Origin of the sequence: Pseudoruminococcus sp. (genome assembly GCF_047012705.1) — a bacterium.
Lineage (GTDB): Bacteria > Bacillota > Clostridia > Oscillospirales > Acutalibacteraceae > Pseudoruminococcus.
In genome coordinates this window covers 1-57,671 of sequence record NZ_JBKXNW010000009.1, presented here as the reverse complement: position 1 = coordinate 57,671, position 57,671 = coordinate 1, and the positions used below count along the sequence as shown (strand labels likewise).

Below are 57,671 nucleotides of genomic sequence, written 5' to 3'. Positions count from 1 at the left end.
GTTTAATAGGGGATATTGATAATGAAAATAAAGGCAGGAATTATCGGTGCGACAGGCTATGCTGGTGCAGAACTTGTACGCCTTTTGACAACACACCCGAATGTGGAAATTTCCGCAATAAGCTCTGTTAGCTTTGAGGGAAAGAAGCTTTCTGAGGTTTATCCATCATACAGATGCTTATGCGATATGGAATGCAAAAATGCAGATGAAGTTGTAGAAAAATCTGATGTTATTTTTGCAGCACTTCCACACGGACTTTCACAAGAGCTTGCAGCAACTTGCGATAAAGCTGGAAAGGCTTTTATTGACCTCGGAGCGGATTTCCGTCTTGAGAGCGAGGACGAATACAAGGAATGGTACAACGGTGAATTCCTTGATAAGGAACTTCATAAAAAAGCCGTTTACTGTATACCTGAACTTTTCAGAGATAATGTTAAGGACAGCAAAATTATTGCTAACCCTGGTTGCTATACAACAGGTGCTCCGCTTGCACTTGCTCCTGCGATTGTAAATAAGCTGGTTTCAACAGCAGGAATTATAATAGATTCAAAATCCGGTGTAACCGGTGCTGGCAGAGGTCTTTCACAGGCTAATCACTATCCTGAACTCAACGAGGGTTTCCACGCATATAAGGCTGGTGCTCACAGACATACTCCTGAGATTGAGCAAACTTTATCTAAGCTTTCAGGTGAAAAGGTTACAATTACTTTTGTACCTCATCTTCTTCCTGTAAACAGAGGAATACTTTCCACTTGCTATTCTCGTATTAATGAGGGTGTAACAAAGGAGCAAATCCGCAAGGCATATGAAGACTTCTATAAGGACGAATACTTTGTAAGAGTTCTTCCTGACGGCGCTTATGCTGATATTCATAACATAAAGTATTCTAATTTCTGCGATATTTCAATTCATATTGATTCACGCACAAATACTCTCATAGTTACCTCAGCCATAGATAATATGGTTAAGGGTGCGGCTGGTCAGGCAATTCAGAATATGAACATAATTTTTGGCTTGGACGAAAAGACAGGACTTGTAATAGTTCCTCCTGCATTCTAAGCTATAAATACATTGATTTTTTAAGGGATGATGAAAAATGTCAATTAAGTTTGTCGACGGTTCTGTAACAGCTCCTAAGGGCTTTGTGGCTTCTGGTGTACATTGTGGTATAAGAAAGAATAAGAATAAGCGTGACCTTGCTCTTATCTATTGTGAAAAGCCTTGTGCAGCTGCCGCAATTTATACAACTAACCTTGTAAAGAGTGCCCCTATCCTTGTAACAAGAGCTAACCTTGAAAACGGTACTGCTCAGGCAGTTATCTGTAATAGCGGAAACGCAAATACTTGTAATTCTGACGGTGTAGAGGTTGCTGAGAAAACTTGTGCTTTGGTTGCAAAGGCTCTTAATATTAATGCAAAAGATGTCATCGTAGGTTCAACAGGTGTTATCGGACAAAAGCTTCCGATTGAGCCTATTGCTAATTCTATTTCTGAGCTTGTTTCTGCACTTTCTAAAGAAGGTGCGACAAATGCTGCTGAAGCTATTATGACAACTGACCTCGTTAAGAAGGAATACGCTGTCGAGACTGAAATTGGCGGAAAGACAGTTTATATCGGCGGTATAGCAAAGGGCAGCGGTATGATTCACCCTAATATGGCAACAATGCTTTGCTTTATAACTACAGATGCTGCAATTTCTTCTGATATGCTTAAAATTGCCGTAAAGACTGTTGCTGATAAGTCCTTTAATATGGTAAGTGTTGATGGCGATACATCAACAAACGACACACTTGCTGTTATGGCTTCGGGTCTTGCAGGAAATGCTGAAATTACAGAGCAGAATGAGGATTACAACATTTTTGTTGAGGCTCTTACAATGCTTTGCAGAAAGCTTTCTAAAGAAATGGCTAAGGACGGCGAGGGTGCTTCTAAGCTTCTTGTTTGCAAGGTAAGCGGTGCAAAGACTGAAAAAGATGCAAAAGGCGTTGCAAAGAGCGTTGTTTGTTCAAGTCTTTTAAAAGCGGCTATGTTTGGTTCAGATGCAAACTGGGGCAGAGTTCTTTGTGCTATCGGCTATTCAGGCTGTGATGTTGATATTAACAAGGTTGATGTCAGCTTTGCATCAAAGGCTGGTAAGGTTGATGTTTGCAAGAATGGTGCAGGCATAGACTTCTCTGAGGAACTTGCAAAGACAGTTCTCACAGAGGACGAGATTGACATTGTTGTTGAACTTAATGACGGCAACGGTGTTGCTGAAGCATACGGCTGTGATTTGACATATGAATATGTTAAAATTAACGGCGATTACAGAAGCTAAAGAGGTTGCGGAAATATGTATAAAATTTCAAATGCAGACAGAGCCCAAGTTTTAATACAGGCTTTGCCATATATTCAGAAATATTCGGGACAGACCATTGTTGTAAAATACGGCGGAAACGCTATGGTAACACCTGAACTCAAAGACGCTGTTATGAGTGATATAGTTCTTATGCAGCTTGTTGGAGTTAATGTTGTTTTGGTTCACGGCGGTGGTCCTGAAATCAGCGAAATGCTCAAGAAAACCGGCAAGGAAAGCAGATTTGCAAATGGTTTGCGTGTAACAGATAAAGAAACCATAGATATTGTGCAAATGGTTCTTGCAGGTAAGGTTAATAAGAGCCTTGTACAGCTTCTTGAACAGCATGGCGGTAAGGCTATGGGACTTTGTGGTCTTGACGGCAGAATGTTGATGGCTGAAAAGCTTATAGCTTCTGAAGATTTAGGCTATGTCGGCGAAATCACAGAGGTTAATACAGAGGTTATCGAGGATACCATACATAATGGCTATATACCTATCCTTGCAACAGTTGCGGGCGGTTATAACGGAGATGTATTTAATATCAATGCTGACCTCGCAGCTGCTCAGATTGCGGCAAAGCTTGGTGCAGCAAAACTCATTCTTATGACAGATATTCGTGGACTTTTGCGTGATAAGGACGACGAAGAAACTCTTATTCCTGTTGTAAATGTCAGCGATGTTCCGTCATTAAAGCGTGAGGGCATTATTTCGGGTGGCATGATTCCGAAGATAGATTGCTGTGTAGAGGCTGTGAGAAGAGGAGTTAAACGAGCTCATATTATTGACGGAAGAATTGCTCATTCAATTCTTATAGAGCTTTTCTCTGATGAGGGTATAGGAACAATGTTTTATTGATTTCATCTTTTGGGTGAAAGAGGAGGTAATGTAAATGACCTTTGAAGAAATTAAAAAAGAAGAAGCAGAATATCTTATGCCAACCTACGGAAGATTTCCGGTAGCTTTGGCAGAAGGTAAGGGTGCTGTCGCAAAAGATGTTGAGGGCAAGGAATATATAGATTTCACAAGCGGAATAGGTGTAAACTGCCTCGGATATAGTGATGAAGGACTTGTTAAGGCTATTTCTGAACAGGCAGGAAAGATCCAGCATATGTCTAATCTTTACTACAATCCGCTTCAGGTTGAAGTAGCTAAAAAGCTTGTTGAGCTTACAGGCTTATCTAAAGTATTTTTCTGTAATTCGGGTGCAGAGGCTAACGAATGTGCAATTAAGGTTGCGAGAAAATATGCCTTTGAAAAATACAGCGGTAAACGCAACAAGATTATTACTCTTGTAAATTCTTTCCACGGAAGAACTGTTACAACTCTTGCCGCAACCGGACAAGATGTTTTCCATAATTATTTTTTCCCATTTACTGAGGGCTTTGAATACGCCGAGGCAAATAATATAGAAAGCTTGCGTAATCTTATTGACGATACTGTCTGTGCAGTTTTTATAGAGCTTATTCAAGGCGAGGGCGGAGTTAATCCATTGCAAAAGCCTTTCGTTTGGGAGACAGCAAAAATCTGTCGTGATAATGATATTTTGCTTATGATTGATGAAGTTCAGACAGGCGTTGCAAGAACAGGAACATTCTATTGCTATGAGCAATATGGTGTAACTCCTGACATAATAACAACTGCTAAGGGACTTGGAGGAGGACTTCCATTTGGTGCTTGCATATGCAGTGAAAAGCTTTCCGGCGTTCTCAGTGCCGGTACTCATGGCACAACCTTTGGCGGAAATCCTGTTGCTTGTGCGGCTTCTCTGGAGGTTCTCAGCAGAGTTACTACAAAAGAATTTTTGAAGGAAGTATCCCAAAAGGGCGCTTATATCAAAGAGAAGCTTAGTTCAATGCCGAATGTCAAAGAGGTTCGTGGACTTGGTATGATGATAGGCATAGTTCTCGAAAAGGGTGAAGCTAAGGTCCTTGCAAACCGCTGTGTTGAAAAGGGCTTGCTCATTCTTACCGCAAAGACACTTCTCAGACTTCTTCCACCGCTTAATATCAGCTACGAGGAAATCGACAAAGGTTTGGCAATTCTGAATGAGGTTCTTTCAGAAGTATAATTGAAATAATTTTAAACGCTATATAAGGAGGCAAATCCAATGAAACATCTTTTAAAAATGCTCGACCTCTCTCATGAGGAAATCTGTGAAATTCTTAATCTTGCAGACCAGCTTAAATATGAGCAAAAGCATGGTATCGAACATAAGTATCTTGAGGGTAAGACTCTCGGTCTTATTTTTGAAAAGGCTTCTACAAGAACAAGAGTATCTTTTGAAGTTGGTATGTATCAGCTCGGCGGACTTCCAATCTTCCTTTCTGCACATGATATGCAGATTGGCAGAGGTGAACCTGTTCAGGATACAGCAAGGGTACTTTCACGCTATCTTGACGGTATTATGATTCGTACATTCAAGCAGTCTGAGGTTGAGGACCTTGCAAAGTACGGCTCTATTCCTATAATCAACGGCTTGACAGACTTCTGCCACCCTTGTCAAATTCTTGCTGACCTTATGACTATTCGTGAGTATAAGGGCAAACTTGCAGGACAGAAAATGGCATTTATCGGTGACGGCAATAATATGATGAATTCACTTATTGTCGGTGCTTTGAAGATGGAAATGTCTATTTCAGTAGCTTGCCCTGAGGGCTATGAGCCTGACCCACTTGTACTTGAGTTTGCAAAGGGCTTTGGTGATAAATTCGAGATGGTAAGAGAGCCTAATAAGGCTGTTGTCGGTGCAGATGTTGTTATCACAGATGTATGGGCATCTATGGGACAAGAGGGCGAAGCTGAGAAACGCAAGAAGGCATTCGCAGGCTACTGCATTGATGAGGAACTTATGAGCTATGCAAAGCCTGACGCTATTGTACAACACTGCTTGCCAGCACACAGAGGCGAGGAAATTTCTGCTGATGTATTTGAAGCTCATGCCGCTGAAATCTTTGACGAGGCAGAGAACAGACTTCACGCACAGAAGGCAGTTATCGTAAAGTGCCTTACAGATAAATAAAAATTTATTTGAAAATATTTTGATAGACAGTACTGTTTTTATGGTACTGTCTATTTTTTTGTTTAATATTGTGAAAATATGCCTAAAAATCATATGATTCAATTTTATAATTGGTTAATCTTTAGCAAATTTCTGAATTTCAAAAAAATAGCAAAAATTGCATTGACAAATTTAGCTTAGAGTGTTATTATTAACGCATACAAAACCTATTGAAATTATATGCTTTATATTTTAAGAACTTTCTTACAATAAAATTCACTATCGAAAGGGGAATATAAAATGAAAATTATAAATTGTATGTGCCATAAGGTTATGCTTAGTGATATGTTCCCTATGAGGCAGTGTTGATTGTTTTATAACAATCAGCCGAGGGAGCATGGTGCTTTCTCGGTTATTTTATGTGTTGACAGAGTAATTCCTCTGTTGGTATAAACTTTAAATTTCAGGAGGTTATGAGATGAAGAAGATATTTATAAGACCTATAAGAAATTTTGAATTAAGAGATAGTCGATGTTGTCAATTTATACTCAATATAAGCACTTTGAATAAATGAAATTTTAGAAAGAAGAGATTTAAAATGAAAAAAAGAGTTTTAAGTATAATATTGGCAGCAACATTGACTATAACAGCTTTTTCAGGCTGCGGTTCAAGTTCTTCATCAGAATCAGAAAATTCGGGAAAGGTAACAATTACAAATGTTTCATATGACCCGACAAGAGAGCTTTATCAAGCTTATAACGAAATTTTTGCAAAGCATTGGAAAGAAAAAAAGGGACAAAATGTTGAGGTTACTCAATCACATGGTGGTTCGGGCAAGCAAGCGTTACAGGTTGCAAACGGACTTGAGGCAGATGTTGTAACACTTGCACTTGAATATGATGTCAAGGCTATTCAAAACGCCGGCTTGATTAAAGATGGTTGGGTAGATAATTTTGATAACGATAGTTCACCATATACTTCAACAATAGTTTTCCTTGTCAGAAAGGGTAATCCAAAGAACATCAAAGACTGGAGCGACCTGGTAAAAGACGGCGTTGGAGTTATTACACCAAATCCGAAGACATCAGGTGGTGCAAGATGGAATTATCTTGCAGCCTGGGCTTATGCTGATAAGGCTTATAACGGTGATGAAACAAAGATTAAGGACTTCATCAAAAAGCTATATAAAAATGTTCTTGTGCTTGATTCAGGTGCAAGAGGTGCTACAACAACCTTTGTAGAAAATGGTCAGGGAGATGTTCTTATCGCTTGGGAGAATGAAGCGTTCCTTTCAAAAAGAGATTATCCTGATGATTATGAAATAGTTACACCAAGCGTAAGTATTCTTGCACAGCCGTCAGTTGCAGTTGTTGATGAAGTTGTTGATAAGCGAGGAACAAGAGAGGTCGCTACTGAATATCTCAGTTATCTCTATTCGGACGAAGCACAGAAGATTGCCGCAGAAAATTATTACCGTCCATCGAATGAAAAAATCTTAAAGCAATATTCAGATGTTTTCGACCTCAATCTTAATCTTGTTACTATTAAAGATTTCGGTGGTTGGGATAAGGTTCAGGAAAAACACTTTGCAGACGGCGGAGTTTTCGACCAAATTTATGAAAAATAAGGTGTAATAATGAAAAAAGCGAAAAAAAGAGTAATCCCATTGTTTGGATTGTCTATGGGCGTAACGCTTTCTATACTAAGTCTTGTGGTTTTGATACCGCTTGCGTCACTCGTAATATATACAGCTCAAATGGATTTTAGCGATTTTATTCAGACTATAACTCGTGAGCGTGTTCTTGCAAGCTTTAAAGTAAGCTTTATAACAGCTTTTATAGCCTCTCTTATAAACGCTGTTATGGGAGTTATTATAGCGTGGGTACTTGTAAGGTATCAGTTTCCGGGAAAGAAAATTATAGACGGTATGATAGAACTTCCTTTTGCACTTCCGACAGCGGTTGCCGGTATGGCTCTTACATCGCTTACAACAGATAATGGCTTGATAGGAAGCTTTTTCGATAAGTTCGGAATTAAAATTGCTTATACACAGGTTGGCATTACGATTGCTCTTATTTTCATAGGTATACCTTTTGTAGTTCGTTCAGTTCAGCCGATACTTGAAAAGCTTGATTCATCATACGAAGAAGCCGCAGGAGTGCTTGGTGCGAGCAGAACAAGAATATTTTGGAAAATAATCTTTCCTGAAATAAGACCAGCAGTTTTTACAGGTTTTGGACTTGCTTTCGGCAGATGCCTTGGCGAATATGGCAGTGTAGTTTTTATAGCAGGAAACAAGCCTTATGAAACAGAAATTACACCGCTTATAATAATGTCAGAACTTCAGGAGTTCGACTATAAAAGTGCAACAGCAATAGCACTTGTAATGCTTGCAGTATCATTCTTGCTGTTATTTGTAATAAATCTTATTCAGGCAAGAAATACAAAGATTCTGAAAGGGGGTTAATATAATGCACGAAAATAAATTGGGCTCGAAAATAGTCAAGGGTGTACTTATCGGAATAAGTATATTATTTCTTTTTGTAATGCTTATATTGCCCCTTATAACAGTTTTTTCAGAGGCTTTTAAACAAGGTTGGGAGGTTTATGTTAAAGCCATTACAGATGAATATACCGTAAAAGCAACTATCCTTACTCTTGAAGCAACTCTTATCGCAGTAGCTGTAAATACAATATTCGGAGTATTTGCGGCTTGGGCTATAACAAAATTTAGATTTAAGGGCAAAAAAGTTCTTACCACTCTTATAGATTTGCCGGTTACAGTATCTCCTGTTATCGCTGGTTTGATTTTTATACTTACATTTGGCAGACAGAGCATACTTTATCCACTTTTACAACAAGCTGATGTAAGCATAGTTTATGCTGTTCCCGGTGTAGTTCTTGCAACAGTTTTTGTTACATTTCCGTTTATATCAAGAGAACTTATACCTGTTCTTGAGGCTCAAGGAACAGACGAAGAAGAAGCTGCGGCACTTATGGGTGCAAATGGTTTTACAATTTTCCGCAGAATAACTTTTCCACATATAAAATGGGCTTTCCTTTATGGTATTATTTTGTGTGCCGCAAGAGCTATGGGAGAATTCGGAGCGGTTTCTGTATTATCTGGTCATCTAAGAGGAAAAACAAATACACTTCCACTTCATGTGGAAATTCTCTTTAATGAATTTCAGTATGTTCCTGCTTTTGCAGTATCCTCAATCCTTGTCATTATGGCGATTGCTATATTGATAATAAGAAGTGTGGTTGAATATAAAGGAAAGAAGGATATATAAATGTATGTTGAACTGAAAAATATAAATAAAACCTTCGGCGATTTTAAGGCGTCTGATAATGTTAATTTCGGAATTGAAAAAGGAAAGTTAATAGGTCTTTTAGGTCCGAGCGGCAGCGGAAAGACAACTATATTAAGAATGATTGCAGGTCTTGAAAATCCTGATAGTGGAGAAATAATCATTGACGGTAAGGTTGTCAATAATATTCCTGCAAGTAAGCGTGGGATAGGTTTTGTCTTTCAAAATTACGCGCTTTTTCGCTATATGACAGTTTATGATAATATCGCTTTCGGACTTAAAGTTCAAAAAGCTGATAAAAAATACATAAAAGAAAGAGTAAACGAACTTATAAAGCTTATCGGTCTTGAGGGCTTAGGCAAGAGGTATCCGAGCCAGCTTTCCGGTGGTCAAAGACAGAGAGTAGCTTTTGCAAGAGCTTTAGCACCGAATCCACAACTTTTACTTCTTGATGAACCTTTTGCGGCTATTGATGCAAAGGTCAGACAAGAACTAAGAAGTTGGTTGAAAGAAATGATAGAAAAGCTTGGCGTTACAAGCATATTCGTAACTCACGACCAAGACGAGGCAATAGAGGTTGCTGATGAGATTATCATAACTAATCATGGTAAAATCGAGCAAAAAGGTTCTCCGATAGAAATATATCAAAAGCCACAGACAGCTTTTACAGCATCATTTTTTGGACAAGCTTCGTTTGTTGATGATTACAGCAAATTCAGTACATTTAAGGAAATTGACGGTGCAGATAAGGCTATAATCAGACCTGAATTTTTAGATGTTACTAAAAAGAACGAAAACCAAAAATATAAGAGTTCTGCGGCTGAGGGAGTAGTTGAGAGAGTAGCTTTCAGAGGCGATAATACAGAGCTTACAATAGCTGTAAACGGTACAAAGCTTACTGCCAAAAGAACGCTTAACGAAGCAGAGGTAACAGTAGGCGAAAAAGTCGATGTGTTTGTATATAAGATATTCGTTACAAAGGGCAATTCGGTATACATACTCGATAATGAGGCTATTAATGAGGATTCATTCATTATTTAGTTTAAAGACTTCCTTAGGACAGATAACAGTTTTGCTCAAGGCGGCGAGCCGCCGCAACCAAGACGCGTGATCGCTCGGCAAGCCTCACTTGTAGTGAGTATGGGAAGTTTTTTACCGCGGGTAATAAAATTCCCAATGGACTACCGATGAGTTAGTCAACTTTTCTAAGACAATTAAAAGTTTCGTTCTATTAAATAAGTATGTTAACTAATCGGTAGAGCCGAATGGCGAAGCCAATTCGGCTACGGTAGTTACTTCATCCGCGGTAATCATCTTCTTTTATAAATGTCGAGGTTTTGCTTGCAAAACCGATTCCGCGTCTTGGCACCGGCGGCTCGCCGGCGTTGACATTGAGTCCCTGTGGTATTAAAATAATGCTTGTGCGTTGTTTTATGCCGCAGGGACGTTTTTTAAGGTGTTGATAGATAAAATTATGTATTGTATAAGTATTAACCATAAAAATTCAGATTTGGAAATAAGAAAACAATTTGCTTTTTCAGAAGATACTCAAAAATCTTTGCTGAATTGCCTTATAAATTCTGACTTTATAAATGAGTGTCTTATAGTTTGCACTTGTAATCGTATGGAATTATATTTTGTAGGAAATGAAAATGCAATAAACTTTGCTAAAAATACCTTGGCAGAATATTCAGGCTTTGAAGTTTCAAGATTGTCAAAGCAGATATTTCTTTTCTATGAAGATAGGGCCATTTCTCATCTATATAATGTTGCAAGCGGTATTGATTCTATGGTTATAGGCGAGGACGAAATTCTTGGTCAGGTTAAAAGAGCATATGCTTTTGCTCAGAAATATAAAACTACTGGCTATGAATTGAATACAGTTTTTCAGGCGGCTATTGCTTGTGCTAAACGCATTAAAACAGAAACAGTTCTTTCTAAAACATCTGTATCTATGGCAACGCTTGCCGCAAATGAGGTCGCAAGACTTGGCGAAAATGTAAGCGTTATGGTGATAGGTGCAACAGGTAAGATTGGCACAAGCCTTGTTAAAAATCTTGTTTCGCATAAAAATATAAGCATTATAACCACGCTAAGAAATCATAATAATGATTTTACATATATAAATGATGTTTCTACGGTGGAATATAACAATAGATATGAATATATCAATAAGGTAGATTGCCTTATAAGTGCGACTTCAAGTCCGCATTATACAATAACATATTATGATTTGCAGAAATGCCTTAAAGAAAATAAGAACAGACTTTTTATAGATTTGGCTGTTCCGCCTGATATAGACAGAGAAATTGAGAAAATATCGGGTATCAGGCTTGTTGATGTGGACTACTTCAAAACCCTTGCTAAGGAAAATAATTCTCTCAAGCTAAGCAGCGTTGATGAAGCTAAGAAAATTATTGAAGAAGAAATTGAGGTTCTCAAAAAGGATATATTGTTTCATAGCTTTCTGCCATATATAGATGCAGTAAAGCTGAAACTGAAAGAAAAATCCTTTGAGGAGCTTTTATATAAACTGAGAGAGGAGTTATCCGCAGAAGAATTTGAAAAGATTCTGAATGTATATAAAACTTTTGGAGGTGTGGAATAATGGCTTATTTCCCGTTCTATATAGACATAAAAGACAGGAAAATTCTTGTTGTAGGCGGTGGAAAGGTTGCCTTGCGTAAGGTCGAAAAGCTTTTGTCATTTGAACCTAAGATAACCGTTATCGCACCTTTTATATGTGAAGAAATCAGAAAGCTTGATGTTGCCGTTATAGAAAGAAAATTTATAGACAGCGACCTTGACAATATATTTTGTGCGATAAGTGCTACTGACGATGAGGGTGTAAACGGACATATTTTCAAGCTTTGCAGTGAAAAGAATATCCTTGTCAATACCGTTGATGATAAGGATAAATGCGGATTTATTTTTCCGGCGTTGGTTAATAAAAACGGAATTACGGCAGGAATAACAAGTTCGGGAAAAAGTCCTGTTTATGCAAAATATATTCGTGAAAGACTTGAGGAATTGCTTGATGGTGATAATGCCGATATTACCGAAACACTTTTTAAATATAGAAAGCATATAAAATCTGAAGTCAGAAATGAAGCTGACAGAAAAATAGTTTTTGAGAGATTGCTTGCATTGTGCCTTTCAAGAGATGAAATAAATGACAACCTTGTGTCAAAATTGATAGAGGAAGCTAATAATGAAAATTAAAATCGGAACGAGAAAAAGTAAGCTTGCACTTGCACAGACAGAAATGTTTATAGCAAAGCTGAAATCTGTCTGTAATGATATAGAAATAGCAACAGTTCATATATCCACAAAGGGTGATAAAGTGCTTGATAAATCACTTGCGTCCTTTGGAGGAAAGGGTGTATTTATTTCAGAGCTTGAATCGGCATTGCTTTCTGGTGAAATAGACCTTGCTGTCCATAGTGCAAAGGATTTGCCCTTAGAGCTTGCGGAGGGTTTGGAAATATCTGCCGTACTTGAAAGAGGAAATTATAAAGATGTTTTAGTTACAAGAAATGATTTACCAATAAAAAATAGCAGCGACTTTATTGTTGGCACGGGAAGTATACGCAGAAAAAGTTTTTTGCATAGGCTATATCCTTTAGTTACAGTTAAGGATATACGAGGTAATGTTGATACCAGATTGCGTAAACTTATAAATGGTGAATATGACGCTTTAATTCTTGCGGCGGCAGGTCTTGAAAGACTTGGAATTTATAATAGTAAAGAATATACAGTTATACCATTTGATTATAACGAGTTTTTGCCGTCGCCTTGTCAAGGCATAATTGCCGTAGAAAGCCGTAAAAATGATGAAAGACTTAAAAGCTATATTAGTCTTGTAAATCATCAGGAAACTTTTTATTCATTTCAGCTTGAAAGAGCCGTTCCACAGATTTTAAATGCAGATTGCGGTATGCCTTTGGGTGCATATTCCGAGATAAACGGTGATAAAATTACACTCTATGTTTCGGGTGAGGATTGCAACATTTTATCCAAAAGTGCAGATATATCAGAAAGATTTGAGCTTGCAAAGGAGTTGACGAAAAAGCTATGAATAAGGGCAGAGTATATCTTGTTGGTGCAGGCTGTGGAGACTATGATTTGATTACGCTTCGTGGTTTGGATCTTATCCAAAAATGCGATGTGCTTATATATGACAGTCTTGTTGATAAGGAACTTCTTGAATATGCTGAAAATGCAGAAAAAATTTGTGTTGGAAAGCGTTCTGGGGCACATAGTGAAACTCAGGAAACTATAAACAGTCTTTTGATTGAAAAGGCTCGTGAAAATAAAACAGTTGTCAGGCTTAAAGGCGGCGACCCTTTCGTTTTCGGCAGAGGTGGAGAGGAGATAATCGCACTCAAAGAAGGTGACATTCCCTTTGATATAGTTCCGGGAATTTCATCAGCTATTGCAGTGCCGGCGCTTGCCGGAATACCTGTTACGCACAGACTTACAAGCAGAAGCTTTCATGTTATTACCGGACATACAGCGGAGGATATTCTACCTGAAAATATGAAAGCCTATGCCGAATGTGGAGGGACACTTGTATTTCTTATGGGACTTAGAAATCTTCCACAAATAGTGCATAGTCTTATAGAAAATGGTATGTCGGAAAATACTCCTATTGCAATTATTTCTAACGGAGCATATGCGAAAAATCAGACTGTCAGGGCTACACTCAGAACTATTTGTAAGGTAGCGGAGGAAAACGAAATTAAACCTCCTGTTGTTATAGCTGTCGGAAAAACTGTGGAATATGATTTTTCACCGACTATTAAAAAGCCTTTAAAAGATATTTCTGTTACAGTAACAGGAACTCAAAGACTTTCTTCAAAGCTTTCAAAACAGCTTTCTGCCTATGGTGCAGATATTAACCATATGAATCATCTCAATATTATCGAATATAGAAACAATCCGAAATTTGATAAGGCTCTTAATGATATAGACAAATATAGCTATATCGTTCTTACAAGTATGAATGGAGCAGAAATCTTCCTTAATAAACTCAAAGCATTAAAGATAGATATAAGAAAGCTTATAAATATTAAATTTGCGGTTATTGGTATGGGAACAGCTTCTGTACTTGAAAAATACGGCATTTTTGCAGAGCTTATCCCAAATGATTTTACATCAGAGGCTCTTGGAGAATTTCTCGCAAAAAAGGTTCATAGTGATGAAAGACTTCTTATTTTAAGAGCGGAAAAGGGTTCTTTACTTCTTACAGAAATTCTTGATAAAAATAATATTCAGTATGATGATATAAAAACCTATGGCGTTCAGCTTGATTATAAAACAGAGGCTGATAAGACGATTGATACTGATTTTATTGCTTTTGCGAGTTCATCGGGAGTTGACGCTTTCTATGAGGGCGGTTTTACAATTTCACCAAAGACCAAAATAGTCTGTATTGGTGAAATAACCGCTGAAACCTTAATTAAACACGGCGTGAGCGGATTTAATATTTCAAAGACAAAGACTGTTGAAGGTATAACGGATACAATTCTTAAAATAGTTGAGGAGAACAGCAATGAAAAGATTTAGAAGATTAAGAGCAAGCGAAAATCTACGCAGCATGGTAAGAGAAACAAGAATAAGCAAAAGTGATTTGATATATCCGATGTTTGTTGTTGAGGGAGAAAATATAAAAAATCCCGTAGAATCTATGCCGAATATCTATCAATATTCACTAGATAGAATAGACGAAATTCTTAATGAAGTTGAAAAGAGTGGCATTTCGGGAATTTTAATTTTCGGTGTTCCAAAGCATAAGGACGAATATGCGACAGAAGCATATAACGATAATGGTATCACACAACAAGCAGTAAGATATATAAAGAAAAATTATCCATCACTTATTATAATTGCCGATGTATGCCTTTGCGAATATACTTCTCATGGACATTGCGGAGTTGTTTGCGGAGAAAAAATTCTCAATGATGAAACACTTCCCTTGCTTTCAAAGATGGCTGTAAGTCTTGCGAAAGCCGGTGCTGATATTATAGCTCCTTCAGATATGATGGACGGCAGAGTTTCAGCAATAAGAAATGTTCTTGATGAGAATGGTTTTATTGATACTCCGATACTTTCATATAGCGCTAAATTTGCGTCAGCTTATTACTCACCATTCAGAGATGCCGCAGAATCTGCTCCCGAATTTGGTGACAGAAAAACTTATCAAATGGATTATGCAAATGGCAGAGAAGCTCTTCGTGAAATTGCAGACGATATATCTGAGGGTGCTGATATGGTTATGGTCAAGCCTGCACTTGCATACTTAGATATAATTAAATCAGCAAGAGAAAAATTTGATTTGCCACTTGTTGCTTATAATGTCAGTGGTGAATATGCTATGGTTAAAGCTGCCGCTCAGAATGGCTGGATAGACGAAAAGAAAATTGTAAGCGAAAATATGATTGCTATTAAGAGAGCGGGAGCGGATATTATTATCACATATCACGCACTTGATGTTGCAAAGTGGATTGATGAATTTTACAGATAAGGAGTATAAATTATGAATACAACGAAATCTGAAAAACTTTATGAACAGGCACTTGATTTTATGCCGGGCGGAGTAAACAGTCCTGTTCGTGCATGGAAATCTGTCGGCAAAAATCCTGTTTTTATAGACCACGCAAAGGGTGACAAAATTTATGATGTTGACGGAAACGAATACATCGACTACGTATGCTCATGGGGACCAAATATTCTTGGACATACTCACCCCGAAGTTATAAACGCTGTAATAGATACTTGCAAAAAGGGCTTGACATTTGGTGCTTGCCATAGTGGAGAAATCGAGCTTGCAAGGGTTATAAAGAGAAATTTTCCGTCTATGGAAATGCTCAGACTTGTAAATTCCGGAACAGAAGCAGTTATGAGTGCTGTGAGAGCGGCAAGAGGTTATACTAAAAGAGATTTTATTGTAAAATTTGAAGGCTGTTATCATGGACATTCTGATGGTTTGTTGGTTCGTGCGGGTTCTGGTTTGTTGACAAATTCTATTCCTGATAGTTCAGGCGTTCCAAAAGGCTATACAGAAACTACACTTCTTGCTAAATATAACAGCGTTGAATCAGTAGAAAAGCTTTTTGATAAATATGGTAAGGATATAGCCTGTGTTATAGTTGAACCTTGTGCTGCGAATATGGGTGTAGTTCCGCCTAAAAATGGTTTCTTGCAATTCCTCAGAGATATTACTGAAAAATATGGTGCATTGTTGATTTTTGATGAGGTAATAACAGGTTTCCGTTTAAGTATTGGTGGTGCTCAAAAATATTATGGTGTTTGTCCTGATATGACAACCTTAGGAAAAATAGTTGGCGGAGGTATGCCTTTAGCTGCATATGGCGGAAAGCGTGAAATTATGGAATGTATTTCGCCACTTGGTTCGGTATATCAGGCCGGAACTCTTTCAGGAAATCCCGTTGCCGTAAGCGCAGGTCTTGCCACACTTAAAATTCTTGAGGAAAATCAGAATACTATTTATCCAGAGCTTGAGAAGAAATCTGCAAAGATAGAATCGGCTATGCGTAAAGCAGGCCTTAATGTGAATCGTGCAGGTTCAATAATGACCGCATTCTTTACAAATAAGCCTGTGACGGATTATGAAACTGCAAAATCGGCAGATACGAAAAAATATGCTGATTATTTCAATTACTTGCAAAGTAATGGTATATACACTGCACCATCACAGTTTGAAGCAATGTTTGTTTCAATAGCTCATACTGATAAAGATATAGAAAAAACCTGTCAAATTATAGAGGGATATGCTAAATAACTGATTGTTATATATCCACCGCTAAACTGCATATAATGGATAATGGAGGTTCATAGCTTTTTGCATAGGAGGAGCAATATGACTTGCAGAATAACCGACCTTAGATGTAAAGAAGTTATAAACGGCAAGGACGGGTGCAGACTTGGCTGTGTTGATGATGTTGAAATAGACACAAAAAATGCTAAGCTTGTAGCAATCATAATCTTTGGCAGACCAAAATGTTTCGGACTTTTCGGCAGAGAAGAGGATATTGTTATACAGTGGAATAGCATAGAACTTATAGGTGAAGATACTATAATCGTCACTAATGTTCAGCGTCCATATAAGAAAAAAAGAATGAAATTGCCATTTTTTAAATAGCAATTTTAAGTATATAATTTTTGAAATTATATAAACTTTGTGCTCATTGTAAGGCTATTATGATAAATTTTCAAAAAAGACTTGCATTATCTGAAAATATGTGTTAAAATATTTGAGCAAAACACACGCAGGCTCTTTTATATGGCTTCGGTGCATTTCATTCCGAAATGTTTGTCATATATGATTCTGCGGAGGTTTAAAACCAAAAGGAGGACAAAACAATGTCAGTAGTATCTATGAAACAGCTTCTTGAAGCAGGTGTACATTTCGGTCACCAGACAAGAAGATGGAACCCGAAGATGGCTAAGTATATCTTCACAGAGAGAAACGGTATCTATATTATCGATCTCCAGAAAACAGTTAAGAAGCTTGAGGAAGCTTATAACTTCGTTCGTGACCTTTCCGTAGAGGGCAAGTCAGTTCTCTTCGTAGGCACAAAGAAGCAGGCTCAGGATTCCGTTAAGGAAGAGGCAGAGCGTGCAGGTGCTTACTATGTTAACGCAAGATGGCTCGGCGGTATGCTCACAAACTTCACAACAATCCGTACAAGAATTGAAAGACTTAAGCAGCTCCGTGCAATGGAAGAAGACGGAACATTCGACCTTCTCCCAAAGAAGGAAGTTGTTAAGCTCAACCTTGAGATTGAAAAGCTCGAGAAGTTCCTCGGCGGTATCAAGGATATGAAGGAAATCCCTGGCGCTCTCTTCATCATCGACCCACGCAAGGAAAGAATCGCTGTTGCAGAAGCTAAGAAGCTTGGTATTCCGATAGTTGCTATCGTTGATACAAACTGCGACCCTGATGAAGTTGATTATGTTATCCCTGGTAACGACGATGCTATTCGTGCAGTTAAGCTCATTTCTTCTGCTATTGCTAACGCTATTATCGAAGGCAACGAGGGCAGAATGGGTGCAGCAGCTGCTGAAGCAGACGAAGCTGAAGAAGCAGCAGAGTAATTCAATAATATAAAATTAAAATACCCACGCTATGCTCGTGGGTATTTTTCAAGATAATGAAAATTTACAAAATGGAGGAAAATTATTATGGCATTTACAGCACAAGATGTAAAAACTCTTAGAGAAAAAACAGGCTGTGGTATGATGGACTGCAAGAAGGCTCTTACACAGGCTGATGGCAATATGGACGCTGCTATTGATATTCTTAGAGAGCAGGGCCTTGCAAAGCAGGCTAAGAAGGCTTCAAGAATCGCAGCTGAGGGCGTAGCTTATGCAGCTACAAACGCAGACGCTACTGTTGGTGTTGTTGTTGAAATCAACTCCGAGACAGACTTCGTTGCTAAGAACGATGACTTCATGAGCTTTGTTAAGACAGTTGCTGATACAATCATCGAGAAGAACCCTGCTGATGTTGACGCTCTTCTCGCAGAAAAGGCTGCTGGTTCTGATATGACAGTTGCTGAACTTCTCCAAGAGAAGGTTCTTACAATCGGCGAGAATATCAAGATTCGTCGTTTTGCTCGTTATGAGGGTGCTGTTGCAACTTATATCCACGCAGGCGGTAAGATTGGTGTTATGGTTAACTTTGAGACAGATGTTGCTGGTAAGGACGGCTTTGCTGAATATGGCAAGGACATTGCTATGCAGATTGCTGCTGTTAACCCATCATACCTCCAGAAGTCCGATGTACCTGACGAGGTTATTGAGCATGAGAAGGCTATCATGACAGAGCAGGTTATCAATGAGGGTAAGCCAGAGGCTATCGCTCAGAAGATTGTTCTTGGTAAGATTGGTAAGTACTATGAGGAAAACTGCCTCGTAAATCAGGCTTTTGTTAAGGATAACAAGATGACTGTTGAGCAGTACACAGCTAAGGTTGCTAAGGACCTCGGCGGCAGCATTAAGATTCTTGGTTTCGTTCGCTTTGAGAAGGGCGAAGGCCTTGAGAAGAGAAGCGATAACCTTGCTGATGAGGTTGCTAAGCAGCTCGCAGAATCTTCTAAATAATTGAATTTTAGCCGAAAGGCTCTATATAAAGAGGAGAATTCATACCATGGATTCTCCTCTTTTTGTATTATTTTGCCATATTTTATGCAAGGTATAAACTAAATAAGTAAAACGCTTGTTAGAATTCACGAAATATGCTATAATCAATTTATTGAAAAATTTTCTTTAAGAGAGGGAAAATAATAATGCTAACTGATATTGAAATTGCACAGCAGACCAAACTCAGACCTATCAAAGATGTTGCTGCGGATGTAGGAATTACCGAAGATGAACTTGAATTTTACGGTAAGTATAAGGCAAAACTTTCTGAGGAACTTTTTAAAAAGCTTGAGTCTAAACCAGATGGTAAGCTTGTTCTTGTTACAGCAATTAACCCAACTCCGGCAGGAGAGGGTAAAACAACTGTTACAACAGGTCTTGGACAAGCTATGAATAAGCTTGGAAAGAAGACGGTTATTGCTTTGCGTGAGCCGTCGCTCGGCCCTGTTTTCGGCATTAAGGGCGGTGCAGCAGGCGGTGGATATTCACAGGTCCTTCCAATGGAGGACATCAACCTGCACTTTACAGGCGATATGCACGCAATCACAGCTGCTAATAATCTTCTCTGTGCTATGCTCGATAACCACATTCAGCAAGGTAATGAACTTGGTATTGATGTTAAGAGAATTCTCGTTAAGCGTTGCCTCGATATGAACGACAGAGAGCTTAGAAACATTGTTGCCGGTCTTGGCGGAAAGGTAAACGGCGTACCTCGTGAGGACGGTTTTATTATTACTGTTGCAAGTGAAGTTATGGCTATTCTCTGTCTTGCAAGTTCTATAAGCGACCTCAAAGAGCGTCTTGGAAATATACTTATTGCATATTCATATGACGGAAAGCCGGTTTTCGCAAAGGATATTCACGCTAACGGTGCTATGACGGCACTTCTCAAGGATGCAATTAAACCAAATCTTGTACAGACTATTGATGGTACGCCTGCAATTATGCACGGCGGTCCATTCGCTAATATTGCTCATGGCTGTAACTCTGTTCGTGCAACAAAGCTCGCATTAAAGCTCGGTGATTACTGCATTACTGAGGCTGGATTCGGCTCTGATTTGGGTGCTGAAAAATTTTTCGATATTAAGTGCCGCCTTGCTGGTTTGAAGCCGAATGCGGTTGTTCTTGTAGCTACTGTTCGTGCTTTAAAATATAACGGTGGTGTTCCAAAGACAGAACTTAAAACAGAAAATCTTGATGCTCTTAAAAAGGGTATCGCAAACCTCGGAAAGCACATTGAAAATATGAAGAAATTCGGTGTACCTGTTGTTGTAGCAATTAACCGTTTTGAATCCGACACAGAAGCAGAGCTTAACTTTGTTGAAAATTACTGCAAGGATAACGGTGCAGATTTCTCACTCGCAGAAGTATTTGCAAAGGGTGCAGATGGCGGACTTGAGCTTGCAAAGAAAGTTTGCGAAGCAACGGAAAAGCCATCTGATTTCAAGCATATCTATGAGAACGGTCTTACAATCACAGAAAAGCTTGAAGCCATAGCAAAGAATATCTACGGTGCATCAGGCGTAGTATTCACACCCAAGGCTAAAAAAGCACTTGCAGAGGTTGAAAAGCTATATAAGGACGATATGCCAATATGCGTTGCAAAGACACAGTATTCACTTTCTGATAACCCAGCACTTCTCGGCAGACCTGAGGGTTTTGTAATTACTGTTTCTGATGTAAGAATTTCTAATGGTGCCGGTTTTGTTGTTATTTATACAGGCGATATTATGACTATGCCTGGACTTCCAAAAGTTCCTGCTGCAAACAGGATTGATGTTGACGACAACGGTAAGATTTCGGGCTTGTTCTGATTAGGAGTTGTTTGGATTTGGTTAAATTTATATCATCTTCGGCAAATGAAACCGAAAACATAGGAAAAAAGCTTGCAAAAAAACTGAAAGGCACTGAGGTTATAGCACTTTTTGGCGGACTCGGTGCAGGAAAAACAGCTTTTACAAGAGGCTTATCTGAGGGACTTGGTTTTGAGGATGGAGTTTCAAGCCCGACTTTTGCCTTGGTTCACGAGTATGAGGGGAAATTTCCAATTTTTCACTTCGATATGTATCGTGTTACAACATATGACGATTTATATTCAACGGGCTTTTTTGATTATATTGGTAACGGTATTTTGGTTATTGAATGGAGCGAAAATATCGAGGGCGTACTTCCGAATGATGCAATCAGAATTACTATTAAGCCGCTTTCAGAAAATGAAAGAGAGATTACAATAAGCGGGGTGGACATAGAATGATTATTTTAGCATTTGATTCTTCAGCGTCACCTGCATCTGTGGCACTATATGAGGACGGCTTTTTAAAAGGCGAGTTTTATATGAATACAAGCCTTACACATAGTCAGACGCTTATGCTTCTTGCAGAAAAGCTTCTTGAATTTACTAAAACTGATATTAAAGACGTTGATATTTTTGCGGTTGATGCAGGTCCTGGTTCATTTACCGGAGTAAGAATCGGAGTTTCGTGCGTAAAGGGAATGGCTATGGCTTTAGGAAAGCCTTGTGTATCAGTTTCAACGCTTGAAGCTATGGCGCAGAATTTCGAAATTTTCAACGGCTTGATTTGTGCAGTTATGGACGCAAGATGTTCACAGGTTTATAACGCACTTTTTATGGCGGATAACGGAAAGATAAGCCGTATATGTGAGGATAGGGCATTATCAATAGCAGAGCTTGAATCTGAACTTATGAATTTCAGCGATGGTGAAATAATGCTTGTCGGTGATGGTGCAAACATTTGCTTTGAAAATATGAAGCAAATTGAATATATAAAAATTGCGCCACAAAATCTCAGATATCAAAGAGCCTACGGAACGGCAGCTGTCGCTTATCAAAAGGCTCAAAACGGGGAAACAATTTCATCTGATGAGCTTGTACCTCTTTATTTGAGATTACCACAGGCAGAAAGAGAATTAAACGCAAGATTGAAAAACAGTTCAAAATAAAATCATATATTTAATAATGGAGGTTAATAAAATGATAGCACTTGGAGCAGACCACGGCGGTTACGAAATTAAAGAGGCAGTAAAAAAATATCTTGAGGAAAATGGTATTGAATATAAAGATTTCGGCACATACAGCACAGATTCTGTCGATTATCCAAGATATGCTTATCCGGTTGCTAAGGCTGTTGCCGCAAAGGAATGTGAACTTGGTATACTTTGCTGCGGAACAGGAATAGGAATTTCTATTGCGGCAAATAAAGTTAAGGGAATAAGAGCTGCTGTTTGCACAAACGAATTTTGTGCAGAGATGACAAGAAGACACAACGATGCAAATATCCTTTGTATGGGTGGTCGTGTTATCGACAGCGAAATGGCCGTTAAGCTTGCTGATATATTCCTTCATACTGAATTTGAGGGTGACAGACATATCAACAGACTTGCTCTTATTGAAAAGATAGAAAACGGTGAAGAAATTTAAAATTTTGCACATATTAAAAAATTATATATTTTTAACAATATTATTTAGTTCTTGCATTTTTTGAATAATTTTGTTATAATAATATGGATTTATGTTAACTCTTGATATTTATTAACTCGTGATATTTAAAGGAGTAGAAATATGGAAAAAGAAAAAAAATATGATGTTGGTATATTAGGCGTATGGACAGGTTGTAACTATGGTAGTATAATGACTTATTACGCTTTGAACAATGTTATTAAATCTCTTGGATATTCAGTATTGATGATAGATAAAATGCTGACAGGTTCACAACAGTCTGATGTTGAACATAAGATGACTCATTCCAGAAGATTTGCTGAGGAGCATTATGATATAAGTCCATCTTTGAAGAAGGATGAGTTTTATAAGCTGAACGATATGTGCGATACATTTGTTCTTGGTTCTGACCAGCTTTGGAATTATGGTATAAGCAAAAATTTCGATAAATTATTCTATCTTAGTTTTGCAGACGCAAGCAAGAAAAAGATTGCTTATGCAACATCTTTCGGACATTCTATAGACTTTGCACCGGATGATGAAAGAAGAATAATTTCTTCATATATGAAGCGTTTTGATGCAATTTCCTTGCGTGAAGATGATGGTGTAAAAATTTGTAAGGATATTTATGGTGTTGATTCAACTCAGGTTTTAGACCCTGTTTTCCTTGTCGACCCTGATACTGTTTATAAGCCGCTTGCAGAGAAATCTACACATCGTGAAACTGAACCTTTTATTGCTGCATATATTCTTGACCCTACTCCTGAAAAGAAACAGGCTTTGCTTCATATTTCAGAAAAGCTTGGCGGTATCAAGGTTATCAATCTTCTTGACGGTTTATTCTGGCTTTTTGATAAAAACAAAGAAAAAATGGATATGGATAACTGCATTGAAAATCTTCAGGTTGAAGATTGGCTCTATTATCTGAGCAATGCACAGTTTGTTGTAACAGATTCTTGCCACGGTGCAAGCTTTGCTATGATTTTCAAGAAGAATTTCATACCGATTACAAATAAGAGAAGAGGTTTCTCACGCTTTAATTCTCTTGCAAAGCTCTTTAATTTTAGAGAAAGACTTGTTACAGATGTAAGCAGAATTATGACAGACGATTCTCTTTTAGAGCCTATTGATTATAATGCTATTGATGAAATTATGGCAAAAGAGAAAGAAAGAAGTCTTAAATGGCTTAAAGATGCACTTGAAGCTAAAAAGGTTGTGAAAGAAGACGAGGATATTTCTAAATTATTGAAGCCTCTTCCAGAAGTTTCACAAGATTTTGCAAGATGTAAAATGCTTGTAACTTTGATTAAGCAATATCACATTAAACATATTGTTTTGTCATCAGGTTCTCGAAATCTCAATCTTGTAAGACTTTTTGAGGCTGACCCATATTTTAAGACATACAGTGTTATTGATGAGAGAAGTGCCGGATTCTTTGCTATGGGCTTGGCGTTAAAACTTAATCAGACGGTTGCAATGTGCTGCACATCCGGTACGGCTGCGTCTAACTATCTTACATCAGTTACAGAAGCATATTATCAGAATGTTCCGCTTGTTGTTATTACAGCCGACAGATATCCTTGCGTATTAGGTCAGAATGAAGACCAGACAATTCCTCAGACAGATATATATGCAGGAGTTGTTAAAAAGAGTGTTTCACTTCCTGTAACTGCTGGTCATATTGGCGATTGGGAATCCAGAAGAAAAATTTGTGAGGCTTTGCTTGAAGTTAATCACCATGGTAAAGGCCCTGTTCATATCAATGTTCCGATTGCAAGCATCGAGCGTTATAAGCCGGACCCAAGAGTTTTGAAGCTTGATAAAAGATTCAGAACTATTGAAAGAATTACTACTGCTGATGATGATAGTGTATGGCAGGCAAGAGTTGATAGACTTAAAGCTATGAGAAGAGTTCTCATTGTCTATTCTCAGAATCATCCACTTTCAGAGGAAGAAAAGCGTTCTGTTGAAGCATTTGCAGAAAAGTTTAACTGCGTTATTATTACAGACGCTATTTCTAACTATCATGGAAAGCACACTATTTTGTCTACACCTATACTTCGCCACTACGATAATGCAAAGTTTAATGATGAACTTTGGGCAGATATTGTTATTACTGTTGGCGGAAGACGCTCTCTTAACGACCCAATTCTTCCGAGATTAAGAGCACAAAGAAGAGCTCTTGGTCATTGGAGAGTTGCTGAAGATGGTTTAGTTGCTGATACTTATCGTAGACTTACAAGAATTTTTGAATGCTCACAGAAGTATTTCTTTGATAAATTTGTTGAGCTTGCAGGCGATAGCCATAATAATGGTGAGTATGAAGAAGCATGGAGAAATGCTCAGAAAGCACTTCCTTCTGAACATACAGAAAAATATTCACAGCTTTATGCTGTTGATAAACTTATCTCTAAGATTCCTGATAATTCGGTTCTTCACCTTGCTATCGGTTGTACAATAATGTTTGCTAATAGATTTGAAATAAATCCAACAGTAAATGTATTCTGCAATATGGGTACAAATGGTATCGATGGTTCGGCTTCAACATTTATGGGTCATGCGGAAGTAAGTAAAGAGCTTTGCTTCCTTATTATCAGTGACCTTAGCTTCTTCTATGATATGAATGCTATTTGGGATAAAAATCTTCGTGGCAATATAAGAATCATGCTTTGCAATAACTTTGGTACAAACTTGCTTAAGCATCACCAGAGTAATGCTATTACTCATGCACATGAAACATCTGCAAAGGGTTGGGTAAACTCTGTTGGCTTTAATTATATTTCTGCAAGAAACAAGGAAGAATTTGAAGAAGGTTTGAGTATTTTTACATCAGATGTAAATCAACCTATTTTCTTTGAAGTATTCTGCTGATAGTGTTTATTTAGAATAATATACTTATAATAAAATTTCAGACGGATAAAGGCTATTTAAGCTTTTATCCGTCTGATTTAATATAGAAAAATATCAGTTTTCTTCTTTTGACGGTTCATTACCATTTCCTTGGGTGATTGAACCGTCTATTTTTATTTCTTGCTGTATAGCAATATCTTCGATGCAGGTATATGTTCCTGTGAGAATAAGGTTTCCTTTAGAAATTTTTTGTGTATACTTTTTTGTATAGGATTTTGCATTATTCAAGTCGAAAGTTTCAAGAACAGAAAGTTGTTTTTCGGCAAGAGTGCGAGCCTGCTTTTCTGTGCGTTTAACTTCCATATTCTCATATATATTATAATTTTCTGTTGTAACTTTAATAGGCAACTGGGTGCCGAAAAGTTCAATATTTTCATTTTTTACCTGAGTAGAAATATAGCCGTCTGGTGTTCCATAAATGCTTATCGGAAAACTACACCAGAGTAGAGAAAGACTTTTTTTATATGTATTGAAATCACTCTTTTTAAGAATAGTTTCTTTAAGCGGAACACTTACTGAAAGGGTTTTCTTGGTTTGTGCATAGATTTTTGCGTCGGAATGTTTGAGCTTAAATCCTCCTACATCATATTCCAAAATTCCGCTTACCAGCATTTGCCCCTTGACAACAGCTTCTCCGATTTTAACAGAGGGCTTGCCTTCACCGGCTTCAATACCGGTTATAACTCCATCTGAGCTTGCTATAATATTTGATGGTGTTTTGTCTGTTGGAGCTTTTTTGTCAACTCTCGGACTAAGTTCTATATTTACAAGAGTTCCGGTTATATTTATAGAAATCCAAGCAATATTATCCATATCCATAGTCGTTTGTTGTTCTATATCTTGAATGTTTATATCCGAAATTTTAGCACCTTCATAAAGTCCAAGAGAACGCAATTCTTCTCTTAGTTCATATTCGTTGATACTTCCACTTGTATTGATATTTATATTCCAGATAAAGCTCGAAAGTATGATTGAAATTGCAATATAAAGTATCGCACCGATAAGCAGACCAATTCTGATTTTATATTGAGATATTATAAATGGCAAACCGCCTTTTTTTGTACATTTCAAGGTAAGCTCGCAGCGTTTTGCAAAGGGTCGCAGAAGTTTATATTCTCTTGCGAAAACATAAGCTGTAAGAGAATTACTATCGGAACGCATCCCCCAAAGCCGTATACCATTTTTCATAGTCATATTTAGTAGGCGTTCCGGAAATTTACCTTTGGCATTAAATTTTGCATAGCCGGAAAACCATCTTAAAAATCTAAGTATCAAGAAAATTTCCCCTTTTATCTGACATACTCGACAGAGCTTATATAGCCTTCAATGACCATAGAAGAATCCGACATACAGCGAATAAAAAGCCCCCGCCCCTTAAAGGCAACAATCATTTTGCCTGTGCTGACTTTTATGCAACATTCGTTATATTCAAGTATGCCGCTGCTGCCGTCAATAATAGCCTCACGATTGCTGTTTATTTCTATATGTACAGAGCTTTTGACAATTCCATATGGAAGCCCAAACCCACCGAATAAGCGAGGCTTTAATTCATCATTTTTCTTTTTTTTCATAATAAGCCACCTCGCTGTTTGTTCTTATATATGTTTATGCTTTTGATTGTCTGAAAATCACTACAAAAAGGTAAGATTATTGACACAACGGGCGAATACTATATTTAGTGAATAGATTTTCCAAAAAGACACTTAAAGTTTTAGGTCTTAGAAAAGTGCGTTAGATAAGTGGTGATTTTGCTATTTACGATGAAATTCTTTTTGGTATAAAATATTGAAAAAAATCTAGAAAAATGGTAAAATCATATATTATAAAAAATTAGGAAAGAGTTTATATTTAAAGGGTTTTGTGGCGGTGCAGTGATGAAAGATTGGATTATTACAGAAAATGATAAGCTCAAGGCTAAAGAGCTTGCAAAACAAAGCGGTATCCCGCCGTTTTTGGCAATGCTGCTTTCCTCAAGAGGAATTGATACAGTAGAAAAAACAGGAGTTTTTCTTTCTAATGATGCAGAACTTTCCGACCCTATGCTTATTAAGGATATGGATATTGCGTGTGAAAGAATAAAAAAAGCTGTTCTTTCTTATGAAAAAATATGCGTATATGGCGATTATGATTGTGATGGTGTTACAGCTACAGCTATTCTTTTTTCATATCTTGAATCTGTTTTTGCTAATGTGATGTATTATATTCCTACTCGTGAGGGTGATGGCTATGGCCTTAATAAAAATGCAATAACAAAACTCAAAAATCAAGGAGTAAGCTTAATAATCACTGTTGATAATGGTATAGCCGCCGTTGACGAAGTAGATTATGCAAGTTCTCTTGGAATAGATACAATCATAACAGACCACCACAGACCACTTGATGTTCTTCCTAAAGCTGTTGCAGTAGTAGACCCGCATAGAGCCGATTGCGGGTCACCATATAAAATGTATTGCGGAGCAGGAATAGCACTTAAACTCGTTGCCGCTCTCGAGGGCGGAGATTTCTTCACAGCACTTGAAAATTACTCGGATTTAGCCGCCTTAGGAACAATCGCAGATTTAGTTCCTGTTGATGGTGAAAATAGAATTATAATAAAATATGGTTTAAATTCTCTTGCAGTTTCTGAAAGAATTGGTTTATCAGCATTGTTTGAAAAGGCGGGGATAAATGTAGATAAGCTTTCCGCAGGAACAGTTGCATTTTCAGTTGCACCGAGAATAAATGCCGCGGGCAGAATGAGTACAGCAGAATCTGCATTAAAGCTTTTGCTTACCGAAGACCCAGACGAAGCAGAACAGCTTGCAGAAAAACTTTGCAAAGAAAATAATCAACGCAAAGATATAGAAACAAATATTTCTAATGATATAGATAATATTATCGCTGAACACCCCGAATATCTTCTTGATAGAGTCGTTGTAGTTTATGGAGAAAATTGGCATCACGGAGTTATAGGAATTGCCTCGGCGAGAATGACAGAACGAATAGGAAAGCCGGTTATAATAATTTCTACCGAAAATGGAGAATCTCGCGGTTCGGGTAGAAGTATCAAAGGATTTTCGCTGTGCGACGCTATTTTTGAATGTGGAGATTTGCTGACAAAATATGGTGGTCACCCGATGGCAGTTGGATTTAGCATAGAAAAAGAAAATATCTCTGAATTTAGACGAAGAATAAACGAATATGCCAAGACCTGTGAAGAAGCAATTCCCTCGGTTAATATTGAATGTAAGTTGAAACCTGAAGCTATTTCAGTTTCGGCGGCAAAGCAAATTGCCTTACTTGAACCTTTTGGTTTTGGAAACGCCAAGCCCGTATTTGCACTTTGTGATATGAGGCTTGATAAAATTACAGAAATGGGTGGAGGTAAGCATCTAAGACTTTCACTGAGTCGTGGAAAAGCAAGAATAAGTGTATTAAAGTTTTCTACAACTTTTGATGAGTTTTATTATAAGGAGGGCGATATAATAGATGTCGCCGTTACTCTTGACGAAAATGTTTATATGGGGCAAGAAACAGTTTCAATTATTGCTCGTGAAATAAAGCTTTCTGAAAATGATAATAAGGCTTTGCTTCTTGAGCAAAGAAATTACGAAGCGTTTTTGAGGGGTGAAACTCTTAATAAAACATTTCTTGCAGATAATATTCCAACAAGAGAAGAATTTGCTGTTGTTTATAGATATATAAGAGCGTCTAAGGATAATGCTTATTTGCCGGAAATCTTAATGCACAGACTTAATATGAAAATAAGCCTTTTTAAACTGCTGTTGATTCTTGATATAATGAAAGAATTATATCTTATAACAATGAACTCTAATGGTGGAGTTTATTATATAACAATAAATAATGTCAGCGGTAAGGTAGATATAAATGCCTCTAAGCTGCTTAGAAAAATGAAGGAGTGTGCTGGTTATGGAAGATAAGAAAAAAAATATTACGGAAACTAAAGGCGACGAGTCTGAGTGTAAATCCGAACAAAATCCTGAACCAAAACCTAATGAAAATTCTGAGCAAAAATCAGAGCCTGAATCTAAGGGGAATTCCGAAAAGAAATCTGAGCTTGCTATAATCGCAGAGGAGGTTCCTGCTGATATTACAAAGGAAAATTGCGGAATTGTAAGTAAAGATTTAGAATTTTATAAGGATTTCAACGACCTTGTGGAGCTTATAAATCAAAGTGACCATGTTTATGATATGGATTTAATCAATAAGGCATATCGCGTTGCACTGAAAGAGCATGGCCATCAAAGACGCTCTTCCGGTATACCCTATATTTTCCACCCAGTTTCTGTGGCATATATTCTCGTACAGCTTGGTATGGATAACGAATCCGTTGCCGCTGCACTTTTACACGATGTTGTAGAGGATACACCAGTTACCCTTGATGAAATCCGTAAAGAATTTGGCGATGAAATAGCTGAACTTATTGATGGTGTTACAAAGCTCGGTAAAATCCCATATTCTTCGAGAGAAGTACAGCAGGCAGAGAATATTCGTAAAATGCTTATGGCTATGGCAAAGGATATTCGTGTTATTATCATAAAGCTTGCTGACAGACTTCATAATATGCGTACAATCGAATGTATGAAGGAACAGCATAGGCGTGATAAGGCTCTTGAAAATATGGAGGTTTATGCTCCTATAGCACATAGACTTGGTATTCGTGCTATCAAGGAAGAGATGGAGGATTTATCCATACGCTACCTTGACCCTGTTGGCTATCGTGAGATTGAGGACGCTATTGCCCTCAAGAAAGAAGATAGAAAGCAGTTTATTCAGGATACAATCAAGATGCTCCACGAGCGTCTTGACCCCGATATTCCGAATGTTTATATTGAGGGCAGAGTTAAGAGTATTCATGGAATATATCGTAAAACCTTTATGAAGGGCAAAAATATGGACCAGATTTATGATATTTTTGCTGTTAGAGTTATAGTTGATACTGTTATCGATTGCTATAATGTTCTCGGTGTAGTTCATGACTTGTTTACTCCGCTTCCTAATAGATTTAAGGACTATATTTCCACTCCTAAGCCAAATATGTATCAATCATTGCATACTACTGTTATCGGTAAGGACGGCATTCCGTTTGAGATTCAGATAAGAACATGGGAGATGCATTATACTGCCGAATATGGTATCGCAGCACACTGGAAATATAAGCTCGGTATTTCCGGTAAGAATGATTCTCTTGATGATAGGCTTGCTTGGATTCGCAAAATGCTTGAAAATCAGAGTGATGATGACGCCACCGATATTGTTCGTACAATTAAGATGGATTTAGTTCCTGAGGAAGTTTTTGTATTTACTCCAAAGGGCGATATTATCAGCCTTCCAACTGGCGCAACGGTAATCGATGTTGCTTATGCCATTCATACTGAGGTTGGTAACAGAATGATTGGTGCAAAAGTTGATAAGCGAATTGTACCGATTGATTATAAGGTTAAGAATGGCGAAATCGTAGAAATTATTACTACTAAGGAAAATGGTTGTCCAAAAAGAGATTGGCTTAATATTGTACGCACAAGCGAGGCAAAGAGTAAGATTCGTTCTTGGTTTAAAAAGGAAAAGCGAGAAGAGAATATTATTGAGGGTAAAGCACAGCTTGACGCAGAGCTTAGAAGACTTAATATTGATATTCCGTCTGATGAACTTGAACATTTCCTTTTCGAGATTATAAAGCGTCAAAATTGCAAAAATCTTGATGATTTCTATGCTTCAATCGGGTATGGCGGTATCCAGCTTTGGAGAATTATGCCGAGAATCAAGGAAGAATATGTTAAGCATTATGAAAAACACGATAAACCTGATATGCCTCAAATTACAGAGGTTGCCAAGAAGAAAGTAAGTAACGGTGTTATCGTTAGCGGAATTGATGATTGTCTTGTCAAATTCTCAAAGTGCTGTAATCCACTTCCGGGCGATGATATTATCGGCTTTATCACAAGGGGCTACGGCGTTTCTATACATAAAAAGTCTTGTACAAATGTTCCGAAGGATATAAAGAACGCACCTGAGCCGCAGCGTTGGGTTAAAGTAAAATGGGCAGGAGATGTCAGAGAAAGCTTCCAGACTACTTTACAGATTATTGCTGTTGATAGAACAGGACTTCTTGCTGATGTTGCTAATCAGCTTTCGAGTCTGCATATATTCATTCACAGTCTTTCCTCAAGAGAGGCTAAGGACGGAATGGCAATTATAGAGGTGACTATAACTATTAACAGTATAGACCACCTAAAGAGCATAATTTCAAGGCTTAATACTATAAAAGGTGTTTCGTCTATTGGCAGAGTTTAAAAAAATATATTGGAGTGAAATAATTGAAAGCTGTAATTCAAAGAGTAACCAATGCTTCTGTCACTGTTGATGGCGATGTTAAGGGAAGTATCGAGAGCGGATTTCTTATACTTCTCGGAGTAGAAAATGGTGACGATGAATCCGAGGCAAAAACTCTTGCTGCAAAAATTGCAGGACTTAGAATATTCACAGATGAAAACGACAAAATGAATCTTTCACTTTTGGATATTGACGGTTCAGCACTTGTTATATCTAATTTTACGCTTTGTGCAGACGCAAGAAAGGGCAGACGCCCAAATTTTACAAATGCAGCTATGCCTGATATTGCAAATCCGCTTTATGAATATTTTTGTGAATGTTTGCATGAAAATGGCGTCAAAAAGGTAGAAAAGGGAGTTTTCGGTGCTGATATGAAAGTACAGCTTTTGAACGATGGTCCTGTAACGCTTGTGATAGACTCAAAAGAACTTGCAAAGCATTAAGGAGGTTTTCTGATGAATGTTGAAACTTTTGCAGTCGGTATTATGCCTACAAATTGTTATGTTTTAACTGATGATATTGGTTTGGGACTCATAGTTGACCCAGCTGCACCATCAAAAGAGCTTAATAAACGAATAGATGATTTTGCCGAGGGACAAGTTAAATATATTTTGCTGACTCATGGACATTTCGACCATATAGGTTATGCTGATGAGCTTCGTCAGAAAACCGGTGCAAAAATTGTTATTTATAATGGTGAAGAAAAATTTCTGCATAATTCCGGCTTGAATCTTTCTTCGTTTATGGGTGGCTTGAAGATTCAACCTTTTGATGCGGATATTATTGTAAATGATGAAGAAGAAATTCCATTTGGTGAAAATAGGATTAAAGTTATTCATACTCCCGGTCATACGGCTGGAAGCTGTTGCTATATGATTGATGATATACTTTTTACCGGTGATACTCTTATGACTGGTTCTATGGGAAGAACTGATTTTCCGACAGGCAGCTATAATGAAATTTTGCAATCATTGAAAAGACTAAGAAATCTTACTGGTGATTATAAGGTTTATTGTGGTCATGGTCCTGCAACTATGCTTGAGCATGAGAGGAAAACAAATCCTTGTATGATGAATGTTTAAAATTAAATATGGATAAAAAATAAAATGTATCGGGCTGAACTTCCGCTATTCGGCCCGATACATTTTTAGGTAAAAACTGATGAAATTTTTAATAGTATTATAGCTCCAAAAGTCTACAAACTATTTTATTACATTATATCATAAAAAATCTAAATTTCTATAAACTGGTAAGAAAAGTGCATTTTCTGGTAAACTTTGTTCAAAAAAATGATTTTAGAGATTTATAAAATAAAAATTATTAAGTTAATGTGATTTTTAAAACGCATAAAAATCCAAAAAAATTTTGAGCAATCTTGACTTATAGATAAATTATACATATAATAAAGCTATAATCCCATATGGGATTATAGCTTTTCACTTGAAAGAGAGTAGTATATGGATAGTCAAACTTTAAAACTGTTTAATGAGCTTAACCGAGCAATGATAAAATGCAGAGGGGCATATTCTGAATGGTCGAAAAAACATAATATCAGCTATAACGAAATGCTTGTGCTTTATACCTTGCGTGAATTTGGTTTTTGTACACAAAAGCAGATTTGTGATAGTTATATGATTCCAAGACAGACTATAAATCATACCATTTCATTAATGCGTTCTAACGAGCTTCTTGAACTTAGTTCAGATTATAGTAGAGGCAGAGAAAAAGCTTTTGTTTTGACAGAAAAGGGAAAGCTTTATGCAGAGCCACTTTTAAATTCGCTAAATAAATTAGAGGAAAAGACGGTTGAATCTATTAGTGAAAATAAAATATCTACTATGACAAAATTAGTTTTAGAATTTGATAATGCACTGGGTTTGTCTTTGAATGAGGAGGTATAAATATGAAAAAGGAGCTTTCTGAAAGTGCTTTTTTTGGTACCGAAAAAATCGGAAAAATACTTCTTAAATTAGCTCCGCCCGTAATGCTTGCACAGCTTATACAGGCGCTATACAATATTGTTGATAGCTTTTTTGTGGGAAAATATTCCGAAGATGCACTCACAGCCTTGACGGTTATATATCCAATGCAGCTTATTATAATAGCTTTAGCCGTTGGAACCGGTGTTGGTGTTAATACCTATATGGCAAGAAAATTTGCTCAGGATAAATCAAAGGACGCCTATAATGCCGCAGGAACAGGCACGGTTATTGAGTTTACGATATGGGCAATTTTTGCGATTATTTCGGTTTCAATTATGCGGCCATATGTTATGACCTCGGCTACATCAGATCAGGCGATAACAGATGCGGTGACTTATGGAAATATAGTTTGCATAGGGAGCATAGGTGCATTTTTAGAAGGAAACTGGACAAAGGTTCATCAATCACAGGGTAATATGCGTTTACCAATGATAGCACAGATTGCAGGTGCTTTGACAAATATAGTTTTAGACCCGATTTTGATTTTCGGACTTGGCCCTATACCCGAAATGGGTGTTGCCGGAGCGGCATATGCAACTGTATGCGGTCAGATACTCGCTGCAATTATTACAGGAGTTAAAGGCTATTATAAACCGCCAAAACTAAGAGAAATGAAACACTACATAAAGAGAATATTCTATTATGGTTATTCATCAATTATTATGCAGCTTTTATATACAGTTTATATACTCGCTTTGAATATAATTCTTGCAGGATTTTCTGATTCAGCAGTTACAGTTTTAGGCTTATATTATAAGATGCAGAGCTTTTTCTTTATACCGCTTTTTGGTTTGCAAACTTGTATAGTTCCGGTTATAAGCTTTAATTTTGCAAGAAAGGAATATTTACGCTGTAAGCGAATTATGACTGATTCCTTCGTAATATCGGCGATTTTTATGATTGTTGGAATGGTAGCATTTTTATTTTTCCCAAGAGAAATGATAAATTTGTTTTCAGATAGTCAAGAAGTTCATTCGATAGGTTCAATAGCATTTCCTATTATAGGAACAAGCTTTATTTTTGCAGTTTTTTCGCTTATGATGCCGATATTTTTTCAGGCGATAGGAGATGGCAAAACAAGTATGCTGCTATCAATAACAAGACAGATATTATGCTTGATTCCAACATTCTGGTTATTTTCGCTTATCGGCTTGAATTACACATGGATAGCCTTTCCTGTTTCGGAATTTATCTCAGGCGGAATAGGTTTAATACTCTATAAAAAACGAATGAAATCGCTGCAACTAAAAACAGCCTGAAAATTTTTATATTTCTATCTGGATATTATAAGTTCTCAGCCAAAAGTCCGTCTGAATGATATAGCTTAAAATTTGTGGTGCTTTCATAAGTTGACCATACCAAGGAGAGGTAATACTTTCAGGATTTTCGATAATATTTTCTACGGCATTTTTATCTATAATGTCGTAAAGTGGAGAGCTTTTGTCATTCAGAACCTTTCTTACAGCGGAAACGGCAAGTTTAAAGTAAAGTGGATTATGAGTCTTTGGATAAGGGCTTTTCTTTCGCCAGACTATTTCATCAGGCAATAAACCCTCAAAAGCTTTTCGCACAATGCCTTTCTCTCTGCCATTAAGGCTCTTTAACTCCCAAGGCATATTATAAGCATACTCAACAATTCGATAATCACAGAATGGTACTCTTACTTCTAATCCTGAATACATCGACATTCGGTCTTTACGGTCGAGAAGTGTTTGCATAAACCAATCAAGATTTAGCTTGAACATCTCACGCATACGGCGATCAAGATTGCTTTCACCATCAAGCTTTTCAGCGCTTTGACAAGTGGTAAGATATCTTTCACGAACATATTCGTCCCCATTTTTAAGCAAGCCGTTTTTGAGAATTGAATGTCTTATATCGAGTGAGCGTGACCAAGGGAAGGTATCTTCAAATAATATATCTTTGTTATGATACCAAGGATAGCCACCGAAAATCTCGTCTGCACATTCACCAGAAAGTGCGACCTTGAAATCCTTTTTAACTGCTTTGCAGAAAAGAAGCAGTGAGGAATCAACATCTGTCATACCCGGCAAATCTCTTGCAAGAGTTGAAGCATAAAGCGCATCAAAAAGCTCAGAATTATCAATGAGAATATTTCTGTGTTCGGAACCTATTGCAGTAGAAATTAGGTCTATAAAGTCGCTGTCAGGCGTCGGCTGAAAAAGACTTTTCTGGAAGTATTTTTCATTATCTTTGTAGTCGACAGAATAAGTTGTGAGTGTGCCAAGCCTGTTTTTTCGATAATAGTTTGATGCAACATAGGAAATTATGCTTGAATCAAGTCCACCGGAAAGAAATGTGCAGAGCGGAACATCGGATACTAACTGTCGTTCAATAGAATCTGTAATGAGTTCACGAATATGCTCAATGGTTTGCTTTTCGTTATCTCTATGTTCATAGGCTCTTAGCGTGAAATATTTCTGTTTACGAATTTCCTTTCCGTTATAGGTTGCACATTCACCGGGCAAAAGTTCCTTTATGCCTTTTATAACGCCAAAGCCTGATGTTCTTGCAGGACCAAGCAGAAAAACTTCATATAAGCCCTGTTCGTCAATTTTTGGTTCAACAATAGGATTTTTGAGCAAGGTCTTTATTTCAGAGGCAAAGAGAAAACCGTTTTCGTATTTATAATAGAAAAGTGGTTTTACACCGATTCTGTCACGAGCGAGAAAAAGCCTTTGTTCATCATCGTCCCAGACGGCAAAAGCAAAGATGCCATTAAGTTTTTCTACACATTTAGTTCCCCAACAAAGATATGCAGTGAGTACAACTTCGGTATCGCTATGACCGAAAAAGCTGAAACCCTTTGAGCGAAGTTCACTCATAATTTCGGGCGAGTTGTAAATTTCGCCATTATATACGATAGTACAAATTCTGCCTTTATAGGCTTTTGTCATAGGTTGTTTGCCGCTTTCTATATCTATAATGCTAAGTCTTCTATGAATAAGACAAAGATTTTTTCTCATAAAGATTCCGTCTTCATCAGGACCACGATTTTTAAGACTTAAACTCATATTGTCGATAATATGTTTATGCTCGTTTAATGTATTAGTTTTATCGAACCAACCTGCGATACCACACATAAAATCACTCCTTTAAATACAGTATATGCATATTTCAAAAAATATTGCTTATGGGCGGCGAGCCGCCGCACCCAAGACGCGAAATCGCTCGACAAGTCTCGCTCGTAGTGGGTATGGGAAGTTTTTTATCGCGGATAATGAAATTCCCAATGAACTACCGATTAGCTGATGAACTTATCTAAAACAATTAAAAGTTTTGCTCGAACCTTTTTAAGGGTCGGTAATTTCTTTAACCGAGTTAATAAACTTTAAATTATTAAAAATTAGGAGAAATTTAAAATGAAAAAATTAAAAACAATATCAGCCTTATTGGCTGTAATGATTTTATTGAGTGCATTTTCTGCTTGTTCTGGGAATGACACTCAAAGTGTCGAATCTTCAAAAGAAAGTTCTTTAGATAATGTTTCTATTGAAAGTTCTCAAAGCTCAAAAGCTGAAGAAAGTCTTGCTTCAAGACAGGAAAGTTCTTTAGTTGAAAGCTCAAATAAAGAAACTGATGAAATTTCTGAGAAAATTTCTAAAATGAGCCTTGATGAAAAGATAGGACAAATGTTAATGGTTGGAATAGATGGAACAGAAGTTGATGATGATTTCAAAGAATTTGCAGAGGAATATAAGTTTGGAACAGTCATTCTTTTTGGCAAGAATATTACAAGTGCAGAACAGCTTGTTAATTTTACTAATTCTATAAAATCAACCGCAGGAGATATACCGTATATCATAGGTATGGACGAGGAGGGCGGTCTTGTTACAAGATTACCAGATGATGTTTTGAGTATGCCGGCAGCATTAACTATTGCAGGCTCGGAAGATACTGAATATTGCTATAATGCAGGTTATCAGATAGGAACACAGATTACTTCCTTTGGACTTCATACAGGTTTTTCGCCTGTACTTGATATATGGAGCAATCCTGATAATACGGTTATCGGAAACAGAGCATATGGAAAAACTTCTGATGATGTATGTAAATATGGTATTGCAGATATGCTTGGCTTAAAAGCATCGGGAGCAATTCCGGTTGCAAAGCATTTTCCCGGACACGGTGATACTGAAACAGATTCGCACTATGGGCTTCCACTTGTTACAAAAACAAAAGAAGAACTTTGGCAAAGCGAGCTTTTGCCATTTAAGAGTGCTATAGAAAATGGTGTTCCTATGATAATGGCGGCACATATTTTGTGTACGGAATTAGATGAAAAATATCCTGCAAGTATGTCAAAGAATATTATTACAGATTTACTTCGTGACGAAATGGGTTTTGAAGGAGTTGTAATAACTGATGACCTTACTATGGGGGCAATAAGCGAAAGTTATTCTTTTGGTGACGCAGCGGTTTTATCGATAAATGCCGGTTGCGATATTCTTTCAATATGTTTTGGAGAAGATAATGTAAAACAAGCATTTACGGCTATAAAAGAAGCTGTTAAAAATGGCGATATTACAGAGGAAAGAATAAACGAATCTGTGAGGCGAATATTAAAGCTTAAAGAAGATTATAATGTAACTTCTGAAAGTGTTGAAATGCCTGATGTAGATGAGCTTAATTCCAAAACGGCTAAATTTCAATAAATAATTAATAAAGATTCTCAGCATGAATTTTTTTAAAAATTTGCTGGGAATTTTTTATTTTGATAAATAAAATAAAAAAATCAAATGGGGTTAGTTATAAATAATTATGTTATATAAAATTATTTAATATATAACTTAATTACTTAAAATTTTTTATATATAAAATAGTTTGTATAAATTTTACAATTTTAGAAATATATTGACAATAAAGTGTACTAATGATATAATACACATATCAAATGATATTCTTGCTATGTTGTGCTAATAGTATTGAAAATATCATTAAGAAAGGATTGATAAAATGTTAAAACGAGGTTCTAAAAGGATTCTCGCAGCTGCATTAAGCACAGCTGTTTGTGCAGCGATGCTTGTGCAAACCGTATCTCCGGCGTTTGCGGCAAGCGAAATTAACCCAAAGTATACTTATACTAACGGCAATTACACATTTGAGAAAATTTCTCATCCAGACTCTCCCGTTGAGAGCGCTGATGGTATCGTTGATTACATTGGCAATGGTAGTGTAACAGAGTATGTTGATGGACAATCCTCGGGCGAAGGTGACAGAGGTCAATCTTATAGCTACGCTTCTGCTACATACGGAGATTGGGTTTATATCAACACTATGTATGGTGGTCTTGGCGTATCAGCTATACTTTCTAAGGGTATGCTTGGTGGTTTAGACCCTGAGATAGCTAAGGCTATGATGAATGTTATGTATAATGGCAATCTCTATTTAGGAGAGCCTGACGGTAAGTATGCAGGTGGCGTTCTTCTTAAATTTAATGTTAAGACAGGCGAAACAAAGCTTCTTATGTCAAGAGATGTTAATGGTCTTATTCCAACATTTAGAAGTGCTATAGAAATGAATGGTAAGCTTTATTTCGTTGGTATGGTTGTTGATACAAAGATTATGACACCTCAAGAAATTGCAACAGCTATAGCTGTTCAGAATGGTCTTCCTTGTATCTATGAGATTGACCCAGAAAATAATGATAAGCTTACTTGCATTTATAATTGTGTAGATATGGAAGGTTATCATAAACTTGTTAATGATAATGTTTTCACATCTACTCGTGCTATTGCACAGTATAAGGATAGCCTAATTGCAGGTTGCCTTGATACAGAAGGTGTTTTCCTTTGTGCATCTAACGACCCAACCAAGGGACAGGATTCATTTAAGGTTATCGCAACAATGGATGATTTGTTCAACTATCCGGCATATCACCGTTCTGATGTAAACGGTGGTGGCGGTATCTATCAGGTTATTGAGTTCAATAATAAGCTTTATGTTGTTGTTTGCACAGGTACAGCTGAAAGCAAAAACCCTGAAACAGGTACGCTCAAAACATTTGCTATTATAAGAGGCGAATGCAACGGCGAAGTTACCGACAAGGATTCTTGGACATGGACAGTTCTTGCAGGCGACGAAAAAGACGGTGCAAAATATCCTTTTGGTCTTGACGAAGAGCGTGTAAGCTGCGGTGCTTGTACTCTTGAAGTATATGGAGATTATCTCTATATCGGCGACTATAACGATGTTTCAAGTGCTTTACAAGGATTTGCTTTGAGAAAAGACTTCAGAACACAGGCAACTAACCTTGAACAATCTATAAATCTTTATCGTATGGATAAGGACGAAAATGTAGAAATGGTAGTTGGCGACCCAACAAAACGCTTCCCAAAAGGCGGCATTTCAGGTCTTGGTTCTGGCTATAACACACATATGAGCCAGTATACATGGCAGACAACTGTTTATGAGAATAAGCTTTATGTAAGTACAATGGATACTACAACGCTTCTTGAGCCTATCGCACAGTTTACAAATGGCGATATTCTCAATATGAGCGAAGAAGAATGGAAATCCCAGATTAATTATATTCGTGTTTTAATAGAACTTCTTATGGGAGATAAACAAAAGTCTGCGTATTTACTACAAAGTTCTAACAATTCTGTTATGAATGAAAAGACTGCTGAAAAGATGGTTGATGTTGCCATTAAGAAAGCTAACCTTCGTGCAGGAAATTCTTTCGCAGCAATGTTTGCATTTGATAATGTTGGTTCTGCTGAATCTATCGAATTGACAGACGAGCAGATTAAAGAATTAGTTAAAGGGTTACTTGATGGTTCGATTATTAAGGGTATGCTTCCACAGAAAATCATAGATAAGCTTATGGAGCTTAACGAAGCTCTTGATAATATCAAAGATTTGATTGATTCTACAAATATTGAAGATTTTATCAAAGAATATAAGGAATTGCTTGAGTATTACAAAAATATGTATAATAACTTGAGTGATAACCTTAAAAAGCTTTATGAAATGATTCTCAGCTATGCAACACTTGACAATCTTGAAGCTTTTGCTGAATCTCTACAATATCTTGCAACTTCAGAGGCAGGTTTTGACCTTTATGAGATTACACAAAATGATGATGGTACGGTAGATGTAAACGCTGTTACTACAAATGGTTTTGGTGACCGTTATAATCACGGCTTGAGAATTTTTGCAAAGACAACAGATTATCTTGTAATTGGTACAGCTAATCCGTTCTATGGCACACAGCTTTGGAGAAGAGCTAATACAGTAACTCCTCCGGAACCATCTGAATCTTCACAAGAAAGCTCGCAGGAATCCTCACAAGAAAGCAGCTCAGAGCCATCTGAACCTTCACAGGAAAGCTCACAGGAGTCTTCACAAGAAAGCAGCTCAGAGCCATCTGAACCTTCACAGGAAAGCTCACAAGAGTCTTCACAAGAAAGCAGCTCAGAGCCATCTGAACCTTCACAGGAAAGCTCACAAGAGTCTTCACAAGAAAGCAGCTCAGAACCATCTGAACCTGCACAGGAAAGCTCACATGAGTCTTCACAAGAGAGTAAACCTGAATCCTCAGAGGAAAGCAGCGAAATACCTTTTGTTGAATCATCAAATACAACAAGCTCAAATAGTAGTAATGAATCAAATCCAGGCAAGAATAATACAGTAAGTACCGGAGATAATTCAAATATTGCTATTATAGCTGCACTTATGGCTGCTTCTGCAACTGCTGTAATTTTTATTACAAAGAAAGCAAAAAATTCTAAAACAAAATAATATAGGCAATTAAATAAAGCTCCAACTGTAAATATACGGTTGGAGCTTTTATTTTGGAATAATATATTAAAAATCTTGTTTTCTTTATAGAACAGGTTTTGGCGAATATTTCTTATTATCGAGTATCTGACCTTTACTATATTTTTCATCAAAAAGAATTGTTTGTCGATTAAATTTTTTCTATTTGTTTTGTGGTTATAGCGTGGTCTGGTTTTCAAATTGTAGTTTCTTTTATTTATTTGCCATTCATATCACAGCCGAGTGAAACTACAAAATTATAGAATTTTCCTCGTTTTTCAATACTTGCTATTGCTTTAACTATCCTTTGATTGTTGGAAAAATTACTCTAAGAAGTAAAATCGGTGGGAGCAATTTTTTATTCTTATAGTAACTCAGATATATTTATTTCAAGTGAAGTAGGGATTATTCTTATAAATATAATGTGAAATCCTCGATTGCATATCTGATGTCTTTTGATTTTATATTGCCTATCTCACTTTCTTTTTATTATGAATCAGAGTTTTTATAAATTTTCAAATTAACATGAGTTGTATGATAATTATTAGTTCGTAATAACTTTGAAAGAGCTTAAGTGAAACTTTTAATTTCTATTGAATTTACATAAAATTATTTATTGGAGAGATACTCTTTTATAAAGATGTCAAACTTTTGTTCTACTTGTAATTCGAGTGGATTAAGGTAATATTTGTTCCTTTTTTCTAAGACTTTCATTCGTTTGGCACGAGTGGTTGCGGCGGAGATTGATATATTGCATATCTCGGCTATTTGTTCGGCGGTTGTTGCGTGTAATTCGTGCAAAACGCAGGCTGGGGCGAGCAAGCGTGTTGCAAACATATCTGCCTCTTGTTCTTCTTTATCACGCTTTTCAAATGTTCTGTATTTAATATCATTCACTAACATATGACCAAGCAGAATGTGACCAAGCTCGTGCGCTACTGTGAAACGGCATTCCTGAATGGGTTCGGTATCATCAAAGACTATGTACCAGTTATTTCCGTCATAGGCTGTGAAGCCACGCTGATTATTCCTAAGCTTATGAATCTGACTATTTCTAATAACCTTAATGCCTAATTGTCTGGTTATTTCATTTACTGATACTGGTAATTTCATAACATTAAAATCTATAAGCGACTGCCATGAACTATCTCTGACATTTTTATATTTGCCATATAAGCTATATGATGCCATTTATACCACCTCAAGAAATAGTATATTCTTTGAAGCAGTTTTTATTTATATTACATATCCATATCATTTTCTGGCGCATTTATGTAGTCGTTTATGTTATCTTCAGATATTTCAGGTTTGTATTTATCGTTGAAGCTTCTCGAGGCTATGCTTATAGGAACGATATTTGAATTTTGAGATGTAGAGCGTGTGTATTCGTGTTCGATTACTCCAGTGATAAATTCTTTTCCTGAAGTATCAAGCTTGCGATATATTTCTAATAGGCGTTTTTCTTCGCCGGAGAGCATTTCTTTATCGCCCGTCAGGTCATCTACAGTATATCCAAAATAATGTACAAGCGTAAACATGGTTGACATTGGTGGTTCTTTTATGATGCCTGTAAAAGTTTTATCGAGTGTGCTTTTTGGTATGCCGGTAGCGGCAGAAATTTCTGCGGTAGATTTACCGCTGTTTTCTTTCATTTTTTTCAAGTTTTCTAACCACATAGAAGTCACCCCTTTATTATTTGCTTATATTATATAACATATTTTAGATAAATGCAATAACGATATTTCCAAATATGGAAATATATTTTTTGAATTTGCTTGACAATCTCCAAAAAAGGAGATATAATCAAAAATAGATTGCAAGATATGGAAACTTGCAATAATTATTTTGTCGAAAGGGGATAAAAATGCTAAATAATCTTAGTGCAGAAATGGCAAGATATGGATATAATCCGATAGACCTTGCGAATGTTGGCGGTTTTACGGAGTGTACGGCACGAAGTAAAATTGCTGGTGAAACAGAATTTTCAATAGTAGAAGCGGTAAAAATCAGAGATAGCCTTTTTCCTGCAATGAGGCTTGAGTATCTTTTTAAAAATTTGCAGACAAATTGAGCGAAAATGTAGGTTACATAGTTTTATGGAGATTGAAAAGTAAGCAATAGCAGTACAGGAACCTGCATAAAGATTTCATCGCAAAATGCTCTTGCCGGTAAATCAATCATAATCAAAGGCACATATTTAGTTTAATTTGGAGATTTTATTATGGAAATTAAGAATGTTATTACAATAGATAATTTTATAGCAAAAAGCGTATCCGTTAAAACTCAGCGTGTACTTATCGAGGATAACGGTACAGAAACTGTTTTCGGTTTGCCAAATCGCAAGGCTTATGTTAATTCAAGTGACGGTCGTACAGAGCTTAAAGCCGAATTGCAAGAACCGTATTTTTTGCAATTCTTGCCGTCTGGAAAAAAATATTATAACAATCGAGGTGAATACTGATGACGGACGCAACGAAAAGGCAGTTGATTAAGGCGCTTGCCTATAATCCTGAAACAGACAGAAAGAAACTCAAGAAAAAGCTCTGTATTACTGATGACGAAGTAGACAGCGTAAAAGTAGAAGAAGTAATCGCAGAGCAGGAATATTATAAGAAAATGGGGTATTTGCAATGAGAGAGAAGCTTATTGATGTCAGTACTTGGAACGGCAACATAAACTGGAAAAAAGTCTATAATTCGGAAATAAGATATGCTATGCTCCGTTCAGGTTTTGGAGTTGAAAATCCAAATCAAGCGGATAATAAATTTCAGAAAAATATAAAAAATGCTCTCGGTGCAGGAATTAAGTGTGGCGTTTATCATTATAGCTACGCTCAATCTGTCGCTGAGGCAAAATTCGAGGCGGATTTCTGCCTTAAAATCATCAAAGGACACAAGCTCGATTTGCCTGTCGCTTTCGACATTGAGGATAGCTCCCAAACTCATCTCAGCAAGGATGCTCTTACAAATATCGTCATAGCTTTTTGCGAAAAGATAAAATCCGCTGGCTACACGCCTATGCTCTATTGCAATACAATTTGGCTTAGTGATTACCTACACAAAGACATACTGACAGGAAAGTATGATTTATGGCTATCTCACTTTGGAACATCATTGCCAACTATTAATTGCACAATCTGGCAATATTCCGACAATGGCAGAATTTCCGGCATTTTAGGAGATGTTGACCTTAATTACATATACAAAGATTATGATTCATACTTAAATTAGGGAAAGCTGATTTATACAAAAACGAAGTTAAGCGAAGAAATTGACTCGATTAAGACAGGCTATAAGGTTATCGTTAAAAATTCGATAATCTACGGAACGAATGAAATCTTTTATTAACAGGGAATAGGCTATTAATTTGAGTGAATTTAAGCAAACATAAAATTAAAACGGAATAAAACCACCAAGGGTTGTATTCGTACTTTTTGATATACTTTTTATATGCACAAGGGAGTTATATCATTTTAGTGCGGATATAGCTCTTTTATTTGTTTGATAATTATCAGTATTTCATAGAATTGAAAATGAATTTTTGACTAAATAAAGGACAAAATGTTCTATTTCATTAATTCTAAATAAAATAAAAATCCCCTCGAACGCAGTGTTCAAGGGGAAAATCTGGAGCTTGTGGCAGGACTTGAACCTGTGACCTGCTCATTACGAATGTATAAAAATAGTAAAACATAGCTTTTTGTTGCTCTCTGTAAAATGCTGAAAAACCGCATAAATAAGCTATTTTTAGATTATAGGCTGTGATAGATTTTTATGTCATTTCATAAAAATAAACACCAAATAAACACCAAATAAGCACCAAATAAACACCAAAAATTAAGCCTACAATTTGATATTGTAGGCTTTTTTTACTATGCTTTTTTCTGTGTGAGAATTTCTTCAAGGGTTTCTGCTGCTTTCTCGTCAGCCGTTTTTATAGCGTGACTGTAAATGTTTTCTGTGGTGCTTGTTTGTGCGTGTCCAAGTCGATTTGATACTGTGCGAACATTAATACCTTGTGCTATAAGTAGGCTTGCGTTGGTATGTCTTAATGTATGTATATGACAATTTGGCAAATTATGTCGTTTTAGAAAACGCTTGAACCAACTTGAAAGTGTATCAGGGTGAAGTGGAGAACCATTGGACGCTTTGAACACTTTGTCACAGTCTTGCCAGTCTTCGTCTGTCAGCATTTGCCTTTTGTGAAACTGCTCTATCTGTAATTGTTTTAAGCTATCTATAACCGATTGAGGAACTTTAATAACACGCTTTGAACTTTCATTCTTTGTTTCATCATCAAATATACCTTTTCCCGACACATAGAGTGAACTTTTATTTATATCTATAAGGTTATCTTTAAAATTTATATCTTTCCAAGTAAGCCCAAGAGCTTCACCTCTACGCATACCGCTATACAATAGCAAGGTAATTAAAGCACGATACTGTAAAGGTTCTTTCTCGAGGCTTTGCAAGAGCCTTATAACATCATTTTCTTCAAGATATTCGGCTTCTTTGTGCTTGATTTTTGGTGTTCTCACTCTTGAACAGGGGTTTGAAAGCAATATGCCTTGCTTTACAGCTTCACCAAGAATAGAAGATATAATTCTGTGGTAACACAATATTGTATTGTTAGAGAGCGGTTTTTCAAAGTCAACAGGCTCAAAAAGTTCTCTCAAATCGTATTCAAGAGTTGAACATATTTGTTCAGCACATTTCTTTGTAGTATTTTTACCCTTAAAAATACTACTGAATGTACTTAGTGCAACATTTGAAAGTTGGGAAATGTAAGCTACTGTATAGCCTTTGGCTTTGATAATTTCTTTTAGGTCAATAATGCATTTATATTTTGTATCTCGTCTGATACCACTCTCAGCAAGGTTATTATAAAATTCATTTAAATGATGTGGTTGTATTTTACCTATTTGTAAATGACCGAGAGCGACAAGTATTCTTTCGAGTGCTTGCTTATTTCTTTGATTAGTTTTATCGCGGAGCTGTTTATCAGCATAATCTTTTTGCCATATTTCTACAAAGTCAGAAAATTTAATTCTATCATCCAGTATTTGACCTTTACGGCATTTTTCCTCAAAGAGTGTTGCTTGTCTGTTGATTTCTTTTTCAATCTGCCTTGCAGTCATTCCGCTTTCAGGCTTCCAAGTCATAGTTTTACGAATCTGTTTTCCGTTTAAATCATATCCTAGTGATACCGTAATTTTATAACTGTTTCCTCTTTTAGCTATGGTTGCCATTACTGCCACCGTCCTTTTATATATTTGCTTTATTCGGTATCATTTATTTTAAAACTGTAATCTTCTATAAACTGCTCAAATTGTTGCTTCACCTGTCGTTCAAGCGGATGAAGATAATACTTGTTCCTTGCTTCGAGTACTTGCATACGCTCTGAGCGTTTTTTTATGCTTTCATTTTATTATTTTGAATATCACTTTTTAGATTAGTTTCATTGCTAACCATAAAATCCGAATAATTTGCTATATGTTCTTGTGCAGATTCATTCATATCATCATAGTTGCGTAATAAACGCTGTTTGTTTCTATCACCCTCATCGTTTTCGGTGGGGGTGATTTGTTGTTCTTCTTGTTGTTTTTCGGCTCTGCCGAGGAGGTAGTCAACTGAACAGTTGAAGTATTCGGAGATTTTAATTAGTACTTCAGCTGGCGGAATAGTTCCATTTTTCCATTTAGTAATTGCTCCTGATGATACTCCAATTTCTTTTCCAACAGGGTTTGGTTTTTTACCGCATTTGATACATAAATTGTAAAATCTTTCCCAAAACAACATATAAATTACCTCCTTGTATAAATCTTACAACTGTAAGATTGTAATTTTGTTAAAAACGCAGAAACTTACAAACATAAGAAAAATCTATTGACTATCTCACGCTCGTGAGATATAATATAACTACAGTTAATCGTTAAGTAAATCATAACACGAATAACTAAAAAATACAAGGAGGTTGAAACAATGGCTAAGGGCAAAAGGTATAAAAAAAGCGGAAATGAGAAGCCAAACACTTTGCAAAAAGTCCTTCTCATAACCGCAATCCTAAACCTTATAAAATCAATCGTTGATTTACTCAAAGAATGGTTTAGATAAGGTAAAATCCGAAAAGGGGAGCAGGAACTCCCCTTAGTAGGATTATATCAAAAAGCCTTAGTTGTTGTCAACATATATCTTAGAACAGGAGGTCAGAAGTATGGAAGTTGTTAATACCATTCTTGATATTGCAATTATTATATGCGATATTGCGATAATTTTCCTGATTATAAGGAGGTGGAAAAAATGAGCATAGGAGAAAACATCAAGCGTCTGCGTGAAAGCAAAAACTACACGCAAAAAGAACTCGCCGATGCCGTAAATGTTACACAGTCGATGATTAACCAAATTGAGCGTGGCACAAAAACATTAACTGTTCCGCTTGGCTGTGAGCTTGCAAAAGTTCTTGACTGTGATTTGGCAGATTTAACAGCGTGAGAAAGGACAATGATAAATGAACGAATTGAAAACAATAACAATCAACAACACTGATATTTCCGTCAAGGAGTATCGAGGTAAGAGAGTGGTTACTCTTAAAGAAATCGACCAATGCCACGGCAGACCTAATGGAACAGCAAGAAAGAGATTTAATGACAATAAGACACACTTTATTGAGGGTGTTGATTACTTCAAAATATCGCCGTCCGTTTTTCGGACAGCGTTCGGAACTATGGATAAACGCCAACAAAATGATGTCACCCTCCTCACCGAGAGCGGATACCTAATGCTTGTTAAATCTTTTACAGATGACCTTGCTTGGGATGTACAACGACAGCTTGTAAATAGCTATTTCGGAGTTGAGCAAAAGAAAGCTGATGACACATTAAAAATTCAGATTCAGCAGGAACGCTCAAGGGCTATGTTACTTAATGCTCAATACCGTATGCTTAAACTTCTTATGGGTAAGCCTGAACTTCAAAAACTATCGCCAGTAGCTGTTGAAACACTTGGTATAAAGGCAACAGAAAGTATTATAAATGCTAACCTGGGCGAGTATCTTCCAGAGGTCGAAAAGACATACTCCGCAACAGAAGTTGGAAATGCTCTCGGTATTACGGCGGCTAAAGTTGGAAAAATTGCTAATGCTCACGGACTTAAAACAGACGAATACGGCATAACTGTAATGGATAAAAGCCGTTATAGTTCTAAAGAAGTTCCAAGTTTTCGCTATAATGAGCGTGGTAAGGCAAAAATCAGAGAAATACTTGAAAAACTAAAGAAGTGAGGGAAAAAATATGGAATTTCAAAAATTTAGAACTATCAACTCTGCTTATGCCGAGATTAAAAAGCAAGACCCAGAAACCGAAATATCTATGCACGGTATCCGTGCAGGTATAAAACAAGGATTTATCCCAAGTGTGAAGATAGGTAACAAGGTTGTTGTCAGTATTGAAAGCATACTAAAATTTTACAGTGGCGAAGCACAACAACAGAAAACACTTAACAAAAAATATGGTGAAATTAGGACTATATATTGAGGAAGTGATAAAAATGAGCAAGTTTAAATACTTCTGTAAAAATGTCAGTGCCAAAAGAAAAGCTAAATCTGCCAAAAGAAAGACAGCAAAGCTCGAAAAGAAGATGAATAAGCTGGCAGCTAAGGCTGATAAGATTTGCAAAAATCGCTACGACTTTGAGATACTTGTAAATAAGATATATCAAAAGCGAGATTATCGCTTACATATGGAAAGATTTAAACCGCACAATTACAAATTTGAGGAGGATTAAAAATGAATAAATACGAAATGCTGCAAGATGACAAAATCGAAATAGAAGGTCATACACATTACAGAATAAAGGCTTTAAAAGATTTTGGAAATGTAGAAGCTGGAGACATTGGCGGATACATCGAAAAAGAAGAGAACCTCTCTCAAGAGGGTACTTGTTGGGTGTATGATAGCGCTCGTGTCTGTGGCAATGCTCGTGTCTTTGATGATGCTTGTATCTATGACGATGCTCGTGTCTATGGCACTGCTCGTGTTAGTGACAGTGCTTGGGTTTTTGGCAATGCCCGTGTCTATGGTAACGCTTGTGTCTATGGCAACGCAAAAGTTTATGGCGACGCATGGGTTTGTGGCAACGCTTGGGTCTATGGCAACGCAAAAGTTTATGGCGACGCATGGGTTTGTGGCAACGCATGGGTTCATGGCGACGCTTTAATAAGTAAAATCAACGATATTTTATGTGTTGCTAATATAGGTAGCCGTAATGATACTACAACATTTTTTAAAACAAAAGATAATAAAATTGGCGTAAAATGCGGGCGCTTTACCGGCACGATTGACGATTTTTTGGAAGCTGTCAATGAAACCCACGGCGAAAACAAACACGCTAAAGCATACAAGTTAGCTTGTGAGCTTGCAAGAGTACAAATTTTGGAGGACTAATCAATGAATAAGGCAAATATCTCTATGGATGAAATATTAACAAACACATTGAGACGAACAAAAAGAAATGCGTTTACAACAAATGTTGCTGATTACGATGTATTTATAAGCGTATCTCCAGCGACAAAAAAGAAAAGTATGATAGTAAGATTTAACTATCGCTACAAATGGATTAAGAACTTTAACTGCGTAACCTTAAGTAGAGTAGGAAATAATCTATTCTTCATCTTTTCAGAAATTGATGAAAACGGCACAGCTTATGCAGTATCTAAAAAGGGCGGTTCCATTGCAACATCAGTATCGGGTATCAATGCTGATAAACTCGCCGATTTTAAGGGCTTCTATAAGTTCAACGAATATGATTGGACAAAAAGCAAAAATCCTATTTTTTACATATCTTTGGAGGACAAAATCAATGAATAAGTTACAAAAGAAAAATCGCCTCCAGAGCGGCAACTCCAGGGACGACAAAAGAAAAACATTTACTATTAAAAGTGTAACGCATAATGCAGAGAAAGTCAAGTGCGCAGTTACAACTAAAGAGTTGAACGCTTATCAGAAATCTGTTATCAGAAGAATTTATTATGCGAGTCACGAAAGGCACAGACTTGTGTCTAATCTCAAGAATCTTTCGTTCTGTACATATAGTGTTGCTTTAAGGTATCTGAAAGAGCGTGGACTTATTGATAATGAGGACTATTACAGTCTGATGACGGAGGTATAAAGATGAAAACTTACTATTCACTTGATGATATAAAGGCTATGGCTATGAATTACCTGATTTTAAAAGATGGCGTAATTGAAGAGATTGATTATCACGAGATATGTGGATTTATCAGATTTATTGAGGACACAGAGAAAGCTAAGGAGGGCAACAATGACAAATAAGGAATATCACAATACAGAGGGTGTTTCTAAGTCTGATTTGGATTTAATACATAAATCCCCTTTGCATTATATAGCAGCGAAGAGCTCGCCAAGTACGCAGACAGAATCCTTGCTTTTCGGTTCGGCATTGCATAAGTTTGTGCTTGAAAACAATGAGTTCAGTTCTGAATTTACTACTGCACCGCTTTGTGATAGGCGTACCAAAGAGGGCAAAGCAATTTATGCTGATTTTCTTGAAAAGTCTGTTGGCAAGGAAGTTATAACATCAGAGCATTTGGAAAAAATCCAGCTTATGGCTGAGGCAATACATAAACACCCGATAGCTTCTAAGCTTCTTACAGACGGTCAGGCGGAGCAGTCATATTTTTATGATGACGGCGAAACAGTGCTGAAATGCCGTCCTGATTATATCAAGGGCAGGTATTGCATTGATTTGAAGACAACGCAGTCTGCAAATCCTGAGGATTTCATAAAGTCTGCGTATAAATATAGGTATCATGTGCAGGCATATTGGTATTTAAAGGTATTGAAGGCTCTTGGTAAGGATATAGATAACTTCATTTTCGTAGCAGTTGAGAAAGAGCCGCCTTATGCTATATGTGTATATTTTGCGAGTGAGGAATTTCTCAGGCTCGGCGAAATTGAAGCCGAGGCAGACCTTAACGAATATAAAAAATGTTGTAAATCTGGCATTTGGTATGGATATGATGAAGTTCCGGAGGTGCATAGTTTAGATTTGCCACAATGGGTGAGAAAGGAAGTTTATGATGAGTGATAATGAAATGATAACGGCTACGGCTGAGGAAGTAAAAGAGCTTAGTAAGCCGGAAGTACAGCTTGAATCTTCTGCAAATGCATTGAATGTTTTTGGTAATGTTGCAGATTTTGAGCGGGCGCAGCGTTTTGCAAATGCTCTTGTAAATTCAGACGTCATTCCTGAAAATTACAAGGGAAGTATATCAAACTGTATGATTGCGATTGATATTGCAAACCGTATGGGACTTTCGCCTTTGACGGTTATGCAGAATCTTTACATAGTCCGAGGAAAGCCGTCTTGGAGTGGACAAGCTTGCAGAGCCTTAATAGAAAACGATGGCAGATATAAGGATATAAGGACCGTCTATGTTGGCGAAAGAGGTCAGGATAATTGGGGTTGTTATCTTGAAGCAAAGTATATTGAGAGTGATGAGCTTATCAAAGGGCCTCTCGTTGATATTGCTATGGCGAAAAAAGAGGGTTGGTATTCCAAGAAGGACAGAAACGGCAATGAAACTTCAAAATGGCAGACTATGCCTGAGCTTATGCTTGCATATCGTGCGGCGGCTTTTTTTGCAAGAGTTTATTGTCCGTCGGCTATGATGGGTTTTCAGACGACAGAAGAAATAAGTGATATTTCAAACGCACAGAGAGTTAAAAAGGCTGAATCAATTACAGCGGATATTTTGGAGGGAATATAAATGCAGACTAAATGCGGTGACGGTTCTATTATGATTTGCGGAATAATTGGCAAGGACGCAGAAACTAAGCGTGTCGGAGAGAAAAACTCGGTGCTTTCAAAGTTCAGTGTTTGCGTAGGTGAGAGAAATATTGACGGTCAGAATCAAGCTATATGGGTGAACTGTACTTGCTGGAATGATATAGGCAAGGCGGCTTCAACGCTGAAAAAAGGTGACTATGTCTTTTGCATAGGCAGGATTTCTAAGAGTACATATACTACAAAAGATGGAGTAAAGAAGGAGGCTTCTGAGCTTGTCTGCGAGTTCTTGACAGCAGTTCTTAAAGATGTTTTGCCGAGTGTTGATTATTCAAATAATTCAACTGTCGATAGTAGCCCAGATGTTCCTTATAGTGATTATTTACCGTTCTGAATGTAAATAATTTATGAATTTATTATAAAATTTGACCTCAAAAGGTCAAATTTTCTTTAAACGGGCGGGTATAGTGTAAGGCATTTTTTAAGAAAGGTGATGTGTGAGTTTGAATAAATATGAGCTTGTAAAACAGCAAGTATCAATGCCGAGCGTTATCGGGCAATATGGCTTTGAGCTGAATCGTTCGGGCTTTATATCCTGCCCTTTCCATTCTGAAAAGACAGCAAGTATGAAGATATATGATAAGTCATTCTATTGCTTTGGGTGTGGAACCGGAGGAGATGTCATAAAATTTGTATCTCTTTTATTCAGAATTTCCGCACCGCAAGCAGTAGTTAAGCTGAGCAGCGATTTCTTTCTTGGTTTGAAAACAGATACTGCATATGACAAAAAAAACGAGAGAGAATATGCTCTGAAAAAACTAAGAGAGGAGCAGGAGCTTAAAACATTCAGGCAAGAATATATGTCTAAATGTGAGGAGTTTAAGAAATTGCGTAAGGTCGTGAAAAATTCTAAGGATTTTATCGAGACTGCAAAGGCTCAGGCAAGGCTTGAATATTTAGATTATTGGTTCAGCGAGAACCATTGGAGGTGAAAATGTGATAGACGAAGTAAACGGAAATTTAATTGTTATGCCTGAATTTGAATCCTTTGAGGAAGTAATGGAGACAACAGCGGCTTTTGAATGGGTATATCAATTTCACGACAGCAAATTCACCGAAAGCAAAATGCTTGAAAAAATGTCACGATATTTGAATGAAGTTTTCAAGATAAGAAACTTCAAGTCACTTTATAAGGATTATTTGGTTGACATAAAGGGTATAAGAAGCTCTACGGCAAATTACAGCAACTTTGATAATCAGCCGCTGGAGCTTTTTACAGGCGAATGGGAAGCTGATGACAACAGCATACGCAGAAGCACAGCGGAAGAAACAATAGTTGCTTGCTGTCACCCGATTATGCCTGTTGAACGGCTCATAAACATTGATACGGGCTTAGAAAAGCTGAAAATAGCCTTTTCTAAGGGCAAGAGGTGGCGTGAGATTATCGTTGAAAAGAAGATTGTCGCCAACGCTTCGAAGATTATAGATTTAGCCGACTATGGTATTTCTGTAACAAGCGAAAATGCAAAGTATCTTGTGAAATATCTTTCCGAAACCGAGAATTTCAATTATGAGCTTATTCCTGCTAAAAACAGCTTTTCACGAATGGGATATATCAATGATGAGGGTTTTATTCCTTATGTTGATAACCTTGTTTTTGACGGCGATTTGAACTATAAAACTATTTTTAATTCTATAAAATCCTTTGGCAATTTCGATAAATGGCTTGATGAGGCTCGCAGTGTACGCAGATATAATACTGTTGCTAAAATCACCATTGCGGCGGCTTTTGCAAGTCCGCTGATTAAGATTTGCAATGCACAGGTATTCTTTACGCACCTTTGGAGTGGAGGAAGCGGTACAGGTAAAACGGTAGCTCTTATGGTGGCAGCTTCGGTTTGGGCTGACCCGAATCTCGGAACCTACATACAGACTTTTAATTCAACGCAGGTCGGACAAGAGCGTTTGGCGGCTTTCCTGAATCAGCTGCCACTTATGATTGATGAATTACAGCTTAATAATTCCAAAAATGGCTTTAATGTATATCAGCTTTCGGAGGGCGTCGGAAGAAGCCGAGGCAATAAGTATGGTGGCATAGACGCAACTCCCACTTGGTCCAATGCTATTCTTACAACAGGCGAAACACCTTTGATTTCAGCCTGTGCAGGTGCAGGTGCTTATAACAGAGTTATCGACATCGAGTGCAAGTCTACCGAAAAGGTAATTGAAGACGGTCAGCATACAACCGCTGTTATTAAAAATAACTACGGCTTTGCTGGCAAAGAATTTGTGAAAAGGCTCTATGAGGGCGAGGCGGTAACGCAGAGTGTCAGGGATTATTTTTCGATAGTTTATAAGGAACTTTGCTCGAATGACACTACAGAAAAACAGGCAATGGCGGCGGCTTTGATTGTGACTGCGGATAAATTCGCCACAGATTGGATTTTCAAGGACGGAAATTACCTTGATGTTTCTGAAATTTCAAAGTTTCTTGCTTCAAAATCCGAGGTTTCTCTCGGTGAGCGCGGCTATAAATATATGTGCGATTGGGTTTCTATCAACGCTAACCGCTTCATAAACGCAAACTGCAGCTATAACGATAAGGAAAGCGGAGATATTTACGGTATTCTTGACGATAAGAGGGCGTATGTAATTGCTTCCGCTTTCCGTAAGGCTGCGGAGGAAGCAGGCTACAATTCCTCCGCTCTGCTGAGCTATCTCAAGGAGCATAATCTCATTGAAACAAGGGGCAGAAATATGACAAGAGGCAAACGTATAAGAGGAACTCTAACGGAATGTGTTTCAATGCTTTTGCCGTCCGAAGATGATGAGGACGAGATTGAAGACCTTGATTTTTGATTGTGTGGTACGCTGTTGGGCAGATGTGGGACAGCCAGACCACCCACAAGACCGCATGAATACTGGATTGTGGGACTGTGGGACGTGTGGGAGCTGAAATACACCCTATATAAATCTAAAAATATATACATAATTACCAGTAATTACCATATTTCAGTTCTATATGTATATCTATTTTCTATATAGAAAACTTGTGTTTTTTGTCCCACAGTCCCACAGCATACCGCAAGACCGCATGAGCACTGGCTTTTTTGCGTGGTACATACCGTCCCACACTGTACCACAAGTACCACATCAAAGGAGGATAACAATGACAATAAAAGATGAAATGGACAAGATTACATCAGCGGGAGGCAGGTATATTCCTCCCTATAAGCTGATTAAAATAACAGACTTAGCAGGCAAGATTATTAAGCTGATGACTAACAGCGGAATGGACGCAACTTTCTGCTATGACGATATGAATCTTACACTTGATGTTGTCAAGGAGATTCTTGACAAAGGAGTTGGTAAATAATGCAGCTGCGTGATTATCAAAAAGAATGTATTGACATAATCAGCCAAAAGGCAAGCGGAAGATATTTAGTTCAAATGGCAACAGGCTTAGGCAAGACAGTAACCTTTGCAAACATTCCGAGGAAAGGCAGGACCCTTTTGCTTTCTCACCGTGAAGAGCTTGTAAATCAGCCTAAGAAGTATTTTAACTGTTCTTTCGGAATAGAGCAAGGTAAATATCACAGCAACGGCGAAGAAGTTGTGAGCGCTTCCGTCCAGAGCCTTGCAAGGCGGCTTGAAAGATTCATGCCGAACGATTTTGACATGATTATCTGCGATGAAGCTCACCATGCCGCCGCAAATACATATAAGAAAATATTTGGCTATTTCAAGCCAAGGCTCCTGATAGGCTTCACAGCTACGCCGAACCGTGCGGACGGTGCAAGACTTAATGATTCTTTCAGCGAGATTATATTCAAGCGTGACCTTAAGTGGGGTATTAAAAATTCTTATCTTTCGGATATATTCTGTCGCAGAGTCGATATAGGCTATGATTTGACAAATGTTTCAACAAGGGGCGGAGATTATGCACCCGGTGAGCTTGACGAGGCTATGGCAGACACTTCGGACGCTATTGCGGAGGCTTACCGCAAATACGCCAAGGGTGCAACGCTGATATTTGCCGTATCGGTCAGACACGCCGAAGAAATAGCGTCTAAGATTCCTAATGCTGTTGCTGTTACAGGCAAGACGGAAAATCGTGCGGAGATTATCAAGCAGTTTTCGGAACGCAAAATTCCTTGCCTTGTGAATTGTATGGTGTTCACCGAGGGAACGGATATTCCCCTTGTCGAAACGGTTATCATTGCAAGACCCACAAAATCAGACAGCTTATATGCTCAGATGGTCGGCAGAGGGTTAAGGCTTCACCCGGAAAAGGACAAGCTTAATCTCATTGACTGCGTTGGCGTTACGGGCAAGGCTAATCTTTGTACAGCGCCGAGCCTCTTGGGAATAGACCTTAAAAATATTCCCAAAAACAAGCTCGACAGCATAGAGGGCGAATTCTTTGACTTGCCTGAAAAGATAGTCAAGGCTTCCGATACTCCGCAGTCATGGATTAGAAATACTGAAATAGTTGACCTTTGGGCTAAAGAACAGTCATACAATCTGCACAATGTCAACTGGTTCAAAATGCCTGACGGTGAATTTGTTTTAAGCATTAAGGGTAAGAAAATGCGTATTCCCTGTCAGGACGAGCTTGGATATACGCTTATCGGCAAGGAAAGAATTTCAATGCAGGAGGCTTTTGACAGAGCATATTCGGAGCTTTGTGAACATTATTCCGAACAAAAATATATATGGGATTTAGGTTCTGTCAAGCGTTGGGGAAATTATCCGGCAAGCGAAAGTCAAATCTCAGTTATTTCAAAACGCTTTCCCGGTTTAGATACTTCAGAACTTACAAAGCGTCAGGCAAGTCTTATTCTGAACAGAATATATGGAGGCAGAAAATGACTGAAGCACAGCACCAAAGCAATGTTATCAAGTGGTCGCAACAGCTAATCATAAGAAAGAAATATCCCGAATTAAAGCTGTTATTTCATATTCCGAACGGCGGCAGGCGTGACCCGATAGAAGCCAGACACCTCAAGCAACAGGGCGTAAAAAGAGGAGTACCCGATTTATTTCTGCCAGTTGCTAAGGGCAAGTATCACGGCTTATTTATCGAAATGAAAACCGAAACAGGCAGAACGAGCGAATATCAAGACTGGTGGCTCTGCGAGCTTAAAAATGAGAGCTATTATTGCAAGGTATGCTATGGTTGGAAAAACGCCGTTGAGCTTATTGAGGACTACCTAAATGAGAAATTATCTGATGTGTGATAAGTGCGGTTTTAAGTATGATGAAATATCCGTCCGCAGATGCCAGCACCCGGCGGTAAATCGCAGGTTTGGCGAGCATATGTGCGTGTGCTGTTGCCGAAAATGCAAATTTGCTGAGCACATCAGCGGAGGATTGGCTTGCAATTACAAAGGAGAGGTTAAAAATGGAATTTAACTTTGATGATGAGAGAATAAAGAAATATGTACAAGCACGCAATGAGGCACTATTTAGTCCCGATGAAAAGAAAATCCGAAAGTTTATGAAAGAGTATACAGGGCTTACACCGCCCAAGAGCGAAACTGCTTTCTGGGCAATGGTCTTCAAGGCTATATGCAATATAGAAGACGCAC

General features: G+C 37.4%; 61 protein-coding genes. 54 read left to right on the top strand and 7 right to left on the bottom strand.

Annotation, left to right across the window (positions count from 1 at the left end):
- Window positions 1-21 precede the first annotated feature (21 nt).
- From argC to menD, 23 genes are all read left to right on the top strand, one after another.
- Entirely contained in the window at window positions 22-1,059 is a 1,038-nt protein-coding gene (gene argC / locus ACLU24_RS09930; protein ID WP_412612382.1) for an N-acetyl-gamma-glutamyl-phosphate reductase, read from the top strand.
- A 37-nt stretch (window positions 1,060-1,096) separates the two neighbouring features.
- Window positions 1,097-2,317: a bifunctional glutamate N-acetyltransferase/amino-acid acetyltransferase ArgJ gene (gene argJ, locus ACLU24_RS09925; RefSeq protein ID WP_412612380.1), complete on the top strand. Its 1,221-nt coding sequence runs from the start codon at window positions 1,097-1,099 to the stop codon at window positions 2,315-2,317.
- 15 nt (window positions 2,318-2,332) lie between these two features.
- Window positions 2,333-3,193 (top strand): acetylglutamate kinase, encoded by an 861-nt coding sequence (gene argB / locus ACLU24_RS09920; RefSeq protein WP_022263921.1) that lies wholly within the window; start codon window positions 2,333-2,335, stop codon window positions 3,191-3,193.
- Window positions 3,194-3,227: 34 nt separating this feature from the next.
- The gene (locus ACLU24_RS09915) at window positions 3,228-4,406 is read left to right on the top strand and encodes an aspartate aminotransferase family protein (RefSeq protein ID WP_412612378.1); all 1,179 of its coding nucleotides are present in this window, start codon (window positions 3,228-3,230) and stop codon (window positions 4,404-4,406) included.
- 39 nt (window positions 4,407-4,445) lie between these two features.
- On the top strand, window positions 4,446-5,357 hold the full coding sequence (gene argF / locus ACLU24_RS09910; protein ID WP_412612376.1) for an ornithine carbamoyltransferase: 912 nt from the start codon (window positions 4,446-4,448) through the stop codon (window positions 5,355-5,357).
- Window positions 5,358-5,934: 577 nt separating this feature from the next.
- Window positions 5,935-6,963 carry a sulfate ABC transporter substrate-binding protein gene (locus ACLU24_RS09905; RefSeq protein WP_412612374.1) on the top strand — a complete coding sequence of 343 codons (1,029 nt, stop codon included), beginning with the start codon at window positions 5,935-5,937 and terminating at the stop codon, window positions 6,961-6,963.
- Between the two features lie 9 nt (window positions 6,964-6,972).
- A complete protein-coding gene (gene cysT, locus ACLU24_RS09900; protein ID WP_412612372.1) occupies window positions 6,973-7,803 on the top strand; it encodes a sulfate ABC transporter permease subunit CysT in 831 nt (276 codons plus the stop codon).
- A 4-nt stretch (window positions 7,804-7,807) separates the two neighbouring features.
- Window positions 7,808-8,629, top strand: coding sequence for a sulfate ABC transporter permease subunit CysW (gene cysW, locus ACLU24_RS09895; protein WP_412612370.1), 822 nt, complete (start codon window positions 7,808-7,810; stop codon window positions 8,627-8,629).
- Entirely contained in the window at window positions 8,630-9,688 is a 1,059-nt protein-coding gene (locus ACLU24_RS09890) for a sulfate/molybdate ABC transporter ATP-binding protein (protein ID WP_412612369.1), read from the top strand. It begins immediately after the preceding gene.
- Between the two features lie 433 nt (window positions 9,689-10,121).
- Window positions 10,122-11,255 carry a glutamyl-tRNA reductase gene (gene hemA / locus ACLU24_RS09885; RefSeq protein ID WP_412612368.1) on the top strand — a complete coding sequence of 378 codons (1,134 nt, stop codon included), beginning with the start codon at window positions 10,122-10,124 and terminating at the stop codon, window positions 11,253-11,255.
- Complete coding sequence (locus ACLU24_RS09880) at window positions 11,255-11,869, top strand: precorrin-2 dehydrogenase/sirohydrochlorin ferrochelatase family protein (protein WP_412612366.1); 615 nt, start codon at window positions 11,255-11,257, stop codon at window positions 11,867-11,869. Before hemA ends, ACLU24_RS09880 begins: the two co-directional genes overlap by 1 nt.
- On the top strand, window positions 11,859-12,725 hold the full coding sequence (hemC, locus tag ACLU24_RS09875) for a hydroxymethylbilane synthase (RefSeq protein ID WP_412612365.1): 867 nt from the start codon (window positions 11,859-11,861) through the stop codon (window positions 12,723-12,725). Before ACLU24_RS09880 ends, hemC begins: the two co-directional genes overlap by 11 nt.
- Window positions 12,722-14,215 carry a uroporphyrinogen-III C-methyltransferase gene (cobA, locus tag ACLU24_RS09870; RefSeq protein ID WP_412612363.1) on the top strand — a complete coding sequence of 498 codons (1,494 nt, stop codon included), beginning with the start codon at window positions 12,722-12,724 and terminating at the stop codon, window positions 14,213-14,215. The genes hemC and cobA overlap by 4 nt, the downstream gene beginning before the upstream one ends.
- Entirely contained in the window at window positions 14,202-15,173 is a 972-nt protein-coding gene (gene hemB, locus ACLU24_RS09865; RefSeq protein ID WP_412612362.1) for a porphobilinogen synthase, read from the top strand. The genes cobA and hemB overlap by 14 nt, the downstream gene beginning before the upstream one ends.
- Window positions 15,174-15,185: 12 nt before the next feature.
- Window positions 15,186-16,451 carry a glutamate-1-semialdehyde 2,1-aminomutase gene (gene hemL, locus ACLU24_RS09860; RefSeq protein ID WP_412612361.1) on the top strand — a complete coding sequence of 422 codons (1,266 nt, stop codon included), beginning with the start codon at window positions 15,186-15,188 and terminating at the stop codon, window positions 16,449-16,451.
- Window positions 16,452-16,529: 78 nt separating this feature from the next.
- Window positions 16,530-16,811 (top strand): YlmC/YmxH family sporulation protein, encoded by a 282-nt coding sequence (locus ACLU24_RS09855; RefSeq protein ID WP_412612360.1) that lies wholly within the window; start codon window positions 16,530-16,532, stop codon window positions 16,809-16,811.
- 221 nt (window positions 16,812-17,032) lie between these two features.
- Window positions 17,033-17,767, top strand: a complete 735-nt coding sequence (rpsB, locus tag ACLU24_RS09850; RefSeq protein ID WP_412612359.1) for a 30S ribosomal protein S2 — start codon at window positions 17,033-17,035, stop codon at window positions 17,765-17,767.
- 87 nt (window positions 17,768-17,854) lie between these two features.
- Window positions 17,855-18,775, top strand: coding sequence for a translation elongation factor Ts (gene tsf, locus ACLU24_RS09845; RefSeq protein ID WP_412612358.1), 921 nt, complete (start codon window positions 17,855-17,857; stop codon window positions 18,773-18,775).
- A 185-nt stretch (window positions 18,776-18,960) separates the two neighbouring features.
- Window positions 18,961-20,628, top strand: coding sequence for a formate--tetrahydrofolate ligase (locus ACLU24_RS09840; RefSeq protein WP_412612356.1), 1,668 nt, complete (start codon window positions 18,961-18,963; stop codon window positions 20,626-20,628).
- A gap of 17 nt (window positions 20,629-20,645) precedes the next feature.
- Entirely contained in the window at window positions 20,646-21,068 is a 423-nt protein-coding gene (gene tsaE / locus ACLU24_RS09835; protein WP_412612355.1) for a tRNA (adenosine(37)-N6)-threonylcarbamoyltransferase complex ATPase subunit type 1 TsaE, read from the top strand.
- Window positions 21,065-21,775: a tRNA (adenosine(37)-N6)-threonylcarbamoyltransferase complex dimerization subunit type 1 TsaB gene (gene tsaB / locus ACLU24_RS09830; RefSeq protein WP_412612353.1), complete on the top strand. Its 711-nt coding sequence runs from the start codon at window positions 21,065-21,067 to the stop codon at window positions 21,773-21,775. The genes tsaE and tsaB overlap by 4 nt, the downstream gene beginning before the upstream one ends.
- Before the next feature lie 31 nt (window positions 21,776-21,806).
- Window positions 21,807-22,253, top strand: a complete 447-nt coding sequence (rpiB, locus tag ACLU24_RS09825) for a ribose 5-phosphate isomerase B (protein WP_412612352.1) — start codon at window positions 21,807-21,809, stop codon at window positions 22,251-22,253.
- Between the two features lie 141 nt (window positions 22,254-22,394).
- The gene (gene menD, locus ACLU24_RS09820; protein WP_412612351.1) at window positions 22,395-25,142 is read left to right on the top strand and encodes a 2-succinyl-5-enolpyruvyl-6-hydroxy-3-cyclohexene-1-carboxylic-acid synthase; all 2,748 of its coding nucleotides are present in this window, start codon (window positions 22,395-22,397) and stop codon (window positions 25,140-25,142) included.
- Between the two features lie 93 nt (window positions 25,143-25,235).
- Here the strand turns inward: menD and ACLU24_RS09815 are convergent, their stop codons facing one another.
- Together ACLU24_RS09815 and ACLU24_RS09810 are read right to left on the bottom strand one after the other, a co-directional pair.
- Window positions 25,236-26,456, bottom strand: a complete 1,221-nt coding sequence (locus tag ACLU24_RS09815) for a sporulation protein YqfD (protein WP_412612350.1) — start codon at window positions 26,454-26,456, stop codon at window positions 25,236-25,238.
- 14 nt (window positions 26,457-26,470) lie between these two features.
- Window positions 26,471-26,752: a YabP/YqfC family sporulation protein gene (locus ACLU24_RS09810; RefSeq protein ID WP_412612348.1), complete on the bottom strand. Its 282-nt coding sequence runs from the start codon at window positions 26,750-26,752 to the stop codon at window positions 26,471-26,473.
- Between the two features lie 303 nt (window positions 26,753-27,055).
- On the opposite strand from ACLU24_RS09810, the gene recJ reads away from it, so the two are divergent.
- The 6 genes from recJ (at window position 27,056) to ACLU24_RS09780 (ending at window position 34,755) form a co-directional block, all read left to right on the top strand.
- On the top strand, window positions 27,056-29,101 hold the full coding sequence (gene recJ, locus ACLU24_RS09805; RefSeq protein WP_412612347.1) for a single-stranded-DNA-specific exonuclease RecJ: 2,046 nt from the start codon (window positions 27,056-27,058) through the stop codon (window positions 29,099-29,101).
- A gap of 271 nt (window positions 29,102-29,372) precedes the next feature.
- Window positions 29,373-31,475, top strand: a complete 2,103-nt coding sequence (locus tag ACLU24_RS09800; protein WP_412612454.1) for a RelA/SpoT family protein — start codon at window positions 29,373-29,375, stop codon at window positions 31,473-31,475.
- A gap of 23 nt (window positions 31,476-31,498) precedes the next feature.
- The gene (gene dtd, locus ACLU24_RS09795; RefSeq protein ID WP_412612345.1) at window positions 31,499-31,957 is read left to right on the top strand and encodes a D-aminoacyl-tRNA deacylase; all 459 of its coding nucleotides are present in this window, start codon (window positions 31,499-31,501) and stop codon (window positions 31,955-31,957) included.
- Between the two features lie 12 nt (window positions 31,958-31,969).
- A complete protein-coding gene (locus tag ACLU24_RS09790) occupies window positions 31,970-32,596 on the top strand; it encodes an MBL fold metallo-hydrolase (protein ID WP_412612343.1) in 627 nt (208 codons plus the stop codon).
- Window positions 32,597-32,971: 375 nt separating this feature from the next.
- Complete coding sequence (locus tag ACLU24_RS09785; protein ID WP_412612342.1) at window positions 32,972-33,415, top strand: MarR family winged helix-turn-helix transcriptional regulator; 444 nt, start codon at window positions 32,972-32,974, stop codon at window positions 33,413-33,415.
- Between the two features lie 2 nt (window positions 33,416-33,417).
- Complete coding sequence (locus ACLU24_RS09780; RefSeq protein ID WP_412612340.1) at window positions 33,418-34,755, top strand: MATE family efflux transporter; 1,338 nt, start codon at window positions 33,418-33,420, stop codon at window positions 34,753-34,755.
- A 6-nt stretch (window positions 34,756-34,761) separates the two neighbouring features.
- On the opposite strand, the gene asnB is transcribed toward ACLU24_RS09780, so the two are convergent.
- Window positions 34,762-36,600 (bottom strand): asparagine synthase (glutamine-hydrolyzing), encoded by a 1,839-nt coding sequence (gene asnB, locus ACLU24_RS09775; RefSeq protein ID WP_412612339.1) that lies wholly within the window; start codon window positions 36,598-36,600, stop codon window positions 34,762-34,764.
- 279 nt (window positions 36,601-36,879) lie between these two features.
- On the opposite strand from asnB, the gene nagZ reads away from it, so the two are divergent.
- Both nagZ and ACLU24_RS09765 read left to right on the top strand, forming a co-directional pair.
- Window positions 36,880-38,172: a beta-N-acetylhexosaminidase gene (nagZ, locus tag ACLU24_RS09770; protein WP_412612338.1), complete on the top strand. Its 1,293-nt coding sequence runs from the start codon at window positions 36,880-36,882 to the stop codon at window positions 38,170-38,172.
- A gap of 301 nt (window positions 38,173-38,473) precedes the next feature.
- On the top strand, window positions 38,474-41,260 hold the full coding sequence (locus tag ACLU24_RS09765) for a hypothetical protein (protein WP_412612336.1): 2,787 nt from the start codon (window positions 38,474-38,476) through the stop codon (window positions 41,258-41,260).
- 627 nt (window positions 41,261-41,887) lie between these two features.
- Here the strand turns inward: ACLU24_RS09765 and ACLU24_RS09760 are convergent.
- Window positions 41,888-42,469 (bottom strand): ImmA/IrrE family metallo-endopeptidase, encoded by a 582-nt coding sequence (locus tag ACLU24_RS09760; RefSeq protein ID WP_412612335.1) that lies wholly within the window; start codon window positions 42,467-42,469, stop codon window positions 41,888-41,890.
- A gap of 50 nt (window positions 42,470-42,519) precedes the next feature.
- Window positions 42,520-42,954: a helix-turn-helix domain-containing protein gene (locus ACLU24_RS09755; protein WP_412612334.1), complete on the bottom strand. Its 435-nt coding sequence runs from the start codon at window positions 42,952-42,954 to the stop codon at window positions 42,520-42,522.
- Window positions 42,955-43,142: 188 nt separating this feature from the next.
- Here ACLU24_RS09755 and ACLU24_RS09750 point away from each other — a divergent pair, with 188 nt between their 5' ends.
- The 4 genes from ACLU24_RS09750 (at window position 43,143) to ACLU24_RS09735 (ending at window position 44,508) form a co-directional block, all read left to right on the top strand.
- The gene (locus ACLU24_RS09750; RefSeq protein WP_412612333.1) at window positions 43,143-43,349 is read left to right on the top strand and encodes a hypothetical protein; all 207 of its coding nucleotides are present in this window, start codon (window positions 43,143-43,145) and stop codon (window positions 43,347-43,349) included.
- Window positions 43,350-43,499: 150 nt separating this feature from the next.
- Entirely contained in the window at window positions 43,500-43,739 is a 240-nt protein-coding gene (locus ACLU24_RS09745) for a hypothetical protein (protein WP_412612332.1), read from the top strand.
- Window positions 43,739-43,912: a hypothetical protein gene (locus ACLU24_RS09740; RefSeq protein WP_412612331.1), complete on the top strand. Its 174-nt coding sequence runs from the start codon at window positions 43,739-43,741 to the stop codon at window positions 43,910-43,912. The genes ACLU24_RS09745 and ACLU24_RS09740 overlap by 1 nt, the downstream gene beginning before the upstream one ends.
- Window positions 43,909-44,508: a glycoside hydrolase family 25 protein gene (locus ACLU24_RS09735; protein WP_412612330.1), complete on the top strand. Its 600-nt coding sequence runs from the start codon at window positions 43,909-43,911 to the stop codon at window positions 44,506-44,508. Before ACLU24_RS09740 ends, ACLU24_RS09735 begins: the two co-directional genes overlap by 4 nt.
- Window positions 44,509-45,149: 641 nt before the next feature.
- On the opposite strand, the gene ACLU24_RS09730 is transcribed toward ACLU24_RS09735, so the two are convergent.
- Both ACLU24_RS09730 and ACLU24_RS09725 read right to left on the bottom strand, forming a co-directional pair.
- Window positions 45,150-46,526 (bottom strand): tyrosine-type recombinase/integrase, encoded by a 1,377-nt coding sequence (locus tag ACLU24_RS09730; RefSeq protein ID WP_412612329.1) that lies wholly within the window; start codon window positions 46,524-46,526, stop codon window positions 45,150-45,152.
- Between the two features lie 163 nt (window positions 46,527-46,689).
- The gene (locus tag ACLU24_RS09725) at window positions 46,690-47,076 is read right to left on the bottom strand and encodes a helix-turn-helix domain-containing protein (protein WP_412612328.1); all 387 of its coding nucleotides are present in this window, start codon (window positions 47,074-47,076) and stop codon (window positions 46,690-46,692) included.
- A 183-nt stretch (window positions 47,077-47,259) separates the two neighbouring features.
- On the opposite strand from ACLU24_RS09725, the gene ACLU24_RS09720 reads away from it, so the two are divergent.
- The 19 genes from ACLU24_RS09720 to ACLU24_RS09630 form a co-directional block, all read left to right on the top strand.
- Window positions 47,260-47,391, top strand: a complete 132-nt coding sequence (locus ACLU24_RS09720) for a hypothetical protein (protein ID WP_412612327.1) — start codon at window positions 47,260-47,262, stop codon at window positions 47,389-47,391.
- Between the two features lie 186 nt (window positions 47,392-47,577).
- The gene (locus tag ACLU24_RS09715; protein ID WP_412612326.1) at window positions 47,578-47,769 is read left to right on the top strand and encodes a helix-turn-helix domain-containing protein; all 192 of its coding nucleotides are present in this window, start codon (window positions 47,578-47,580) and stop codon (window positions 47,767-47,769) included.
- A 16-nt stretch (window positions 47,770-47,785) separates the two neighbouring features.
- Entirely contained in the window at window positions 47,786-48,556 is a 771-nt protein-coding gene (locus ACLU24_RS09710; protein WP_412612324.1) for an ORF6N domain-containing protein, read from the top strand.
- A gap of 10 nt (window positions 48,557-48,566) precedes the next feature.
- A complete protein-coding gene (locus ACLU24_RS09705; RefSeq protein WP_412612323.1) occupies window positions 48,567-48,809 on the top strand; it encodes a hypothetical protein in 243 nt (80 codons plus the stop codon).
- Between the two features lie 13 nt (window positions 48,810-48,822).
- On the top strand, window positions 48,823-49,059 hold the full coding sequence (locus tag ACLU24_RS09700; protein ID WP_412612322.1) for a hypothetical protein: 237 nt from the start codon (window positions 48,823-48,825) through the stop codon (window positions 49,057-49,059).
- Between the two features lie 2 nt (window positions 49,060-49,061).
- Window positions 49,062-49,718: a hypothetical protein gene (locus ACLU24_RS09695; protein ID WP_412612321.1), complete on the top strand. Its 657-nt coding sequence runs from the start codon at window positions 49,062-49,064 to the stop codon at window positions 49,716-49,718.
- A 3-nt stretch (window positions 49,719-49,721) separates the two neighbouring features.
- Window positions 49,722-50,141, top strand: a complete 420-nt coding sequence (locus ACLU24_RS09690; protein ID WP_412612320.1) for a hypothetical protein — start codon at window positions 49,722-49,724, stop codon at window positions 50,139-50,141.
- The gene (locus tag ACLU24_RS09685) at window positions 50,134-50,442 is read left to right on the top strand and encodes a hypothetical protein (protein WP_412612319.1); all 309 of its coding nucleotides are present in this window, start codon (window positions 50,134-50,136) and stop codon (window positions 50,440-50,442) included. Before ACLU24_RS09690 ends, ACLU24_RS09685 begins: the two co-directional genes overlap by 8 nt.
- A gap of 2 nt (window positions 50,443-50,444) precedes the next feature.
- The gene (locus tag ACLU24_RS09680) at window positions 50,445-50,606 is read left to right on the top strand and encodes a hypothetical protein (protein ID WP_412612318.1); all 162 of its coding nucleotides are present in this window, start codon (window positions 50,445-50,447) and stop codon (window positions 50,604-50,606) included.
- Entirely contained in the window at window positions 50,596-51,381 is a 786-nt protein-coding gene (locus ACLU24_RS09675; protein ID WP_412612317.1) for a PD-(D/E)XK nuclease-like domain-containing protein, read from the top strand. The genes ACLU24_RS09680 and ACLU24_RS09675 overlap by 11 nt, the downstream gene beginning before the upstream one ends.
- The gene (locus ACLU24_RS09670; protein WP_412612316.1) at window positions 51,374-52,063 is read left to right on the top strand and encodes a recombinase RecT; all 690 of its coding nucleotides are present in this window, start codon (window positions 51,374-51,376) and stop codon (window positions 52,061-52,063) included. Before ACLU24_RS09675 ends, ACLU24_RS09670 begins: the two co-directional genes overlap by 8 nt.
- Window positions 52,064-52,474, top strand: a complete 411-nt coding sequence (locus tag ACLU24_RS09665) for a single-stranded DNA-binding protein (protein ID WP_412612314.1) — start codon at window positions 52,064-52,066, stop codon at window positions 52,472-52,474.
- A 109-nt stretch (window positions 52,475-52,583) separates the two neighbouring features.
- Window positions 52,584-53,072, top strand: coding sequence for a CHC2 zinc finger domain-containing protein (locus ACLU24_RS09660; RefSeq protein ID WP_412612313.1), 489 nt, complete (start codon window positions 52,584-52,586; stop codon window positions 53,070-53,072).
- A gap of 4 nt (window positions 53,073-53,076) precedes the next feature.
- Window positions 53,077-54,939, top strand: coding sequence for a DUF927 domain-containing protein (locus ACLU24_RS09655; RefSeq protein ID WP_412612312.1), 1,863 nt, complete (start codon window positions 53,077-53,079; stop codon window positions 54,937-54,939).
- A gap of 310 nt (window positions 54,940-55,249) precedes the next feature.
- A complete protein-coding gene (locus ACLU24_RS09650) occupies window positions 55,250-55,456 on the top strand; it encodes a hypothetical protein (RefSeq protein WP_412612311.1) in 207 nt (68 codons plus the stop codon).
- Window positions 55,456-56,952, top strand: coding sequence for a DEAD/DEAH box helicase (locus ACLU24_RS09645; RefSeq protein WP_412612310.1), 1,497 nt, complete (start codon window positions 55,456-55,458; stop codon window positions 56,950-56,952). The genes ACLU24_RS09650 and ACLU24_RS09645 overlap by 1 nt, the downstream gene beginning before the upstream one ends.
- A complete protein-coding gene (locus ACLU24_RS09640) occupies window positions 56,949-57,320 on the top strand; it encodes a VRR-NUC domain-containing protein (RefSeq protein WP_412612308.1) in 372 nt (123 codons plus the stop codon). Before ACLU24_RS09645 ends, ACLU24_RS09640 begins: the two co-directional genes overlap by 4 nt.
- Window positions 57,298-57,495, top strand: a complete 198-nt coding sequence (locus ACLU24_RS09635; protein WP_412612306.1) for a hypothetical protein — start codon at window positions 57,298-57,300, stop codon at window positions 57,493-57,495. The genes ACLU24_RS09640 and ACLU24_RS09635 overlap by 23 nt, the downstream gene beginning before the upstream one ends.
- On the top strand, window positions 57,485-57,671 hold a 187-nt coding region (locus ACLU24_RS09630; RefSeq protein WP_412612305.1), incomplete at its 3' end, for a hypothetical protein. The genes ACLU24_RS09635 and ACLU24_RS09630, both read left to right, overlap by 11 nt.

Excerpts from the sequence above, each read along its gene's own strand:
- argC (WP_412612382.1), top strand. The coding sequence starts at position 22 with ATGAAAATAAAGGCAGGAATTATCGGTGCGACAGGCTATGCTGGTGCA.
- argJ (WP_412612380.1), top strand. The coding sequence starts at position 1,097 with ATGTCAATTAAGTTTGTCGACGGTTCTGTAACAGCTCCTAAGGGCTTT.
- argB (WP_022263921.1), top strand. The coding sequence starts at position 2,333 with ATGTATAAAATTTCAAATGCAGACAGAGCCCAAGTTTTAATACAGGCT.
- ACLU24_RS09915 (WP_412612378.1), top strand. The coding sequence starts at position 3,228 with ATGACCTTTGAAGAAATTAAAAAAGAAGAAGCAGAATATCTTATGCCA.
- argF (WP_412612376.1), top strand. The coding sequence starts at position 4,446 with ATGAAACATCTTTTAAAAATGCTCGACCTCTCTCATGAGGAAATCTGT.
- ACLU24_RS09905 (WP_412612374.1), top strand. The coding sequence starts at position 5,935 with ATGAAAAAAAGAGTTTTAAGTATAATATTGGCAGCAACATTGACTATA.
- cysT (WP_412612372.1), top strand. The coding sequence starts at position 6,973 with ATGAAAAAAGCGAAAAAAAGAGTAATCCCATTGTTTGGATTGTCTATG.
- cysW (WP_412612370.1), top strand. The coding sequence starts at position 7,808 with ATGCACGAAAATAAATTGGGCTCGAAAATAGTCAAGGGTGTACTTATC.
- ACLU24_RS09890 (WP_412612369.1), top strand. The coding sequence starts at position 8,630 with ATGTATGTTGAACTGAAAAATATAAATAAAACCTTCGGCGATTTTAAG.
- hemA (WP_412612368.1), top strand. The coding sequence starts at position 10,122 with ATGTATTGTATAAGTATTAACCATAAAAATTCAGATTTGGAAATAAGA.
- ACLU24_RS09880 (WP_412612366.1), top strand. The coding sequence starts at position 11,255 with ATGGCTTATTTCCCGTTCTATATAGACATAAAAGACAGGAAAATTCTT.
- hemC (WP_412612365.1), top strand. The coding sequence starts at position 11,859 with ATGAAAATTAAAATCGGAACGAGAAAAAGTAAGCTTGCACTTGCACAG.
- cobA (WP_412612363.1), top strand. The coding sequence starts at position 12,722 with ATGAATAAGGGCAGAGTATATCTTGTTGGTGCAGGCTGTGGAGACTAT.
- hemB (WP_412612362.1), top strand. The coding sequence starts at position 14,202 with ATGAAAAGATTTAGAAGATTAAGAGCAAGCGAAAATCTACGCAGCATG.
- hemL (WP_412612361.1), top strand. The coding sequence starts at position 15,186 with ATGAATACAACGAAATCTGAAAAACTTTATGAACAGGCACTTGATTTT.
- ACLU24_RS09855 (WP_412612360.1), top strand. The coding sequence starts at position 16,530 with ATGACTTGCAGAATAACCGACCTTAGATGTAAAGAAGTTATAAACGGC.
- rpsB (WP_412612359.1), top strand. The coding sequence starts at position 17,033 with ATGTCAGTAGTATCTATGAAACAGCTTCTTGAAGCAGGTGTACATTTC.
- tsf (WP_412612358.1), top strand. The coding sequence starts at position 17,855 with ATGGCATTTACAGCACAAGATGTAAAAACTCTTAGAGAAAAAACAGGC.
- ACLU24_RS09840 (WP_412612356.1), top strand. The coding sequence starts at position 18,961 with ATGCTAACTGATATTGAAATTGCACAGCAGACCAAACTCAGACCTATC.
- tsaB (WP_412612353.1), top strand. The coding sequence starts at position 21,065 with ATGATTATTTTAGCATTTGATTCTTCAGCGTCACCTGCATCTGTGGCA.
- rpiB (WP_412612352.1), top strand. The coding sequence starts at position 21,807 with ATGATAGCACTTGGAGCAGACCACGGCGGTTACGAAATTAAAGAGGCA.
- menD (WP_412612351.1), top strand. The coding sequence starts at position 22,395 with ATGGAAAAAGAAAAAAAATATGATGTTGGTATATTAGGCGTATGGACA.
- ACLU24_RS09810 (WP_412612348.1), bottom strand. The coding sequence starts at position 26,752 with ATGAAAAAAAAGAAAAATGATGAATTAAAGCCTCGCTTATTCGGTGGG.
- recJ (WP_412612347.1), top strand. The coding sequence starts at position 27,056 with ATGAAAGATTGGATTATTACAGAAAATGATAAGCTCAAGGCTAAAGAG.
- ACLU24_RS09800 (WP_412612454.1), top strand. The coding sequence starts at position 29,373 with ATGGATTTAATCAATAAGGCATATCGCGTTGCACTGAAAGAGCATGGC.
- ACLU24_RS09790 (WP_412612343.1), top strand. The coding sequence starts at position 31,970 with ATGAATGTTGAAACTTTTGCAGTCGGTATTATGCCTACAAATTGTTAT.
- ACLU24_RS09785 (WP_412612342.1), top strand. The coding sequence starts at position 32,972 with ATGGATAGTCAAACTTTAAAACTGTTTAATGAGCTTAACCGAGCAATG.
- ACLU24_RS09780 (WP_412612340.1), top strand. The coding sequence starts at position 33,418 with ATGAAAAAGGAGCTTTCTGAAAGTGCTTTTTTTGGTACCGAAAAAATC.
- asnB (WP_412612339.1), bottom strand. The coding sequence starts at position 36,600 with ATGTGTGGTATCGCAGGTTGGTTCGATAAAACTAATACATTAAACGAG.
- nagZ (WP_412612338.1), top strand. The coding sequence starts at position 36,880 with ATGAAAAAATTAAAAACAATATCAGCCTTATTGGCTGTAATGATTTTA.
- ACLU24_RS09765 (WP_412612336.1), top strand. The coding sequence starts at position 38,474 with ATGTTAAAACGAGGTTCTAAAAGGATTCTCGCAGCTGCATTAAGCACA.
- ACLU24_RS09760 (WP_412612335.1), bottom strand. The coding sequence starts at position 42,469 with ATGGCATCATATAGCTTATATGGCAAATATAAAAATGTCAGAGATAGT.
- ACLU24_RS09755 (WP_412612334.1), bottom strand. The coding sequence starts at position 42,954 with ATGTGGTTAGAAAACTTGAAAAAAATGAAAGAAAACAGCGGTAAATCT.
- ACLU24_RS09750 (WP_412612333.1), top strand. The coding sequence starts at position 43,143 with ATGCTAAATAATCTTAGTGCAGAAATGGCAAGATATGGATATAATCCG.
- ACLU24_RS09745 (WP_412612332.1), top strand. The coding sequence starts at position 43,500 with ATGGAAATTAAGAATGTTATTACAATAGATAATTTTATAGCAAAAAGC.
- ACLU24_RS09740 (WP_412612331.1), top strand. The coding sequence starts at position 43,739 with ATGACGGACGCAACGAAAAGGCAGTTGATTAAGGCGCTTGCCTATAAT.
- ACLU24_RS09735 (WP_412612330.1), top strand. The coding sequence starts at position 43,909 with ATGAGAGAGAAGCTTATTGATGTCAGTACTTGGAACGGCAACATAAAC.
- ACLU24_RS09730 (WP_412612329.1), bottom strand. The coding sequence starts at position 46,526 with ATGGCAACCATAGCTAAAAGAGGAAACAGTTATAAAATTACGGTATCA.
- ACLU24_RS09725 (WP_412612328.1), bottom strand. The coding sequence starts at position 47,076 with ATGTTGTTTTGGGAAAGATTTTACAATTTATGTATCAAATGCGGTAAA.
- ACLU24_RS09720 (WP_412612327.1), top strand. The coding sequence starts at position 47,260 with ATGGCTAAGGGCAAAAGGTATAAAAAAAGCGGAAATGAGAAGCCAAAC.
- ACLU24_RS09715 (WP_412612326.1), top strand. The coding sequence starts at position 47,578 with ATGAGCATAGGAGAAAACATCAAGCGTCTGCGTGAAAGCAAAAACTAC.
- ACLU24_RS09710 (WP_412612324.1), top strand. The coding sequence starts at position 47,786 with ATGAACGAATTGAAAACAATAACAATCAACAACACTGATATTTCCGTC.
- ACLU24_RS09705 (WP_412612323.1), top strand. The coding sequence starts at position 48,567 with ATGGAATTTCAAAAATTTAGAACTATCAACTCTGCTTATGCCGAGATT.
- ACLU24_RS09700 (WP_412612322.1), top strand. The coding sequence starts at position 48,823 with ATGAGCAAGTTTAAATACTTCTGTAAAAATGTCAGTGCCAAAAGAAAA.
- ACLU24_RS09695 (WP_412612321.1), top strand. The coding sequence starts at position 49,062 with ATGAATAAATACGAAATGCTGCAAGATGACAAAATCGAAATAGAAGGT.
- ACLU24_RS09690 (WP_412612320.1), top strand. The coding sequence starts at position 49,722 with ATGAATAAGGCAAATATCTCTATGGATGAAATATTAACAAACACATTG.
- ACLU24_RS09685 (WP_412612319.1), top strand. The coding sequence starts at position 50,134 with ATGAATAAGTTACAAAAGAAAAATCGCCTCCAGAGCGGCAACTCCAGG.
- ACLU24_RS09680 (WP_412612318.1), top strand. The coding sequence starts at position 50,445 with ATGAAAACTTACTATTCACTTGATGATATAAAGGCTATGGCTATGAAT.
- ACLU24_RS09675 (WP_412612317.1), top strand. The coding sequence starts at position 50,596 with ATGACAAATAAGGAATATCACAATACAGAGGGTGTTTCTAAGTCTGAT.
- ACLU24_RS09670 (WP_412612316.1), top strand. The coding sequence starts at position 51,374 with ATGAGTGATAATGAAATGATAACGGCTACGGCTGAGGAAGTAAAAGAG.
- ACLU24_RS09665 (WP_412612314.1), top strand. The coding sequence starts at position 52,064 with ATGCAGACTAAATGCGGTGACGGTTCTATTATGATTTGCGGAATAATT.
- ACLU24_RS09650 (WP_412612311.1), top strand. The coding sequence starts at position 55,250 with ATGACAATAAAAGATGAAATGGACAAGATTACATCAGCGGGAGGCAGG.
- ACLU24_RS09645 (WP_412612310.1), top strand. The coding sequence starts at position 55,456 with ATGCAGCTGCGTGATTATCAAAAAGAATGTATTGACATAATCAGCCAA.
- ACLU24_RS09640 (WP_412612308.1), top strand. The coding sequence starts at position 56,949 with ATGACTGAAGCACAGCACCAAAGCAATGTTATCAAGTGGTCGCAACAG.
- ACLU24_RS09635 (WP_412612306.1), top strand. The coding sequence starts at position 57,298 with ATGAGAAATTATCTGATGTGTGATAAGTGCGGTTTTAAGTATGATGAA.